A 56765-nucleotide genomic window follows, 5' to 3' on the forward strand; every position below is an offset into this window, starting at 1 on the left:
GAAAAACAGGAAAAAGAAAAGAAGAAGAAGAAAAAAAAAAAACCCCCCCCCCCCCCCCCCCCCCCCCCCCCCCCCCCCCCCCCCCCCCCCCCCCGCGGCTGTGTCTTTACGTGCAGGCTGTCCTAGACGGCCGAACCGGCCTTCCACTGCGCCCAGTCCATGACCCAGCCGTTGAAGCCGTTGTCGGGCTGGACCGTCTTGTCGCCGGTGTTCCGGACGTCCACGACGTCACCGACCATCGAGTTGTCGTAGAACCAGGCGCCCGGGGTGCTCTTGTCGCCCGCGCCCTTGGCGTCTTCCAGACCGACGCAGCCGTGGCTGGTGTTGGCGCCGCCGAAGATGGACTTCGCGCCCCAGTAGTTGCCGTGGATGAACGTGCCCGAGTTCGACAGACGCATGGCGTGCGGCACGTCCTTGATGTCGTACTCGCCCTTGCCGTCGTCGTCCGTGAAGCCGACCGTCGCGCCGTTCATCCGGGTCTCCTTGAACTTCTCGGAGATCACCATCTTGCCGTTGTACGTCTTGTTCTCCGGCGAGCCCGCGGAGATCGGGATGGTCTTGATGACCTTGCCGTCCCGCATGACCTTCATCTGCTTGGTCTTGGCGTCGACCACGGAGACCTGGTTACGGCCGATCTTGAACTGGACCGTCTTCTCCTGGACGCCGGTGACGCCGTCCGCGCCCTCGACACCGTCCAGGGCCAGCTTCATGGTGACCGTGGAGTTGCCCTGCCAGTAGTCCTCGGGGCGGAAGTCCAGGCGGTTGTTGCCGAACCAGTGGCCGACGACTTCCTGGCCGCTGCTCGACGACACCTTGATGTGGGACTGGACGTCCTTCTTGTTCGTGATCGCCTTGTCGAAGTTGATCGACACCGGCATGCCCACGCCGACCGTGGAGCCGTCCTCGGGCGTGAAGTTCCCGATGAAGCTGTTGTTCGGCGAGACCGTCGTGAACTTCGAGTTCTCGTGCGCCTTGCGGCCGTCGGAGTCCTTGGCGGTGGCGGAGATCTTGTACGTGGTCGCACGCTCCAGCTGGCCGCTGGGCTTCCAGCTCTTCTTGTCCGCCGCTATCTGACCCTCGACCGCGGTGCCCGTCTCGGTCGTCATCGTGACGTCCGTCAGGGAACCCTTGCTCACCGAGACCTTGGCCGCGCTGTTGATGCTCGCGTTGTCGGAGCCGTCCTTGGGCGCGATCTTGATGTCGGCCTCGGAGGTCTTCTTGGCGGCGGCCTCGTCGACCTGGTTCTGCGACTCCTTGCCGCCGCCGGCACTCTTGTCGCCGTCGTCGCCGCTGCAGGCCGAGAGCACAAGGACGCCGCCGACCAGAGCGGACACGGCCGCAAGACCCTTGCGCCGTCCGCGCCGCCGCCTACTGTCCGTCATCACACGCTTCTCCATCGTTGCCGAAATCCCCAACACGCCAAGAACGCCGGGAGTCCCCGTAATCCCGCATAACGTCCTGCCCGGTTCGTCCCGTTCCACTTCTGCGGAAGATGTGGGGAACACCACGTCATGCGGTGCGCCGGTGACAGCCGTGCACCTCTGAGACGACGGAACCCCGGGCGGCGGTTGCCGTCCGGGGTCACGGGTTCCGGTTTTTCGGTCCGGTAGACGTACTACTTTCCGTCCACCGCCTACAACCCTCGGCCACCGCCCCCGGCCACAACTTCCCCGGCCGTGTCGTCCTCGTCGTCATCATCCTCGTCCGGGTCCCAGTCCGGCGAATCGGGGTCGTAGTCGATCTGCTCGCTGCTCCAGGAGGCCTGCGAGAGCTCCACTCCCGGCACCTCGCTGACCAGGTCGAAGGGGTCCACCAGATAGGCGAGCGCCTCCGCGTCGTCCTCCTTGACTGCCGTCTCGGCGTGCAGCCGCTCCTCGGCGGGCATGTGCTCGTCCTCCGCGATGCGGCGCAGGGCGGAGGCCGACAACTCGCCGGAGTCGTCGACCTCGACCACCAATTCGACGCGGAGACGGACAAAACGTGATGACTCTGATGTGCTCATGGGTCGGAGCGTACGACCCATGACCCCCGCGACTTTCCCGCGACCCGCGCCTTTCATTACCATCGCCCCACACGGCCAATTCGCCAGCGCCACAAGGGGGATCCGATTCCGTGTCCGCACGTCGATCGCTGCTCACCGCCACTGCCGCCGGGACCCTTCTCGGCGCCCTGTGGTTCGTTCCCTCCGCGAATGCGACGGCGACGTTCAGATCCACGGAGGCCCCTGACTCCTCCCGGGTCGTCCACACCGAACAGCGCCGCGCGACGCCGAGCTCGGAGAACACCGCCGTCGCGGCCTCCGACGACCGCCTCGCCGACACGGGCGCGGGCGTCGACACGACGCCGTACCTGATCGGCGGGACGGCGTTCCTGGGCCTCGGGGCGGGCTTCGTGGCGTTCTCGGTCCGCCGGGAACGGCAGGGCCCGGCTTACTGAGGACCCGCGCACCGGACAGTGGGGCGCACGCCGGGCAGTTGGGTGACCCTGGCCGCGCGGCAACATGGCCGCGCGCGGGTCGCGGGCTAGGCATGCGGTATGAGATTCGAGCCCCGGCACAAGACATCCGCAACCCCCCGCGCCCGCCGTCTTCGTCTCGTCGGCGCCCTGTGCGCCGTCGCGGCCTCGGCGGCGCTGGTGACAGGCTGCGGATCGGACAGCGACAAGGCGTCCTCCGAAGCGACCTCCAAGGCGGCGAAGACCGTCCCGAAGGAGGCGCCGTCGGAGAGTCCCACGAGCAGCGCGGCCCTCACGCAGGACCAGCAGGACCGCAAGGCGCTGCTCGCCGACACCAAGGTCACCTACGACAAGGCCGCCTCCGCCGCGGTGGACAAGGTCCCGGGCGGCAAGCTGACCGACCTCGACCTCGAGGGCGTCGACGACGACAAGGACGACGACGGCGAGGACGACGACACGAGCGCGAGCCCCAGCGCGAGCGCGAGCCCCAGCCCGAGCGGCAGTTCCGCGGGCCCGCAGTGGGTCGCCGAGGTCGCCGAGAAGGACGGCACCGTGCACGACGTCCGCATCGACGCGGTCTCGGGCAAGGTGATCAGCTCCGCCCCCGACAAGGACCAGGACGCCGACGACAAGAAGGAGACGGCCGACTGGCTGGCCCGCGTCAAGCAGACGCCGGAGCAGGCGGCGAAGGCCGCGACGGACAAGAAGAAGGGCACGGTCACGTCGATCGGCCTGGACGACAACGACGACAAGACGCTCGTCTGGTCCGTCGACGTCGTCACCGACGACTGGAACAAGACCGACTTCGACATCGACGCGGTCAAGGGCGGCATCACCCGTGAGCACGTCGACCGCGACTGATCCGCGGTCACGTACGAGGAGGGGTGCCGCCAGGTTCTGGCGGCACCCCTCCTCCACGTACGGACGCCGCCGCTAGGCCAGCGGACCCGTCACCGGCTCGACCGCGGCGAGCAGCGCGCCGGAGCGCACGAACTCGTCCGCCGCCGCCAGGTCGGGGGCGAGGAAGCGGTCAGGACCCGGGCCCTGGACGCCCGCCTTGCGGACCGCCTCGATGACCGCGCGCGTCGCTGGGGCCGGCGTGAGGCCCTCGCGGAGCTCGACCGCGCGCGTCGCGGCGTACAGCTCGATGGCGACGATGCGGGTCAGGTTGTCGACCGCGGTACGGAGCTTGCGGGCCGCCGACCAGCCCATCGACACGTGGTCCTCCTGCATCGCGGAGGACGGGATCGAGTCGGCCGACGACGGCACCGCGAGGCGCTTCATCTCGCTCACCAGCGCCGCCTGCGTGTACTGGGCGATCATCAGGCCCGAGTCCACGCCCGCGTCGTCCGCGAGGAACGGCGGCAGGCCGTGCGAGCGGTTCTTGTCGAGCAGCCGGTCCGTGCGGCGCTCCGCGATGGAGCCGAGGTCGGCCGCGGCGATGGCGAGGAAGTCCAGGACGTACGCCACCGGCGCCCCATGGAAGTTGCCGTTGGACTCGACGCGGCCGTCGGGCAGGACGACGGGGTTGTCGACGGCGGCGGCCAGCTCGCGTTCGGCGACCGTACGGGCGTGGGCGATGGTGTCCCGGCCCGCGCCCGCGACCTGCGGGGCGCACCGCACCGAGTACGCGTCCTGGACGCGCGGCGCGTCGTCCTGGTGGTGGCCGGTCAGGCCCGAACCCGCAAGCACGGCGAGCATGTTGGCGGCGGAGACGCCCTGGCCCGGGTGCGGGCGGATGGCGTGCAGCTCGGGGGCGAGGACCTTGGCGGTGCCGAGGAGCGCCTCGAGGGTGAGGGCCGCAGTGATGTCGGCGGACTTGTAGAGGGCGTCGAGGTCGGCGAGGGCCATCACGAGCATGCCGAGCATGCCGTCGGTGCCGTTCAGGAGGGCCAGGCCCTCCTTCTCGCGCAGCTCGACCGGCGTGATGCCGTGCGCGGCGAGCAGCTCGCCCGCCGGCTTCAGCTCGCCGTCCGGGCCCTCGGCGTCGCCCTCGCCCATGAGCGTGAGCGCGCAGTGGCTGAGCGGGGCGAGGTCGCCGGAGCAGCCGAGCGAGCCGTACTCGTGCACGACGGGGGTGATGCCCGCGTTCAGCACGTCGGCCATGGTCTGCGCGACCTCGGGGCGTACGCCGGTCCTGCCGGAGCAGACCGTCTTGAGCCGCAGGAACATCAGCGCGCGCACGACCTCACGCTCGACGCGGGGGCCCATGCCCGCCGCGTGCGAGCGGACGATGTTGCGCTGGAGCTGGGCGCGGAGGTCCGGGCCGATGTGCCGGGTGGCGAGCGCGCCGAAGCCGGTCGAGACGCCGTAGACGGGCTCGGGCTTGGCCGCGAGGGCGTCGACGATCTCACGCGAGGCAGCAAGAGCGGCCACGGCTTCGCCCGACAGCTCGATACGAGCGTTCCCGCGCGCCACAGCAATAACGTCCACAGCGGACGTCCCGGACGTCTCCAGGACCACGGTATGCATATCCATATTCAGCAGCGTACGGACTGAATCGCCAAGTGTCACGGTCGAATGCGGGGTGAGCCTGTTACGAGCTCGGGAAGCGGGCCCCGTAAGGGGCGCGAGGAACGGCGCGAGCAACCCCCACGGCGGCGCGGATGAGGGGCGCGGGGAACTGCGCGAGCAACCCCTACGACGGGTGCGCCGAGCAACCCACACCAGCCCCGTAAGGGGCGCGGGGAACGGCGCGAGCAACCCCCACGGCGGCGCGGATGAGGGGCGCGGGGAACTGTGCGAGCAACCCCTACGACGGGTGCGCCGAGCAACCCACACCAGCCCCGTAAGGGGCGCGGGGAACGGCGCGAGCAACCCCCACGGCGGGCCCGGCGAACAACGCACACCAGCCCATCCAAGGGGCGCGGGGAACTGCGCGATCAGCCCCCACCGGGCCGCGGTCGACACACACGCCCAGCCCCGCAGAACCTCACCCCCCACCCCCCGGAGCCCCGCGACTTCGCCCCCGAAATCGCCGCCTCTCCCCAGCGGGGCGCGACCCGGCGGAGTCCGCGAGCCGCACCACCGGGTCATCCGCCCCCTCGCGCCCCGCAACCACCGGCTTCGCCGCACGCGCGGCCTTCGCGCGGTACTGGGCCGCGTCCGCGAGGCGGAACAGGCGGCGGGCCGAGCGGACCTCGCCGATCGGGTCCTCCGTGGAGGCGACCCCGCACGCGACCCCCTCCCCCTGCTCCAACTCGGCGGCCCGTACGCACAGTTCATCCGCGACCCGCACCACCTCATCGGCCGAAGGACCCACCGAGAGCAGACAGAACTCATCGCCACCGAGCCGCGCGGCCAACGTCCCCGGCAGCATCGCCCCGCACAGGGAAAGCACCGAGCCGAAACGTTCGAGCAGCCGGTCACCGACCGCGTGCCCCTGGGTGTCGTTGACCCACTTGAGCCCGTTCACGTCGCACACGACCAGACTCACCACGGTCCCGTCCGCCCGGTGCCGCTCCACCGCCTCCTCAAGACGCAGATCGACCGCGCGCCGGTTGGCCAGGCCCGTCAGCGCGTCGGTGAAGGCAAGCCGCCGCGCCTCCTCAAGACGCTCGGTCTGCGCGATGCCCGCCGCGACGACCGAGGCGAGCACCGTCGCGAAGTCCGCGTCCGCGCGGCCGAAGGGCAGCGCCCCCACCGGCCGCGCCACATACAGCTCGCCCCACGCCCGCCCGTGCAGCACGATCGGCGCGACCACGCAGCAGCCACGGCCGCGCCTGCGCAGCGCGGCGACCCGCTGGTGGCAGTAACCGGGGGCCGTGGCCTCCGAGGGCCCCCGCGCCGTCTCGACCCAGGCATGCGGCTCACCCCCGCCCGCCCAGCGCTCGTGCAGGAACTCGGTGATCTCCGGGAACTCGTTCACCGGATACGCCTCACGCTCCGGGAACTCTTCCTCCCCCTCGGCCCGTTCGCCCACGTTCACGAGCACCCTCAGCCGTCCGAGGTCACGCTCCCAGACAGACAGCGCCGCGAAACTCCCGGCCAGCGCACGGCACGCGCCGCGCGCTGCCGCCCGCCAGGACTCACGCGGAGTGTGCGCGGCGGCCATCCCCTGCGCCAGCACGACCACGGCCCGCAGCCGGACATCCTCTCCCATCTCCCTAGGCTAGGAGATATGCGGCATTTTGGGCGTTTGGAACATTACGCAGCGTGTGGGGCAGACGCACCGCCCACCCCGGACGCCCCCTTCAGGAAGCCCCGCTCACTCCCCGGGCCACTGCGGCGTCCGCTTCTCGTTGAACGCGGCGACACCCTCCGCCCGGTCACCGGAGAAGGCCACCGAGCGCCAGGCCGCGTCCTCGACCTCAAGGCCGGTCCGCAGGTCGAGCCCGTGCCCGAGCCGCAGGGCACGCTTGGCGGCACGCAGCCCGACGGGCGAGTTGGCGGCGATCCGCGCGGCGAGCGCGAGCGCCTCCGTACGGTCCTCACCCTCGCCCACCAGCTGGTCGACGAGCCCCAACTCCCGCGCCTCGGCCGCCTCCAGACGCCGCGCGGTGAAGATCAGCTCGGCGGCCCGCGCGGCACCCACACGGCGCGGCAGGAGCTGCGTTCCGCCGCCGCCCGGGATCACGCCGACCGACACCTCGGGGAGCCCGACCACGGCCGTCGGGTCGGCGACGATGATGTCGCAGGCGAGCGCCAGCTCGAAGCCACCGCCGAGCGCGAAGCCGTGCAGGGCCGCGACGGTCGGCACGGGCAGTTCGAGTACGCCGGTGTAGGCGGCTCGTGCCGTGGGCCGCTGGCGCATCAACTCGGCATCGGAGAGGGAATTGCGCTCCTTCAGGTCGGCGCCCACGCAGAACGCCCGCTCATGGGTGGACGTGACGACCACGACGCGGACGTCACGGTCCTCGGCGAGGGCGGCGCACGCCGAGCCGATGGAGCGGGCCATGTCCGTGGACACGGCGTTCATGGCCTTGGGCCTGTCGAGGACGAGCTCGGCGACGTGGCCGTGCCGCCTGACCCCGACAAAATCCCCGTACCGCTGCTCGCCGCCCTGCTCGCCACCCATGACTGCCTCCACGTCCGGTTAACGCCCGTTACCGGGGCGCCCTGCGGATCATGCCACCGCCGCGCGGCAATCGGGTGGGAGGGCGGAAAAAACCTCAGCTCCGCCTGGCCAGCAGCCAGGGCTCGACCACGCCGAGGCCTCGTACGGGCCGCTGCCACATCGGCTGCAGGGCGAAGCGGTAGGAAGGGGGCTCCGTGCCCTCCTTCTCCGCCTGCTCGGCCGCCTCCGCCGCCTCGGTCTCGGAGGCGGGCGCATCGCCCGTCCGCGTCAGTTCCTCGGCGAGCGCGCCGTCCACCAGGACCGCGTCCTTGGGCGCTATCGACGTGAGGCGGCTCGCGAGGTTCACCGTCGTACCGAAGACGTCACCCATCCGCGTGGTGACCGTGCCGAACGCGATGCCGACGCGCAGCTCCGGCATCGTCTCGTCGTTGGCCATGGTCTCGATCAGCCGCAGCGCGATCTCCGCGGCGACGCCCGCGTCGTCGGCGGCGTACAGCACTTCGTCGCCCAGCGTCTTGATGAGCCGTCCGCCGTGCGCGGCAACAAGATCCGCCGCCGTGGTCTCGAAGGCCTCGACGAGCTCGCCGAGTTCCTCCTCCTCCATGCGCCGGGTCAGCCGCGTGAAGCCGACGAGGTCGGCGAATCCGACGGCGAGGCGCCGGTCGACCATCTCCTCGTCGTCCGCGGCCTGCACGACCCGTCCGGTGGCGGCGGCGAGCTGGCGGCGCCACACGTAGACGAGGAACTCCTCCAGCTCGGGCAGGAGCAGCTCTATCAGCGGATACGTGACCTCGGTGCGCGTCATGCCCGGCTCGGGCGGCTCCGTCAGACCCTCAAGGAAGGAGTCGATCTGCCATTCGGCCAGGCGGGCGGTGGTCTGCCCGGTCGAACGGGCCACCTGCACCGCCATCGCCTCGCTGAGCAGTCCCGCCTCGACGAGGCCCGCGAGGCGGCGCAGCGCGAGTACGTCCGCCTCGGTCAGCGCCTTGGCCTGGCCGATGTCGGGAAAACCCATGGCCCGCCAGAAGCGGGAGGCCAGCTCCATGGACACGCCCGCGCTGCGGGCCGCCTGGAACGGGGTGTAACGGCGGTCCGCGCCGAGGATCAGCCCTTCGAGGCGCAGGGCCAGGGGGTCCTTCTCCGGATCCCCCGGCTTCTCGTCCCCGGAGTCCATCGAGTCGAACGCGTCTGTGGCGGCCCCTGCGGTACGTCCGGGCTCACCGTCGGGGCCGGGGGATGCACCCGTACCGGAGCCCGTGTCGTCGACGGTCACGCCTGCTGCCCTTCCGATCTGCCGCGGTCAGGTATCGACCGGCGCCAACTTTACGGCAGGTGTGCCGTGGCTCACGCCTTTCTCGGGCGGGGGCGCCTTGGACAGCGCTTTCCCCTCCGGGGTGGGCGCGAAATCCCTTTTCCCGCCCACCCGCCCGTTTGCCCCGCAGCCTCACCTGCACGAACGAGCCTTTCCCACCCACCCGCCCGATCACCCCGCAGCCACCCCAGCGCGAACGAGCTTGCCCCGCAGCTCCCCCTACACCCCCCTCAAATGCACCACATCCCCCGCCCCCACCGGCTCCTGTACCCCTTCGCCGGTGGCCAGGACCAGGCGTCCGTCGCCGTCCACCGCCACCGCCTCCCCCGTGATCGACCGATCACCCGGCAGCTCTGCCCTGACCTTGCGGCCCAGCGTCGCGCAGCCCGCGGCGTAGGTCTCCTGGAGGCGGGAGGCCGCCGGGTCGCCCTCGGCCGCGCGCCAGTCGCCGTACCACTGCTCAAGAGAACGCAGCACCGCCCGCAGCACCGTGTCCCGGTCGGTGCTCGCCGCCCCGGCGAGCGCGAGAGACCCGGCCGTGGGCACCGGGAGTTCGTCCGCGCGCAGCGTCACGTTGATGCCGATGCCGACCACGACGCCCCCGCCGTCCCCGGAACCCGCGCGCTCGGCGAGGATGCCGCCGGCCTTGCGCTCCTCTCCGGCAACCGTCACCAGCAGGTCGTTCGGCCACTTGAGGGCCGTGTCCACCCCGGCCGCCCGCGAGAGGCCCGTGGCGACGGCGACCCCGGTCAGCAGCGGCAGCCACCCCCAGCGCGCGACCGGGACCGCGGGTCCCGGCTTCAGGAGCACCGAGAAGAAGAGGCCCGAGCGGGCCGGCGCCGACCAGCGGCGGTCGAGGCGGCCACGCCCCGAGCTCTGCTCCTCGGCGACGAGCACCGCCCCTTCGGGCAGCTCGTCCGCGCGGGCGGCCAGATCCGTGTTGGTCGACCCCGTCGCGGGCACCACCTCCAGGGAGGTCCACAGACCGCCGTCCCGCAGCAGCGCACGCCGCAGCGACGCGGCGTTCAGGGGCGGCCGGTCGAGGTCGGACCACCGGCCGTCACCCGTACCGGAAGGAGTGTCCGAAGGGTCGTCTGAAGCATCTCGCGGCGTCATGCAAGCCACCTTAGGTGTGGTAAACGCCGCACTGCTGAACCGTATACGCGCCGCTACCCTACGAGTCAGTAGCAAGCCAAGACACCAGCCAAGACGCAAGCCGCCAGTCGCCCCTTTGAGCAGGCAGGGAGCCACATCCCTATGTCCGAGCCGGAAGAGCCCAACGTGCCCGTGCAGAGCGCCGCAAGCGATACCTCCGCCACCACCGCCACACCGGAGGCAGGTATCGACATCCATACGACTGCGGGCAAGCTCGCTGATCTGCAGCGCCGCATCGAGGAGGCCAAGCACGCCGGTTCGGCCCGCGCGGTCGAGAAGCAGCACGCGAAGGGCAAGCTGACGGCGCGCGAGCGCGTCGAACTGCTCCTGGACGAGAGCTCCTTCGTCGAGTTCGACGAGTTCGCGCAGCACCGCTCGACCGACTTCGGCCTGGAGGCCAACCGCCCGTACGGCGACGGGGTCGTGACCGGTTACGGCACCGTCGACGGCCGCCCGGTGGCCGTCTTCTCGCAGGACTTCACCGTCTTCGGCGGTGCGCTCGGCGAGGTCTTCGGCCAGAAGATCGTCAAGGTCATGGACTTCGCCCTGAAGACCGGCTGTCCGGTCGTCGGCATCAACGACTCCGGCGGCGCCCGCATCCAGGAGGGCGTCATGGCCCTCGGCATGTACGGGGAGATCTTCCGCAGGAACACCCACGCGTCCGGCGTGATCCCGCAGATCAGCCTGGTCGTCGGGCCCTGCGCGGGCGGCGCGGTCTACTCGCCCGCGATCACCGACTTCACCGTCATGGTCGACCAGACGTCGCACATGTTCATCACGGGCCCCGACGTCATCAAGACGGTCACCGGTGAGGACGTCGGCTTCGAGGAGCTCGGCGGCGCCCGTACGCACAACAGCACCTCCGGTGTCGCCCACCACATGGCGGGCGACGAGAAGGACGCGATCGAGTACGTCAAGTCCCTTCTCTCCTACCTGCCTTCGAACAACCTCAGCGAGCCGCCCGCCTTCCCCGAGGAGGCGGATCTGGAGCTGACGGACGAGGACCGCGAGCTCGACACCCTCATCCCGGACAGCGCCAACCAGCCGTACGACATGCACACGGTGATCGAACACGTCCTGGACGACGCCGAGTTCTTCGAGACGCAGCCGCTGTTCGCGCCGAACATCCTCACCGGCTTCGGCCGGATCGAGGGCCGCCCGGTCGGCATCGTCGCCAACCAGCCGACGCAGTTCGCCGGCTGCCTGAACATCGACGCCTCCGAAAAGGGCGCCCGCTTCGTCCGCACCTGCGACGCGTTCAACGTCCCGGTCATCACCTTCGTCGACGTGCCGGGCTTCCTGCCGGGCGTCGAGCAGGAGCACACGGGCATCATCCGCCGCGGCGCCAAGCTGATCTACGCGTACGCCGAGGCGACGGTCCCGCTGATCACCGTCATCACCCGCAAGGCGTTCGGCGGCGCGTACGACGTCATGGGCTCCAAGCACCTGGGCGCCGACCTCAACCTGGCCTGGCCGACCGCACAGATCGCGGTGATGGGCGCGCAGGGCGCGGTGAACATCCTGCATCGCAAGACCATCGCCGCGGCCGAGGCATCGGGCGACGTGGAGGCCACCCGCGCCCGCCTGATCCAGGAGTACGAGGACCGGCTGCTCAACCCGTACACGGCTGCCGAGCGCGGTTACATCGACGCCGTGGTCATGCCGTCGGAGACTCGCTCCCATCTGGTGCGCGGCCTGCGTCAGCTGCGTACGAAGCGGGAATCCCTTCCCCCGAAGAAGCACGGCAACATCCCTCTGTAGACCGTGCCGCAGCGAGGAGAGCGAGGAGTCCGTTAATGATCAAGGTCGTACGGGGCAATCCCACCCCGGAGGAGCTGGCCGCCGCGCTCGCGGTGGTCCAGGCGCGCGCCGCGGCGGTCGCGAACCAGCCGTCCGGCGCGCCCACGGTGCTCGACGCGTGGGCGGACCCCGCCCGGGTGGCCCGCCACCGGCTGCCCGCACCCGGGCCGACGACGTGGGGCCGCAGCTACTGGCCCGGCTGAGCCGGGCGGCACAACCGGGAATGAGTGAGACGGGCCGGGGCGCCTGAGTACGCGTACTCAGGCGCCGCGCCGTCACCGCGCGCACTATCGATTGCATGCTGTGGTCTGACCCGGAGGACAACCCGCCAAAGGACATGCGGGACATGCAGGCGAAGATGCGCCGTGCGGGGCTCGTCCTCGCCCTGGCCATGGTCATCGCGATGTTCGTCCTGGGCATGCACTAGAGACGTCCGCCGACGCATCCGGCGTGGCTCGCTAACCTGACCGCATGAGTGATCAGCCCCGACAGCCCCGCCGCCTCGTCCTCGCCTCCAAGTCCCCCGCCCGGCTCGGCCTCCTGCGCCAGGCCGGTCTCGCCCCCGAGGTGATCGTCAGCGGGGTCGACGAGGACGCGATCTCCGCACCCACGCCCGCCGAGCTCGCCCTGGCCCTGGCCGAGGCCAAGGCATCGGTCGTCTCGGCGCGCCCGGAGGTAAAGGGCGCCCTGGTCATCGGCTGCGACTCGGTCCTCGAACTGGACGGTCAGGCGCTCGGCAAGCCCGCTGACGCCGAGGAGGCCACGGCCCGCTGGAAGGCGATGCGCGGACGCGCGGGCGTCCTGCAGACCGGCCACTGCGTGTACGACACCGCGGCCGACCGCCATGTGTCGGCGGTCGCGTCGACCGTCGTCCGCTTCGGGGACCCTTCCGACGAGGAGATCGCCGCGTACGTGGCGAGCGGCGAACCCCTGCACGTGGCGGGCGCGTTCACGCTCGACGGACGCTCGGCCCCCTTCGTCGACTCGATCGAGGGCGACCACGGCAACGTCATCGGCCTCTCGCTGCCGCTGCTGCGCCGCCTGTTGTCCGAATTGGGCGTCGGGATCACCGAGTTGTGGGCGGCCGAGTAGGACCGCGCCGCCTCAGGGACGCTCAGGCGGGCTGTGGGGCGCCGTTCTCCGGAGCGGCGCCGCCCGCTGACCCGTTGCCGGTGCGCGGCTCGTCGGCGACCCCGCCGGGCTTCCTGTCGTACGCCACGAGCGTCAGGACGATCAGGCCGAGCACGACCATCATGAAGACGAAGGCGGGCCAGCCCACCAGGCCCACCGAGAACGCCCCGAGCAGCGCGTGCACCACGGCGGCGCTGATCAGCAGCAGTCGGCCGAAGCGGCCGGGCGCGCGGTCGCTGATCCCCGAGCGCGCCATGACGACACCGCACAGCGCGAGGTAGAGGCCGAAGACTCCGCCCGCGATCCACGTCGAGACGGACATCGCGTGCGGGTCGAGCCCGGCGAGGGACATGTCCTGCTTGTTCACGACAAGCCCGAGGAACCAGTTGAGGAGTGCGATGCCCACCGCCTCCACCAGGAGCACGATCGCGCCCACCAAGGCCACCGGTCTACGCGCCACGGCGCCCACCCTCTTCCACTGTTACCGCCAGTACGTGCCAGACATCGCGAACGCTACTAACGGGTAAACCGGGGGACAAGGGCCTGGCCGATGGCAAAGAATCATTGGGCCATTCGTAGGGACTCCACAAAGATTGGCCCCCTGCCGCAGCACGCTCTCACAGAGACCTTGGCCACACCGGGACGTTAGTCTGCCCGTAAGGGACCCTGCGTACCGTGGTGCGACAAGGGATTTCGCGGTACGGGCAGGCCCGGATCACGCTCCGTGTGGGCAAGCTCACCATTGGGGACGGGTCGAAAGGTCGTGTCGGCAGTCCCTAAACTCGGCTTGTTTCAAGGAGGGAGCCATCGTGCGCAAGGTGCTCATCGCCAACCGTGGCGAAATCGCTGTCCGCGTTGCTCGGGCATGCCGGGATGCAGGGATCGCGAGCGTAGCCGTCTACGCAGATCCTGACCGGGATGCTCTGCATGTACGTGCGGCAGATGAGGCGTTCGCGCTGGGCGGTGACACTCCGGCCACCAGCTACCTGGACATTTCCAAGGTGCTGGCTGCGGCCAAGGACGCGGGGGCGGACGCGGTCCACCCCGGCTACGGCTTCCTTTCGGAGAACGCCGACTTCGCGCAGGCCGTACTGGACGCGGGCCTGATCTGGATCGGCCCGCCGCCGCAAGCAATCCGTGACCTCGGTGACAAGGTCGCCGCCCGGCACATCGCGCAGCGCGCGGGCGCCCCGCTGGTGGCCGGTACGCCGGACCCCGTCAGCGGATCCGACGAGGTCGTGGCCTTCGCCGAGGAGCACGGCCTGCCGATCGCGATCAAGGCCGCCTTCGGTGGCGGCGGGCGCGGTCTGAAGGTGGCCCGGACCCTCGAAGAGGTGCCCGAGCTGTACGACTCCGCGGTGCGCGAGGCCGTCGCCGCCTTCGGCCGCGGCGAGTGCTTCGTGGAGCGTTACCTCGACAAGCCGCGGCACGTGGAGACGCAGTGCCTGGCCGACAAGCACGGCAACGTGGTCGTCGTCTCCACCCGTGACTGCTCGCTCCAGCGCCGCCACCAGAAGCTGGTGGAGGAGGCCCCCGCGCCGTTCCTGAGCGAGGCCCAGAACGCCGAGCTGTACGCGGCGTCGAAGGCGATCCTGAAGGAAGCGGGCTACGAGGGCGCCGGCACCGTCGAGTTCCTCGTCGGCACCGACGGCACGATCTCCTTTCTGGAGGTCAACACCCGTCTCCAGGTCGAGCACCCGGTCACCGAAGAGATCACCGGCATCGACCTGGTCCGCGAGATGTTCCGCATCGCCGACGGCGAGGAACTGGGCTACGGCGACCCCGAGATGCGCGGCCACTCCTTCGAGTTCCGCATCAACGGCGAGGACCCGGGCCGCGGCTTCCTGCCCGCCCCCGGCACCGTGACCGAGTTCGCCCCGCCGTCGGGTCCGGGCGTGCGCCTGGACGCGGGCGTGGAGTCCGGCAGCGTCATCGGCCCGGCGTGGGACTCGCTCCTCGCCAAGCTGATCGTGTCCGGTGCGACGCGCCAGCAGGCCCTGCAGCGGGCCGCGCGCGCCCTTGAGGAGTTCACCGTGGAGGGCATGGCCACGGCCATCCCGTTCCACCGCGCGGTCGTCAAGGACCCGGCGTTCGCCCCCGAACTGACCGGCTCCACCGACCCGTTCACGGTCCACACCCGCTGGATCGAGACCGAGTTCGTGAACGAGATCCCCGCGTTCTCCGCGACGGCGGACGCCGAGACGGACGAGGAGCCGGGCCGCGAGACGGTGGTCGTCGAGGTCGGCGGCAAGCGTCTCGAGGTATCGCTCCCCTCCTCGCTTGGCATGACCATCGCCCGCACGGCAGCGGCGGGCGGGGCCCGCCCCAAGCGCCGCGCGGCGAAGAAGTCGGGCCCGGCGGCCTCCGGCGACACCCTCGCCTCTCCGATGCAGGGCACGATCGTCAAGATCGCTGTCGAGGAGGGCCAGGAGGTGCAGGAGGGCGACCTGGTCGTCGTCCTGGAGGCCATGAAGATGGAACAGCCCCTCAACGCGCACCGCTCGGGCACGATCAAGGGCCTCACGGCGGAGGTCGGCGCGAGCCTGACGTCCGGCGCGGTGATCTGCGAGATCAAGGACTGACTCGCAGAGCAATACTGTCTGCTGGCCGGGCCGGAGCATCCGGCCCGGCCAGCGAAGTATCCAGCCCGTCCGGCGTTTGAGGACGAACTCGGCGAAGCCGGTGACAGACGGTGCGCGAGCTTCGGGCAGACTTGAGGCACGCGTACGTTCAGGTCAGGGAGGCCCGCCATGGCAGAGGCAGAGAGCCCGCAAGAGCGCCCCCGCTTGAAAAGAGCGGACGCGCGCCGCAACTACGACCGTCTCCTCGCAGAGTCCCGCAAAGCCTTCGCAGAGCACGGCACAAGCGCCTCGCTGGAAGAAATCGCCCGCCACGCGAACGTAGGCATCGGCACCCTCTACCGCCACTTCCCCAACCGGCACGCCCTGATGAGCGCCGTCTTCGAAGAGGCGGTGAGCGACCTCCTGGACCGCTCCAGCGCGCTGCTCGAAGATCCGCAGCCCTGCTCGGCCCTGGTGACCTGGCTCCGCGCCATCATCACTCATGCGGGTGAGTACCGCGGGCTCTCCCGCGCCCTCATGTCGGCGTCGCACGACGACAGTTCGGCACTCTCCCGATGCAACAGGCCCATGCGTGAGGCGGGCACGGCCCTGCTCCTGCGGGCCCAGGAGGCCGGCGCCGTACGCCAGGGCGTCTCGATCGGCGACCTGATGCAGCTGACCAACGCGATCGCGCTGGCCGCCGAAGAGACCCCCGACGAGCCCGAGTTGGCCGACCGCCTCCTGATGCTGACCCTGCGCGGCCTGAAGGCCGAAGGATCGGCACCCGAAGACCGCGGTCCGGCCCCGGCGGCCACGGCCGGTTCAGCGGCGGCGTAGATCCGCCACCCGCGCGGCCCGCTCCCCGGGCTGCTGCTCCCCGAGCACCGCACTGCGCAACTGCGCCCCGGGCCCTGCCCCGTGACCGCCGTGGTTACGGCGCTGTCCCGGCAGTGGCACGTCCCGGCGCGGTTGCCGCGCCGGGACGGAATCCACCCCCGGCCCGGAGTTGGAGCTCGCGGCCCCGCCGGCGACGGCGATCTGCACGCCCTGATCGGCCAGGGCCTGCAGCTCGGTGGCCGCGCGGTCGTCGTGCGTGGGCGGTTCGTCCGTGACCAGGCGCGTGATGACGTCCGTCGGCACCGTCTGGAACATCGTGTCGGTGCCGAGCTTGGTGTGGTCGGCGAGGACCACGACCTCGGCCGCGGCCTGGACGAGCGCACGGTCCACGCTCGCCGAGAGCATGTTGGACGTGGAGAGCCCGCGTTCGGCGGTCAGACCACTGCCCGACAAGAAGGCGCGCGAGACCCGCAAGCCCTGCAGGGACTGTTCGGCCCCGCTGCCCACGAGCGCGTAGTTGGAACCGCGCAGGGTGCCGCCGGTCATGACGACCTCGACGCGGTTGGCATGAGCCAGGGCCTGCGCCACCAAAAGGGAATTGGTGACGACGGTCAGACCGGGCACCCGCGCGAGCCGTCGGGCCAGCTCCTGCGTGGTCGTACCCGCCCCGACGACGATGGCTTCGCCTTCTTCGACGAGTCCCGCCGCGAGATCGGCGATGGCCGTCTTCTCGGCGGTCGCGAGATGTGATTTCTGCGGAAAGCCGGACTCCCGCGTGAATCCGCCCGGCAATACCGCACCGCCATGTCTGCGGTCGAGGAGTCCTTCTGCCTCCAGCGCGCGCACGTCCCGCCGTACGGTCACTTCGGAGGTCTGGACGACGCGGGCGAGCTCCCGGAGCGATACAGCTCCGTTGGCTCGCACCATTTCGAGGATCAATTGGCGACGTTCTGCAGCGAACACGAAACTGACAGTAACCCCAACGACCGTCTGCTTTCAGCAGTTTGCGCCGAATTACAGAAGTTGTTCGCACGACAGGGTGGGAAGTGGTATAGGTGCCTACTCCCCCCGCCTATGCCGGGCGAATGGGCGACAACAGCCCGTGACCTGCGCGGAGTTCTTACCCCGGACCGGCTCCGATCATTCGGCGTTCAACCGACGATCGGTCCGCGATCAGGCTTCGCCCGCCGACTTCCGCGTGTGGAGCTGACGCGCGACCTCGGCGATCGAGCCCGAAAGGGATGGATACACGGTGAACGCATTCGCGATCTGCTCGACCGTCAGATTGTTGTCGACCGCGATCGAGATGGGGTGGATCAGTTCCGAGGCGCGCGGCGCGACGACCACACCGCCCACCACGATGCCCGTACCCGGACGGCAGAAGATCTTGACGAATCCGTCGCGAATGCCCTGCATCTTCGCGCGCGGGTTGCGAAGGAGCGGCAGCTTGACGACGCGGGCGTCGATCTTGCCGCCGTCGACGTCTGACTGGCTGTAGCCGACGGTCGCGATCTCGGGGTCGGTGAAGACGTTCGACGAGACGGTCTTCAGGTTCAGCGGCGTCACCGCGTCGCCCAGGAAGTGGTACATCGCGATGCGCCCCTGCATGGCGGCGACGGAGGCCAGAGCGAAGATCCCGGTCACGTCACCGGCGGCGTACACGCCCGGCGCGGAGGTGCGCGAGACCTTGTCGGTCCAGATGTGCCCGGAGTCCTTGAGCCGGACCCCGGCCTCCTCCAGGCCCATTCCGCTGCTGTTGGGGATGGCACCCACGGCCATCAGACAGTGCGTGCCGGAGATGACGCGGCCGTCGTTGAGCGTCACCTCCACGCGGTCGCCGACCCGCTTGGCGGAGGCGGCACGCGAGCGGGACATGACGTTCATGCCGCGGCGCCGGAAGACGTCCTCCAGGACGGCGGCGGCGTCCGGGTCCTCGCCGGGCAGCACGCGGTCGCGGCTCGACACGAGCGTGACGTTCGACCCGAGCGCCTGGTAGGCGCCGGCGAACTCGGCACCGGTGACACCGGAGCCGACCACGATGAGCTCCTCGGGGAGCTCGTCCAGGTCGTACACCTGGGTCCAGTTCAGGATGCGCTCGCCGTCGGGCTGGGCGTCCGGGACCTCGCGCGGGTGCCCGCCGGTGGCGATCAGCACGGCGTCGGCCACGAGGGTCTCCTCGGTGCCGTCGGCCGCGCGCACGATGACCTTGCGCGAGCCGTCGGTGTCCTGCTGGCCCTCCAGGCGGCCACGGCCGCGCAGCACGCGCGCGCCCGCACGCGTGACGGACGCGGTGATGTCGTGGGACTGCGCGAGCGCGAGGCGCTTCACACGGCGGTTGACCTTGCCGAGGTCGACGCCGACGACGCGGGCGGGGGTGTCGATGTGCGGGGTGTCGTCCGCGACGATGATGCCCAGTTCCTCGTACGAGGAGTCGAAGGTGGTCATCACCTCGGCCGTGGCGATCAGAGTCTTGGACGGGACGCAGTCGGTGAGCACCGACGCCCCGCCCAAGCCGTCGCAGTCGACGACGGTCACCTCCGCGCCGAGCTGGGCGGCAACGAGTGCCGCCTCGTATCCGCCGGGTCCGCCGCCAATGATCACGATCCGAGTCACGTACTCCATTGTCCCGCACGCTTCAAGGTGCTTCGCCCCGGGGGCTCCATCCGGCCGTTCTGCCTACTGGAGGGGCCTGTGCGCACCGGAGGGACGCACGCGTCACCTGCCGTACCCTCGACCACATGTCGCTCTACGCCGCGTACGCCGGCAATCTGGATCCGCGGCTCATGTCCCGCCGCGCCCCGCACTCGCCGCTGCGCCAGACGGGCTGGCTGAACGGCTGGCGGCTGACGTTCGGCGGGGAGCACATGGGGTGGGAGGGCGCGCTTGCCACCATCGTGGAGGCGCCGCGCTCGCAGGTCTTCGTGACGCTGTACGACGTCGCCCCCATGGACGAGGACTCCATGGACCGCTGGGAGGGCGTGGGGCTCGACGTCTACCGCAGGATGCGGGTGCGGGTGCACACCCTGGACGGCGAGGAACCCGCCTGGGTGTACGTACTCAACGGGTACGAGGGCGGCCTGCCGTCAGCGCGTTATCTGGGGGAGCTGGCTGACGCGGCGGAGACCGCGGGGGCGCCGCACGACTATGTGATGGAGCTCCGCAAGCGCCCTTGCTAGGCGCCGCTCCCCTACTGCTCCCTCCCGTTCCCCTCCCGCTCCGGGGCTCTCGTCGGAAACGACAAGACAACGATCCGAATCCCGTGAGCATCGTCATCTACGCGCGTAGGGCGAGAGCGGCTACTCTCGTCCGCGTGAACGCTTCAGTTATTTCGGACGACCAGGGCGACCCCTACGCCGCCGCCGACGCCGCCGCCACGCGCCTGCGTGAGCTGACGGGCGCCGAGACCCACGACGTGGCCCTCGTGATGGGCTCCGGCTGGGCGCCGGCCGTGGACGCCCTCGGCGAGCCCGACGCCGAGTTCCCCGTCACCGACCTTCCCGGCTTCCCGATGCCGGCGGTGGAGGGACACGGTGGCCGCATCCGCTCCATCAAGATCGGTGAGAAGCGTGCCCTGGTCTTCCTGGGCCGCACCCACTACTACGAGGGCCGTGGCGTGGCCGCCGTCGCGCACGGCGTGCGTACGGCGGTGGCCGCGGGCTGCAAGACGATCGTGCTGACGAACGGCTGCGGCGGTCTGCGCGAGGGCATGCGTCCCGGTCAGCCGGTCCTGATCAGCGATCACCTGAACCTGACGGCCACGTCGCCGATCGTCGGCGCGAACTTCGTGGACCTCACGGATCTGTACTCCCCGCGGCTGCGCACCCTCTGCAAGGAGATCGACCCCTCCCTCGAAGAGGGCGTCTACGCGCAGTTCCCCGGCCCGCACTACGAGACTCCGGCGGAGATCCGCATGGCCCGCACCATCGGTGCGGACCTGGTGGGCATGTCGACGGTCCTCGAGGCGATCGCCGCGCGCGAGGCGGGCGCGGAGGTGCTCGGCATCTCCCTGGTCACGAACCTCGCCGCGGGTATGACGGGTGAGCCCCTGAACCACGAGGAGGTCCTCCAGGCGGGCCGCGACAGCGCCACGCGCATGGGCGAACTCCTGGGCGACGTCTTGGGCCGCATCTAGCTTTTCCTGGCGGGGCCGCCTTGGCCTGTGGGGCGCTTCGGTTGGCCTGGGGCTTTCCCCCCGGGGAGCGCCCCTGCACTGTGCCTTGGTGGCCCGGAGCGCTGGTTGCCGTACAGGCCTTCCCTCCCACCCACCCGTTTGCCCCGCAGCATCGAGCCCACCCATCGTTTACCCCGCAGCGTCGGGCAGGTGCGTAAGCCCGTGCCGCCGCGGGGTGAACGGGTGGGTGGGAGGGAAAGATCCACCGCGAAGCGGTGGGACAGAAAGGCCCCACCGGGCCGCACCAGTCAGCCGCACACCCGGCCCAAGCCAGGCAAGCCCCCCGGCCCGCAACGGGTAGACGCACCGGGGGCCGCCCCGGAACCCAACCGCCCGGGCACCCCACCCCGCACCCGCCCCGGGCTCGGGTAGCCATACCCGGCCCGCACAGAACCCCGCATACGAGAGGCTGAAGAACCGTGCTGGACGACTCCGAACTCATCGCGCGGGCCCAGGCCTGGCTGGCCGAGGACCCGGACATCGAGACCCGCGAGGAACTCGCGAAGCTCATCGACACCGCGGACACCGAAGAGCTGACCGCCCGCTTCAGCGGCACCCTCCAGTTCGGCACCGCAGGCCTCCGCGGCGAACTCGGCGCGGGCCCCATGCGCATGAACCGCTCCGTGGTCATCCGCGCGGCAGCAGGCCTCGCCGCGTACCTGAAGGCCCAGGGTCAGACCGACGGCCTCGTCGTCATCGGCTACGACGCCCGCCACAAGTCCGCGGACTTCGCGCGCGACACCGCCGCCGTCATGACCGGCGCCGGACTCAGGGCGGCGGTGCTCCCCCGCCCGCTCCCCACCCCCGTACTCGCCTTCGCCATACGGCACCTCGGCGCGGTCGCGGGCGTGGAGGTGACGGCGAGCCACAACCCGCCGCGCGACAACGGCTACAAGGTCTACCTGGGCGACGGCTCCCAGATCGTGCCGCCCGCGGACGCGGAGATCGCCGCGCAGATCGACGCGGTGCCGAGCCTGCACGACGTACCCCGCCCGGAGTCCGGCTGGGAGACCCTCGGCGACGACGTCCTGAACGCCTACCTGGCCCGTACGGACGCCGTCCTGGCCCCCGGCTCCCCCCGTACCGCCCGCACCGTCTACACGGCGATGCACGGCGTCGGCAAGGACACCCTCCTCGCGGCGTTCGAGCGGGCCGGGTTCCCCGCCCCGGAGCTCGTCACCGAGCAGGCGGAGCCCGACCCGGACTTCCCGACCGTCGCGTTCCCCAACCCGGAGGAGCCGGGCGCGATGGACCTCTCCTTCACGAAGGCCCGCGAGGTGGACCCGGACCTGATCATCGCCAACGACCCGGACGCGGACCGCTGCGCGGCGGCGGTCAAGGACGGCCCCGACGGCACGGACTGGCGCATGCTCCGGGGCGACGAGGTCGGCGCACTCCTGGCGGCGCACCTCGTGCGCAGGGGCGCCCGCGGCACGTTCGCCGAGTCGATCGTCTCCTCGTCCCTGCTCGGCCGGATCGCGGAGAAGGCGGGTCTCGCGTACGAGGAGACCCTCACCGGCTTCAAGTGGATCGCCCGCGTGGAGGGCCTGCGCTACGGCTACGAAGAGGCCCTCGGCTACTGCGTGGACCCCGAAGGCGTACGCGACAAGGACGGCATCACGGCGGCGCTGCTCCTCACCGAGCTGGCGTCCGAGCTGAAGGAGCAGGGACGCACGCTCCTCGACCTCCTGGACGACCTGGCCGTGGAGCACGGCCTGCACGCCACCGACCAGCTGTCGGTCCGCGTGGAGGACCTCTCGCTGATCGCGGACGCGATGCGCCGTCTGCGGGAGCAGCCCCCGACGGCGCTCGCGGGGCTGCCCGTGACCAAGGCCGAGGACCTCACCCAGGGCACGGACACGCTGCCGCCCACGGACGGCCTGCGCTACACGCTCGACGGGGCCCGCGTCATCGTGCGCCCGAGCGGCACGGAGCCGAAGCTGAAGTGCTACCTGGAGGTGGTGGTCCCGGTCTCGGCGCGGGACGGACTGCCCGCCGCCCGCACCGAGGCGACGGACCGCCTCACGGCGATCAAGCGCGACCTGTCCGCCGCCGCGGGCATCTAGCGAACGCCCGCAGGCGGGTGGCTGCAGCTCAGCCACCCGTCCGGGTGGTTCGGTCGGCGCAGCCGCCGCAGTGATCCGGTGCGCTGCCGGTCCCCCAGGAAGGGTGACCGGCAGCGCACGATCACGTTCCAGGAGCTGCCGCAGTGCCGTACGGACCGACCCCTGAGACCACCCCGACCGCACCGGTGTCCGCCGCGACACCCCGGGTCGTCGCCCCGCCCCGCCGCCCCCGCAGCACTCCGGGCCGCTCCCCCGGCCGCCGCGCACGCGCCCTCCGCGCCCTGCGCCGCGCGACGCCCGCGCTCCTCGCGTACGCCGCCGTACGCCTCTTCGGCGCCCTGGTCTTCGCCGTGTGGGCGCGCAGGGAGCACCGGGACGTCTGGCATCTGCTGGCGGAATCGTGGGACTGCGACTGGTATCTGAAGATCGCCGACAAGGGGTACGCGGACACCCTGGGCACGCAGGTCGACGCGAACAACCTCGCCTTCTTCCCGCTGCACTCGCTGCTCATCAGGGCGGGCACTCTCCTCGTCCCGGAGCCGCGCGGGGCCGTGGGGCTCGCGATCGCCGTCGCCTGTTCGTTCCTCGCGGCGTGGGGGATCTTCGCGGTGGGCGACCGCCTGTACGGACGCAGGGCGGGCGTCCTGCTCGCCGTCCTCTGGGGTTCGCTCCCCGTCGCGCTCGTGCAGTGGATGGGCTACACGGAGTCGCTCTTCACGGCGCTCACCGCGTGGGCGCTGTACGCCGTGCTCACCGGGCGCTGGGTCTGGGCGGCTTCGCTGACCGCGCTCGCGGGGCTGACCCGCCCCACGGGAGTGGCGCTCGCGGCGGCGGTGTCCCTGACGGCGCTGCTCGCGCTGTGGCGCGCGCGCCACGGAGGGGGCGGCACCGGCCGCCGCGTACGCATGCTCGTGGGCGCCCTGCTCGCCCCGCTCGGCTGGCTCTCGTACGTCGGCTGGGTGGGGCTGCGACTCGGCCGCTGGGACGGCTACTTCGCCGTACAGAAGCTGTGGCACAACGAGTGGGACGGCGGGGCGGCGACGCTGCGGACCGCGACGGACCTGCTGTCGGAACAGCGGCCGCAGCTGTTCCTGATGATGGTGACGGCGACGCTGCTCGCGTCGGTGGCGCTGTTCGTCCTGTCGGTGGGCGACCGGCAGCCGCTGCCGCTCCTTGTCTTCACGGGCCTGCTGCTCCTGATCGTGCTCGGCAGCAAGGGGGTCTACTTCCCCCGGGCCCGCTTCCTGCTCCCCGGCTTCCCCCTGCTGCTGCCGCTCGCGGCGGCGCTGTCCCGCGCGCGGACGCACGTCGCCGTGACGGTGACGGTGGTCGCGGCAGTGACATCGGCGGCGCTCGGCGGCCACATGCTCCTTGCGTGGATGGGCCCACCGTGAGCGCGGTCGTCAGCCGACGGCCAGCACCACCACGAGCAGCACCGCACCGGCCACGGCGGGCGCGAGGATCTCGTAGCCCCAGCGCACCACGGGCTCGCCCTGCGCGGACTTCGCGGTGGCACGCTGCTCGGACAGGTCGCGCAGGTCGTCCATGATCTGGTCCCCCGCGGCGCGCGGGGACGACGAGTGCCCGGACCTCAGCGAAGCCCGGAGACCCGGGCCGCCGACGCTCGGGTCACCGGCGGCCGCCCCCTGCGCACTCCTCCGCGCGGCCTTCTTGCGGCCGCGCAGGGAGACCGGGATGGCCCAGAGCTGGTATTTGGTGCCGGCCTGCGTGAAGACCTCGTTGGAGTACCCGGAGCGCAGCCCCGAGACGGACGCCCACGGCAGCGTGATCGTCCGGAAGGGGTTGCGGATGCGCAGCCGGTCGTCGTTGGCGTACACGGCGGGGCGCACGGTGAAGGCGACGACGACCGGCACCGCCAGGAGCAGCCCGGCGAGCGCGAGCCACGGGGTGCGGCCCTCCCCCCGGATCATCGCGTCGATGCCGAGCCAGCCGCCGAGGGCGAGCAGCAGGACGCCTCCGGCGATGCCGCCGGACGACCGGTAGGTCCGGTCTTTGTACTCGGGGTACTCGGGCTCCGCCACGGGGGGCTGGGGGTCGGTCATACCCCTGATTCTGCCTGAGGTCCGCCCCGGGGCTCCCGCGGGGACGTCCGCCCGACGGATCACCCCGGAGTGACCCACCTCTGTACAGCCGCTACGCGCGTAGATATGCTCCCCTCGTGACCATGCCCCATGCATCCGCCCCCATCGCACACGCGCTGACGGACGTCACAGCGTCGGACCGCACGCTGCGCCGCTTCCTCCACGGGCTGCCCGGCGTCGACACGGTCGGCCTGGAGGCACGCGCCTCAGCGCTCGGCACCCGTTCGATCAAGACGACGGCGAAGGCGTACGCCATCGATCTCGCCATCTCGATGATCGACCTGACGACGCTGGAGGGCGCCGACACCCCGGGCAAGGTCCGGGCGCTCGGCGCGAAAGCCGTGAACCCCGACCCGACCGACCGCGGCACGCCGAGGACCGCCGCGGTCTGCGTTTATCCGGACATGGTGGCCACCGCCAAGGAGGCCGTCGGCGACAGCGGGGTCAAGGTCGCCTCCGTCGCGACCGCCTTCCCCGCGGGCCGCGCCGCCATCGACGTGAAGCTCGGCGACGTCCGCGAGGCCGTCGCGGCGGGTGCCGACGAGATCGATATGGTCATCGACCGCGGCGCCTTCCTCGCGGGTGACTACATGACGGTGTTCGAGCAGATCCGCGCCGTGAAGGAAGCCTCCGGCGAGGCCCGGCTCAAGGTCATCTTCGAGACCGGCGAGCTGTCCACGTACGACAACATCCGCCGCGCCTCCTGGATCGGCATGCTGGCGGGCGCGGACTTCATCAAGACCTCGACCGGCAAGGTCGGCGTCAACGCCACCCCCGCGAACACCCTCCTGATGCTGGAGGCCGTACGCGACTTCCGCGAGCAGACCGGGGTACAGGTCGGCGTGAAGCCCGCGGGCGGCATCCGCACCACCAAGGACGCGATCAAGTTCCTCGTCCTGGTGAACGAGACCGCGGGCACGGACTGGCTGGACAACCACTGGTTCCGTTTCGGCGCCTCATCACTCCTCAACGACCTGCTGATGCAGCGCCAGAAGCTGGCCACGGGCCGCTACTCCGGCCCCGACTACGTCACGGTGGACTGACCCATGACTTCCACGCCCTTTGACTACGCACCCGCTCCGGAGTCCCGCTCCGTCGTCGACATCGCGCCGTCGTACGGCCTGTTCATCGACGGCGAGTTCGTGGAGGCGGCCGACGGCAAGGTCTTCAAGACCGTCTCGCCCTCCACCGAAGAGGTCCTCTCCGAAGTCGCGCAGGCCTCCTCCGAAGACGTCGACCGCGCGGTGAAGGCCGCCCGCAGGGCCTTCGAGAAGTGGTCGGCGCTGCCGGGCGCCGAGCGCGCCAAGTACCTCTTCCGGATCGCCAGGATCATCCAGGAGCGCAGCCGCGAACTGGCCGTCCTGGAGACCCTCGACAACGGCAAGCCCATCAAGGAGACGCGCGACGCCGACCTCCCCCTGGTCGCCGCGCACTTCTTCTACTACGCGGGCTGGGCCGACAAGCTCGACCACGCGGGGTACGGCGCGAACCCGAGGCCGCTCGGTGTCGCGGGCCAGGTCATCCCCTGGAACTTCCCGCTCCTGATGCTGGCCTGGAAGATCGCCCCTGCCCTCGCCACGGGCAACACGGTCGTCCTGAAGCCCGCCGAGACCACGCCCCTGAGCGCCCTGTTCTTCGCGGACATCTGCCGCCAGGCAGGCCTGCCCAAGGGCGTCGTCAACATCCTTCCCGGGTACGGCGACGCGGGCGCGGCCCTCACCGCCCACCCGGACGTGAACAAGGTCGCCTTCACCGGCTCGACCGCCGTCGGCAAGGCCATCGCGCGCCAGGTCGCGGGCACGGACAAGAAGGTCACGCTCGAACTGGGCGGCAAGGGCGCGAACATCGTCTTCGACGATGCCCCCATCGACCAGGCCGTCGAAGGCATCGTCACCGGCATCTTCTTCAACCAGGGCCAGGTCTGCTGCGCGGGATCGCGCCTCCTCGTACAGGAGTCGGTCCAGGACGAGGTGCTGCACGCGCTCAAGCGGCGGCTGACCACCCTGCGCCTGGGCGACCCGCTGGACAAGAACACGGACATCGGCGCGATCAACTCCGCCGAGCAGCTCGCCCGCATCACCGCGCTCACCGAGACGGGCGAGGCGGAGGGCGCCGAGCGCTGGTCCGCTCCGTGTGAACTGCCGTCCTCCGGCTACTGGTTCGCGCCGACCCTCTTCACGAACGTCACGCAGGCGCACACCGTCGCCCGCGACGAGATCTTCGGCCCGGTGCTCTCGGTGCTGACGTTCCGCACGCCGGAAGAGGCCGTCGCCAAGGCCAACAACACGCAGTACGGCCTCTCCGCCGGCATCTGGACGGAGAAGGGCTCCCGCATCCTCGCGGTCGCCGAGCGCCTCCGCGCAGGCGTCATCTGGGCCAACACGTTCAACAAGTTCGACCCGACCTCGCCCTTCGGCGGCTACAAGGAATCGGGTTACGGCCGCGAGGGCGGTCGCCACGGCCTGGAGGCTTACCTCGATGTCTGAGCAGCGTTTGAGCGTCTTCAAGACCTACAAGCTGTACGTCGGGGGCAAGTTCCCCCGCAGCGAGAGCGGCCGGGTGTACGAGGTGTCCGACTCGAAGAACAAGTGGCTGGCCAACGCCCCGCTGTCCTCCCGCAAGGACGCCCGTGACGCGGTCGTGGCCGCGCGCAAGGCGCAGGGCGGCTGGGCCGGCAAGACGGCCTATCTGCGCGGCCAGATCCTGTACCGCGTCGCGGAGATGCTGGAGGGCCGCAGGGACCAGTTCGTGCGCGAGGTCGCCGAGGCGGAGGGGCTCTCCAAGTCGAAGGCCGCCGCCGAGGTGGACGCCGCGATCGACCGCTGGGTCTGGTACGCGGGCTGGACCGACAAGATCGCCCAGCTCGTAGGCGGCGGAAACCCGGTAGCGGGGCCCTTCTTCAACCTCTCCTCGCCGGAGCCGACGGGCGTGGTGACGGTCGTCGCCCCGCAGAAGTCGTCGTTCCTCGGCCTGGTGTCCGTCATCGCCCCGGTGATCGCGACCGGCAACACGGCCGTGGTGATCGCCAGCGAGGACTCCCCGCTCCCCGCGCTCTCGCTCGGCGAGGTGCTCGCCACCTCCGACCTGCCGGGCGGCGTCGTGAACATCCTGTCCGGCAAGGCGGCGGAGATCACCCCCTCGCTCGCCGCGCACCAGGACGTGAACGCGATCGACCTCGCGGGCGTCGAGGACGACGACCTGGCCAAGGAGCTCGAGGTCGCCGCCGCGGACAACCTGAAGCGCGTCGTCCGTCCACAGCCTGTGGACTGGTCGGCCGATCCGGGCACACACCGTCTGACGGCCTTCCTGGAGACCAAGACGGTCTGGCACCCCACGGGTTCACTGGGCGCGTCCGGCTCCTCGTACTGAGGCCGCTCCAAGCCACCTGAAGCCACTGCGCACGGCGAAGCCCCGGTCCTCCTCCGTCCAGGAGGGCCGGGGCTTCGCCACACCACCGCGCGCCGAGCGGCTAGCCGGGCAGCAGCCCCGTGGCCGGACCCACCACCGGCAGGTCGCTCAGCGATCCACCGCCCTGGGCCAGCGGGGCGGTCAACGGCGCCGTCGAGACCGGCTTGAAGTCCGCGACCTGGGTGCCAAGGGCGTTGTCCAGCGGGTCGGATCCCGTACCCGCCAGCGGGTTGATCTTCAACTCCTTGACGGGCCCGAGCCCACCCCCGGCGACCTCCTCCACCGCCCGGAGCACCCCCGCGCCGGCCGCCGGCAGATTGTCGGAGGCCGGCGGCGTGGGGGCCGGCGCGGCGTTCGCCGTCGCCGCGCCGCCGATGCCGAGCGCCGTGCCCGCGACGGTGACCGTCAGACCCGCTCGCAGCAGGACGCGGGAGAGGTGCTTGGAGGCTGTTGCGTGCCGTGCCATGGGTTCCGCCCTTATCCGCTTGGGTAATCAGATGTGCACGTAGCGTAGTTGAGGAGCGATGCGGGTACCAAAGCCCTACCCTTCGGGTCGCCTGGGCGGGTCAATGCAGCACACTGTTCTCTCGTGAGTTCCCATCCCCCGATACCCACCCGAGTCGTGCTGCTCGCCGGCCCCTCGGGCTCAGGCAAGTCGTCGTTCGCCGCTCTCACCGGGCTGCCCGTCCTGTGCCTCGACGACTTCTACAAGGAGCACGACGACCCGACACTGCCGCAGGTCCCCGGCAGCACGGACATCGACTGGGACTCCCCCGACTCCTGGGACACGGACGTCGCCGTCGCCGCCATCGAGCAGCTGTGCCGCACGGGACGTACGCGCATCCCCGTCTACGACATCGCCACCAGCTCGCGTACGGGCGAGACGGCGATGGACATCGAGCGCACACCCCTCTTCATCGCCGAGGGCATCTTCGCCGCGGACATCGTGGAGCGGTGCCGGGAGATCGGGGTGCTCGCCGACGCGATCTGTCTGCGGGGGCGGCCGTCCACCACCTACCGCCGGCGGCTTCTGCGCGACCTGCGCGAAGGCCGGAAGTCCGTGGCGTTCCTGCTGCGGCGCGGGTGGCGGCTGATGCGGGCCGAGCGCGCGATCGTCGCCCGGCAGACCGCCCTCGGCTGCCATCCCTGCGGGAAGGACGAGGCCCTTGGCCGGCTCGCGGCGGCTGCCGCCGGGCGGTGCGCCAAGGCTCGCGCCGACGCCGCGTAGCTCCGCGGGGGGAGCGGCTCACCAGACCCAGAGCGCCGTTCGCGACGGATCTCTCCCACCCACCCGCCCGATCACCCCGTACCAAAAGCAGAAGGACCGGAAAGACCCCCCGGCCTTCCGGTCCCGCCACTTGTTTCCCCCGTGGATCCCCCGTGATCCCCGTTTTTCCCCCGTGTCCCCCCTGCTACCGCCGCCTCCCCCCGGGAGCGGCGGCCCCCCGTGATCCCTAGGCGACCAACTCGCCGAAGGACTCCTCCTGGTCACGGCCGAAGCTGAGGACGTCGTCCTCGCGCAGCCGGCGCAGGGAGCGCCAGATGCTGGACTTCACCGTGCCCACGCTGATGTCGAGGATGTCGGCGATCTCGGGGTCCGTGCGGCCCTCGTAGTAACGCAGGACCAGCATCGTCCGCTGCAGTTCGGGGAGGCGGGCCAGGGCCTGCCAGAGAACCGCACGGAGTTCGGTGCCACGCATCGCGTCCGTGTCGCCCGCCGTCTCCGGCAGCTCCTCGGTCGGGTATTCGTTGAGCTTGCGGCGCCGCCAGGCGCTGATGTGCAGGTTGGTCATGGTGCGGCGGAGGTACCCGCCGACCGCGGCCTTGTCGCTGATCCTGTCCCAGGCCCGGTACGTCGAGAAGAGGGCACTCTGAAGCAGGTCCTCGGCCTCGAAACGGTCACCGGTCAGGTGATAGGCAGTTGCGTACAGGGAGGCACGACGCTCCTGGACGTAGGCGGTGAACTCCACCTCCGACGCTGTGGTGCGCTCCCCCGTGTCCTCCCTGTACGCGGCTCCCCCGTGAGCCCCCCCATCGGTTCCCCCGTCGTTCCCGCGGGTTTCCCCCGGGAACGCGTCAACCACCGTCATGTACGCGGTGTGCTGACGCCCGGTGCCGCGAGCGCACCCCCGCCCGCTCACGGCACCGGACTTCTCGTGCCTCTCGGCAGGCCGGATCACGTCGTGGAGACGCGTGATTACTGCGCTTGAGCTGGTGCTGTGCAGTGTGTTCATCTCGCGCCCCCCGTCGGTGGAGTCCGGCTTTTTCCGTGTGACCAGAACTCTGCCGGACCCACTTCATGACGGTGTCCGCCGACTGTCACAGGCCTGCAACAGGCCTTCCATGTGTAGGGGAGAAGTGTGGGAGCCCGCCAACAGTCGAACTGTGCCCGTGCCATGGGACAGAATGACGTCCGTGCCTTCCCTGTTGCTGATCGAGGACGACGACGCCATCCGTACGGCCCTTGAGCTTTCGCTCACCCGCCAAGGGCATCGGGTGGCCACTGCTGCCACCGGCGAGGACGGCCTGAAGCTGCTCAGTGAGCAGCGGCCGGACCTGATCGTGCTGGATGTGATGCTGCCGGGCATCGACGGCTTCGAGGTGTGCCGTCGCATCCGGCGCACCGACCAGTTGCCGATCATCCTGCTGACCGCGCGCAGCGACGACATCGACGTGGTCGTCGGGCTGGAGTCCGGAGCCGACGACTATGTGGTGAAACCCGTGCAGGGCCGGGTGCTCGACGCCCGTATCCGCGCGGTGCTTCGCCGCGGTGAGCGCGAGGCGAATGACGCGGCGACGTTCGGTTCGCTCGTCATCGACCGCGCCGCGATGACCGTCACGAAGAACGGCGAGGATCTGCAGCTCACGCCGACCGAGCTGCGGCTGCTCCTGGAGCTGAGCCGCAGGCCCGGACAGGCGCTCTCACGGCAGCAGTTGCTGCGTCTGGTGTGGGAGCACGACTACCTCGGTGACTCCCGGCTCGTCGACGCGTGTGTGCAGCGGCTGCGCGCGAAGGTGGAGGACGTGCCGTCCTCGCCGACGCTGATCCGTACGGTGCGTGGAGTGGGCTACCGGCTGGACACTCCTCAGTGACCAAACCGCAGGACAAGCTCCGCGGTTGGGCCGCGGCGCGCAAGGCGATCATGGCGGGACTGCGCTTCACGAGCCTCAGGCTCCGGCTTGTCGTGGTGTTCGGTCTGGTGGCGCTCACCGCCGCCGTGACGGCCTCGGGGATCGCGTACTGGCTGAACCGCGAGGCGGTCCTGACGCGCGCGCAGGACGCGGCCCTGAAGGACTTCCAGCAGGAGATGCAGACCCGCGCCGGTGCGCTGCCGCCCAATCCGACCCAGGACGAGCTGCAGCAGGCCGCCGGGACGATGGCCAACAGCAGCCAGCGTTACAGCGTGCTCCTGATCGGGAAGGACGCCGACGGTGACACGATCGTCGGCTACTCCGACCTGGACGCCTTCACGCTCGCCGACGTGCCCAAGTCCCTGCGCAAGACGGTGAACAAGGAGCAGCCGCTCACCTCCAGCAACAAGAGCCCGTACCACCTGTACTGGCAGCGGACCGTCGAGGGCGGCACCCCGTACCTGGTGGGCGGTGCCAAGGTCATCGGCGGCGGGCCGACCGGTTACATGCTCAAGTCCCTCGAGCCGGAGGCGAAGGACCTGAGTTCGCTCGGCTGGTCGCTCGCCATCGCCACGGGGCTCGCGCTCATCGGTTCCGCGCTGCTCGCGCAGGCCGCGGCGACCACCGTGCTCAAGCCGGTGCACCGGCTCGGGGTTGCCGCGCGGCGGCTCGGCGAGGGCAAGCTGGACACGCGCCTTCGGGTGTCGGGCACGGATGAACTGGCCGATCTGTCACGGACGTTCAACCGGACGGCGGAGAGCCTGGAGAAGAAGGTCGACGACATGAGCGCCCGTGACGAGGCGTCGCGGCGCTTCGTCGCCGACATGTCGCACGAGCTGCGTACGCCGCTGACCGCGATCACCGCGGTGACGGAGGTCCTGGAGGAGGAGCTGGACGCCGAGACCGGGTCCGTCGATCCGATGATCGAGCCCGCCGTGCGGCTCGTGGTCAGTGAGACCCGCCGGCTGAACGACCTGGTGGAGAACCTGATGGAGGTCACCCGCTTCGACGCGGGTACGGCCAGGCTCGTCCTGGACCACGTCGACATCGCCGACCAGATCACGGCCTGCATCGACGCGCGTGCCTGGCTCGACGCGGTCGAGCTGGACGCGGAGCGCGGCATCATGGTGCGGCTCGACCCGCGTCGGCTCGACGTCATCCTGGCGAACCTGATCGGCAACGCGCTCAAGCACGGCGGCTCCCCGGTGGAGGTCTCGGTGCGGCTGGCGGGCGAGAAGCTCGTCATCGCGGTGCGTGACGGCGGACCCGGCATCCCCGAGGACGTACTGCCGCACGTCTTCGACCGCTTCTACAAGGCGAGCGCGTCCCGGCCGCGGTCGGAGGGCAGCGGTCTGGGGCTCTCCATCGCCCTGGAGAATGCCCACATCCACGGCGGTGAGATCACCGCCGCGAACTCGCCCAAGGGCGGCGCGGTGTTCACGCTGTGGCTGCCGCGCGATCCGTCGGATCTGCTGCCGGAGGACGAGGCCGCGGAGGGCACGGACGGCGACGACGCCGTCGAGGGAGAGGCACGATGAACCGCCGGAAGCTGCGCGCCGCACTCCTCGCCGCCGCGCTGACCGCGACGCTCGCGGGCTGCGGCATCCGCTCGACGGAGGTGCCGACGGACTTCGGCCCCGGCCCATCGCGGGTGCCCTGCGTGATGTCCGGGTCGAGCATCGCCTCGCAGTCCAGCGGGGTCCCGGTGCAGGTCTTCCTGGTGTGTGCGGCGCAGCTGGTGACCGTCGACCGGTCGGTGCGCATCCCCACTGAGAAGGCGACGACGGACCGGGTCCGGATCGCGCAGGCGCTCCTGGACGAGCTGTCGCAGCCGCCTTCGACCCCGGAGAAGCAGGCGGGCTTCGCGACGGACGTACGCGGCGGCACGGTCGTCGCCGGCCCCGGGCAGGGCGACCCTGAGGACACGCTGCGGTTCAGCACGTCCCCGGAGGATCTGTCGGCGTTCGCTCTGGCACAGATCGTTTGCACGTTCGCGGACAGCGCGGCGGCGGGCGACGACCGTGAGGTGATCATGGGCGGACCCGGCGACGCCCCGCTGCGCCGCTATGAATGCACCCAGGCGGTCCGTCAGCGTCCCGGGACGGTGGCTCCGCCCACCGAGACCGTGCAGTAGTCGATCAAGACAGTCACGGTGTGCGATCAGGACAGTGCGTGTTCCGGGAGTGAATGCGCGGAACCGATCCTGCCGTCGGGCGCGTCTTGGGGGGCGTGCGTCAAGGCTCGGGCGGCCACGGGGCCGCCATCCGCTTCCGTGCGGCAGGAGGATTCCTCCTCGTCGCGCATCTTCTGTTCGTCGGCTGGCTCACTCTGCGTCCACTGGACGTGCCGTGGGTCAGCGCGGCGAATCTGCAGCCGTTCGCCGGCATCAAGGCGGATCTGGCGCTCGGACCTGTGCAGGCCGCCCGGCAGATAGGCGGCAGTCTGCTGCTCCTCGCCCCGCTCGGTGTGCTGCTTCCGCTCGCCGGTGGGCGGGTTCACGTGTCACCGCTCGGTTCGCTGGTGCGGACGGTCGCGGCGGGCGCGCTGATCTCGCTCGGCATCGAGCTGCTGCAGACCGGGGTGCCCGGACAGGTCGTCGACATCGACTCGCTGTTCCTGAATTCCGTGGGCATGGCCCTCGTGCATCTCGCCGTGGTGCCCGCGGCCAGGGGCAGGCTCCGCCGCCGTACGGACGGTGAGCATCGGGCGGCCCTCCTGCGGGAGGACACGTCTCAGGGGTCGACCCCGACGATTCCCAGGGTCGGTATCGCACCTTAGAGCGACGCTTTCGCCCGCTTCGTGAACGTAACTTTGAGTCATCGGGGTACACGCCCCGGACCTCACACCGACGGTTCACGAAGGAGCCACCATGACCGCCCTTGCCCGCCCCACCAACGGCCGGATGATCGGCGGAGTGTGCGCCGCCCTCTCCAAGCGCTTCGGCACATCGGCGACGACGATGCGCGTGATCTTCGTGCTCTCGTGTCTGCTGCCCGGCCCGCAGGTCCTGCTCTACATCGCGCTCTGGGTCCTGTTGCCCACCGAGGGCAAGGCCAGGCAGGCAGCCTGGTGAACCGGCGGCCCCCGCCGCCACCGCACGCGTACGCCGATGGGGCGCACCCTCGAAAAAGGGTGCGCCCCATCGGCGTGTGCGGGGACCGCGAGGATCAGCCGAGCGGCAGACCGTTCACGCCCAGACCCTCGGTGGGCAGGCCCTGGAGGGGCAGGCCCTGGAGGGGCAGGCCCTGCGTGGGCAGGGCGCCGGCGATCGGCAGGCCACCGAGCAGACCGGAGACCGGGTCGGCCGCGGCGGGCTTGCCCCGGTCGCCGGCGTCCTTCATGCTCTCGCCGAGCTTGTCCACGGTCGGCGCGGAGGCCTGGAGGGTGCTGCCGAGCACGTTCTGGCCGGCGGAGATCGCCTCGGGGCCACCGGCGGGCAGCTTCTCGCCGACCGCGTCCATGGGGAGCACGGCGGTGGCGGAACCCAGGGCGCCCGTGGCGTCGGGCAGGGCCGGCGCGGCGGTGGCGGCACCCGCGCCCGCGGCGGCGAAGGCGGCGCCGAGAGCGGCGACACCGAGGGTCTTGGCGGCAGACTGCTTCATCTTCAGTGCGTCCTTGATGACGGGGACTTTTGAGCGGCCCATGACCGTAAACATGTGAAGGGGCGGTCCGCAAACAGCGAAACAGCAAAAGCGCGACCGGGAATTAATGTTCCCGGCCGCGCCCGAACTGCTTCAATTCCTGTTACATGTCGACAGAAGCCCTGGTGGAGGCGGTCTGACGGAACAGCCATTCGGACTTCAGCTCGGCATATCCGGGCTTGATCACGTCATTGATCATGGCCAGGCGTTCATCGAAAGGAATGAACGCTGATTTCATCGCATTGACTGTGAACCACTGCATGTCGTCGAGCGTGTAGCCGAAAGTCCCGACCAAATGCTCGAATTCGCGGCTCATGCTGGTGCCGGACATCAGGCGGTTGTCAGTGTTCACCGTGGCCCGGAAGTGCAGCTTGCGGAGCAGACCGATGGGGTGGTCGGCGTACGAGTCGGCGGCACCCGTCTGCAGGTTGGAGCTGGGGCACATCTCCAGGGGGATGCGCTTGTCACGGACGTAGCTGGCGAGGCGGCCGAGCTTCACGGTGCCGTCGTCGGCGACCTGGATGTCGTCGATGATCCGCACGCCGTGGCCGAGACGGTCGGCGCCGCACCACTGCAGGGCCTGCCAGATGGACGGCAGGCCGAAGGCCTCACCGGCGTGGATGGTGAAGTGGTTGTTCTCGCGCTTGAGGTACTCGAAGGCGTCGAGGTGCCGGGTGGGCGGGAAGCCCGCTTCCGCGCCCGCGATGTCGAAGCCGACGACGCCCAGATCGCGGTAGCGGTTGGCGAGTTCGGCGATCTCCAGGGCACGGGCCGCGTGCCGCATGGCGGTCAGCAGCGCGCCCACCCGGATGCGGTGGCCGTTGGCCTTCGCGCGCCGCTCGCCCTCCCGGAAGCCTTCGTTGACGGCCTCGACGACCTCTTCGAGGGTGAGGCCCTGCTCCAGGTGCTGCTCGGGGGCGTACCGGATCTCGGCATAGACGACGCCGTCCTCGGCGAGGTCCTCGGCGCACTCGGCCGCCACGCGCTTGAGGGCGTCCTTCGTCTGCATCACGGCGCAGGTGTGGGCGAAGGTCTCCAGATAGCGCGGCAGCGAACCGGAGTCGGCGGCTTCCCTGAACCAGATCCCCAGCTTGTCGGGGTCGGTCTCGGGCAGACCCTCGTAACCCGACTCGCGGGCGAGGTCGACGATCGTGCCGGGGCGCAGGCCGCCGTCGAGGTGGTCGTGCAGGAGCACCTTCGGGGCGCGGCGGATCTGGTCGGCGCTGGGCGTTTCGCGGTCCGTCTGACCGGCTTTGGTGGTCTGGCTCGTCATCTCGGCACTCTAGCGCCTACGCGCGTAGATCTCACGGGTCGATACGTAACAGTGACCCCGCGGACGGGTGGCGTACACCATCGCTTCTGACACTGTTCTGTCATGGCACAGCAAGCGACGCCCGATTCCGCGCGCGCGGCCAGGCTCGGACGCGTGATCGGCGCCCGTCCTTCGGCGGTCAGCGGCGCGGTGCTGCTGCTCCCCGGCGGCCACGAGACCTCCGACCGCAAGCCGTCCCCGTTCGCCGCCTCCGCGATGCGCGCGCTCGGCCGCAGGCTCGCCCAGGACGGTCGCGAGGAGGGACTGGCCGCGCACGTCGTGCACTACCGCAGCCGCGGGTGGAACGGTGCGCAGGCGCAGCTGGCGCGGGACGCGGAGTGGGCCGCCGACGAGATCGTCCGGCTCTACGGCGACGTCTCGATCTGCCTCGTGGGCCGGGACATGGGCGGCCGGGCCGCCCTGCGGGCCAGCGGCCACGAAGCGGTCAACTCCGTCCTGGCGCTGGCTCCTTGGCTGCCCGAGGACGACGTGGCCGCCTCCCCCGAGCCGGTGAAGCAGCTTGCCGGGCGGCGGGTCCTGATCGTGCACGGCACGAACGACGAACGGACCGACCCCGAGCTCTCGTTCCGTCTCGCGGCGCGGGCCAAGAAGGCGAACCGCGAGGTGTGCCGGTTCGAGGTCCACTCCGACGGCCACCGGTTGCAGCAGCACCAGTCCGAAGTCCAGGCGCTGGCATCGGACTTCGTCATGGGTTCGTTGTTCGGACATGCCTACGCGCGGCCGCTGGAGGACGCACTGGCGGCTCCTCCGCCGCTGGGACTGCGGATGCCGCTGGCGGCGGGGTTCGGGGAGTCGATGCGGCACTGAGGGGGGCGGACCCTGCGGGGCATTCCCCAATCCCGCCCCTTCCCGAAACCATGGGGCTCTGCCCCCTGGACCCCGACAAAATGTCCTCAAACGCCGGACGGGCTGGAAGTATCCAGCCCGTCCGGCGTTTGAGGACGAACTCGGCGAAGCCGGTGATCGCGGTCACCAAGGCCCCCGCGCCAGAGCGGGTTTTCGGGAAGGGGCGGGATTGGGGAAAGAAACTAATCCGGCAGCAGCCGCCCCCTCCGCCCCAGCAAGAACCTCTTGAACGCCGCCACCGGCGGCGTATCCGGATGCCCGTCCAGCCACGCCACGCCGATCTCCCGTACCGCCCGCTGCCCCGTCACCGTCAGCTCCACGACTCCCGGGCGCGGCACGGCCGGTGGTGGGAGCAGGGCCACCCCCAGCCCCGCCGCCACCAGGCCCCGCAACGTCTCCGCCTCCTCCCCCTCGAACGCGACCCGCGGCTTGAAGCCGGCCTCCTGGCACAGGTCGTCCGTGATGCGCCGCAGGCCGTAGCCGGGTTCGAGGGTCACGAAGGCCTCGTCCGCCGCCTCCGCGAGACGCACCCGCTTGCGGGAAGCGAGGCGGTGATCGTCCGGCACGACCAGGCGCAGGCGCTGCTCGTCCAGGCGGCGGGCGACGAGATCGGGCGCGTCCGGCACGGGCGACGTCAGGCAGAGGTCGAGCTCCCCTGCCCGGAGCCGCTCGATCATCGCCTCCCCGTAGTTCTGTACGAGGCTGAAGCGGACCCGCGGATGATCGGCGCGGAAGGCGCGGATCAGGCCGGGCACGGTCTCCGAGCCCATCGTGTGGAGGAACCCGAAGGCCACCTTGCCCGACGCCGGGTCCGCGTCCGCCCGTACGGACTCAGCGGCCCGTTCCACCTCGCCGAGCGCCCGCTCGACGGAGGCCAGGAACGTACGGCCCGCCGGAGTCAGCGACACCGTCCTGCCGTGCCGCGCGAACAGGTCGACCCCCAGGTCCTGTTCGAGGCGCACCAACGCACGCGACAGCGTCGACTGCGGCACCTGCATCTCCTGCGCGGCCCGCGTCACGTGCTCCGTGCGCGCGACTCCCGCGAAGTACGCGAGGCGCGGCGAGAGCAGCGCAGACCAGGACTCCGGGGTCAGCTCGGCCGGCGCGGACACCGCCGAGCCGATGTCTCCTACGTAACTGCTCTGCGACAGACGCCGCTCTGAACTGTGCTCATGCATCATGGGAACGATTATGACCAGTTCATGCATTGGACGGATGAGTTTCCTGTGCCTACGTTCGACGCATGCCTCCCGCCAGTAGCGGGGCGTCCGTCACCCACGCGGCCGCCCTCTCCCCGTCGTCCCCTGATGCCTCTCCTGAAGCCGACTCCCGGCTGACCCCCGGCGGCCCCGGCTATCGCCGGATGAGCTTCGCCCTCTTCCTCGCGGGCGTCGCGACCTTCGCCCTCCTCTACTCCACGCAGGCGCTGCTCCCCCTCGTCTCCGCCGACTTCGGCGTCAGCGCGAGCTCGGCGAGCTGGACGGTGTCCGCCGCCACGGGCGCACTCGCCCTCTTCGTGCTGCCCCTGAGCGCGCTCAGCGAGCGGTTCGGGCGGCGCACGCTCATGACGGTCTCGCTGACGGTCGCGGTGGTCGTGGGTCTTCTCGTCCCCTTCGCGCCCTCCATCGGCGCGCTCATCGCGCTGCGCGCCGTACAGGGCGCCGCGCTCGCCGGGCTCCCGGCGTCCGCGATGGCCTTCCTCGCGGAGGAGGTCAGGCCCAAGGCACTGGTCGCCGCGATCGGCATGTTCGTGGCGGGGAACTCCATCGGCGGCATGAGCGGGCGCATCATCACCGGCTGGGTCGCGCAGGCATGGGGCTGGCGCGCGGCCGTGGCTGTGGTGGGTGTCGTGGCCGTCCTGTGCGCCCTCGCCTTCCGCGCGCTGCTCCCCGCGCCGCGCCACTTCACGGCGGGCTCGCTCAACCCCAAGGCGCTCGGCAGGACGATCCGTTCGCACCTCTCCAACCCGCTGCTGTGCCGTCTGTACGCGATCGGCGCGCTGTTCATGACCGTGTTCGGCGCGGTCTACACGGTGATCGGCTACCGCCTCACCGAGGCGCCGTTCTCGCTGCCGCAGGGCATCATCGGCTCGATCTTCCTGGTCTACCTCGTCGGCACGGTCTCGTCGGCCGCCGCGGGGAAGCTGGTGACGCGGCTCGGCCGGCGCGGGGCGCTGTACCTGGCGGTGAGCACGACGACCGGCGGTCTGCTGCTCTCCCTCTCCGACTCCCTGGTCATGGTGCTGCTCGGGCTCGTCCTGATCACCGCCGGCTTCTTCGCCGGTCACGCGGTCGCCTCCTCGTCCGTGAGCCGTACGGCCACCACGGGGCGGGCGCAGGCTTCGGCGCTCTACCAGTCCGCGTACTACCTGGGCTCCAGCGCGGGCGGCACGCTCGGCGCGGTCGCCTTCCACGCGGGGGGCTGGGCCGGGACGGTGGGCCTCGGGCTGCTCGCGGTGAGCGGCGTCGTGTCCCTCACCGTCTGGGGGTCGCACGTGGCCCGGGTCCAGGAGCGGCGGGCGCGTCAGGAGCGGCGGGGGCTCGTGGCGGCGCACTGAACCACCCTTATCACCTGCGGGTTTCCTCACTCCGGGGGCCGTTGTCAGTGGGCTGCGGTAGCTTCCAAAGTGCTGGGACTTTCGTGGCAGCCGCAGGGGTGGGTGGGTTGGTATGACTGACATCGCAGGGCCGACGTCGGAACTCGACGTCACGCTGGAGAAACACCGGGTCGAGCTGACCGGGTACTGCTATCGCATGCTGGGCTCCGCCTTCGAGGCAGAGGACGCGGTGCAGGACACGATGGTCCGCGCCTGGCGGAGCTACGAGAAGTTCGAGGGCCGCTCCAGCCTGAGGTCCTGGCTGTACCGCATCGCGACGAACGTCTGCCTGGACATGCTGAACGCGGGCAACCGCCGGGCACGCCCCATGGACCTGACGGCGTCGGCGCCGCTGGCCCAGGCGGCGCTCACCCCGCGCCCGGACAACGTATGGCTGGAGCCGATGCCGGACGCGCGCGTGCTGCCCTCCGTCAGCGACCCCGCCGAGGCGGCCGTGGCGAAGGAGTCGGTGCGGCTCGCGTTCGTCGCCGCCCTGCAGCAACTGCCGCCCAAGCAGCGGGCCGTGCTGATCCTGCGCGAGGTCCTCGCGTGGAAGGCCAGCGAGGCCGCCGAGCTCCTCGACACCTCGGTGGCCTCCGTCAACAGCGCATTGCAGCGGGCGCGGGCGACGCTGGCCGAGGGCCCCGGGGACGACACCGCCGTGTCCAACCCACTCGACGACGAGCAGCAGAAGCTGCTTGAGCGGTACGTCGCCGCCTTCGAGGGGTACGACATGGCGGCGCTGACGGCGCTGCTGCACGAAGACGCCATCATGACGATGCCCCCGTTCGACCTGTGGCTGCGCGGCACGGCCGACATCACCGGCTTCATGTCGACGATGGGCGCCTCCTGCGCCGACAGCCGCCTGTTCCCGGTCGATGTCAACGGCACGCCGGGCTTCGCCCACTACAAGCCCGACCCCGAGAAGGGCGGGTTCACGCCGTGGGCGATTCAGGTCATCGAGATCTCAGAGGGGCGGATCGCGGGCTTCCACTGCTTCCTGGACACACCCCGGTGGTTCCCGCTGTTCGGCCTGCCGACCCATCTCGATCTCCATGGGAAGCCCGACGAGGTCCAGTAGCTCGCGCAGGTCCGGGGCCGGGTCGCGCAGGCGGATGCGGGCGCCTGCGCGGCGGGCGGTGAGCTGGAGTCTGGCGAGGGCGTCGATTGCGGCGAGTACGGGCGGGCCTACGTCTGCGACGTCGCATACGAGGGTGTCCGCGTCGCTCGCGTGCAGCAGGCTTCTGGCCTCCTCGCAGAGGCGGTGCGTGGCCTCTCGGTCGAGTGTGCCGGTCAGCGTCAGCTCCGGCCGGTGCGTGTCGTCCATGTTGGGGAGACCGTGCGGGCGCTCGGAACTCATCGGTAGGTCCGTTTCGCCTGCGGCGGGCACCTTCCCCAACCCCGCCCCTTCCCGAAAACCCGCTCTGGCGCGGGGGCCTTGGATGCCGTCATCACCGGCTTCGCCGAGTTCGTCCTCAAACGCCGGACGGGCTGGAAGTATCCAGCCGGGCTGGATACTTCCAGCCCGGCCGGCGTTTGAGGCCATCTTGCCGGGGGTCCAGGGGGCGGAGCCCCATGGTTTCGGGAAGGGGCGGGGTGGGGGAGAGAAAACCCCTACGCGATGCGGTCCAAGACGATCGGCGTCGGCGCGAAGCCCGTGCCCTCCGGTGCGATGTCGAAGGAACCGGCCACCGCCTGCAAGGCGTAGTCGAAGCGCTCCGGAGTATCCGTGTGCAGGGTCATCAACGGCTCCCCCGCGCGGACCTGAGCGCCCGGCTTCGCGTGCAGCTCGACGCCCGCCCCCGCCTGCACCACGTCCTCCTTGCGAGCGCGGCCCGCGCCCAGGCGCCACGCGGCGACGCCGACGTCGTACGCGTCCAGGCGGGTCAGGACACCCGACGACGGCGCCGTCACGACGTGCGTTTCCCGGGCCACCGGCAGGGCCGCGTCCGGGTCGCCGCCCTGGGCGGAGATCATCCGGCGCCAGACGTCCATGGCCGAACCGTCGGCCAGCGCCTTCGCCGGGTCCACGTCCTTCAGGCCTGCCGCGTCCAGCATCTCGCGCGCCAGCGCGAGGGTCAGCTCCACGACGTCCGCCGGGCCGCCGCCCGCGAGGACCTCCACCGACTCGCGGACCTCAAGCGCGTTGCCTGCCGTCAAGCCGAGCGGCGTGGACATGTCCGTGAGCAAGGCGACCGTACGTACGCCGTGGTCCGTGCCAAGCCCCACCATCGTGGACGCCAGTTCACGCGCGTCCTCCAGCGTCTTCATGAACGCGCCCGTGCCGACCTTCACGTCCAGGACCAGCGAGCCCGTGCCCTCGGCGATTTTCTTCGACATGATCGAGGAGGCGATCAGGGGGATGGCCTCGACCGTTCCCGTCACGTCCCGCAGCGCGTACAGCTTCTTGTCGGCCGGGGCCAAGCCGTCGCCCGCCGCGCAGATCACCGAGCCCACGCCGTCAAGGACCGACAGCATCTCCTCGTTCGAGAGGAGCGCGCGCCAGCCCGGGATCGACTCCAGCTTGTCCAGGGTGCCGCCCGTGTGGCCGAGGCCCCGGCCCGAGAGCTGCGGGACCGCCGCGCCGCACGCCGCGACCAGCGGGGCGAGCGGCAGCGTGATCTTGTCGCCGACGCCACCCGTGGAGTGCTTGTCGGCCGTCGGGCGGGACAGGGACGAGAAGTCCATGCGCTCGCCGCTCGCGATCATCGCGGCGGTCCAGCGGGCGATCTCGCCGCGGTTCATGCCGTTCAGCAGGATCGCCATGGCGAGGGCGGACATCTGCTCGTCGGCCACCGCGCCGCGCGTGTACGCGTCGATGACCCAGTCGATCTGCTCGCCGCTCAGCTCGCCGCGGTCCCGCTTCGTACGAATCACGGAGATGACGTCCATGGCATAACCCCTCTTGCGCCTACAACGGTGATCTACAACGGATCAAAAATGGTGATCGCGAAACTCTACGCGCATAGAGCCGCGAGATGAAGAAGGCCCCTGCCGACGGGACCACAACCGGCAGGGGCCGTACGTCAGTTCAAGTGCTGCGGGCCGAACGCGTCCGGCAGCATGTCCTCCAGCGTCCGGATGCCCGCGGCCGTCTCCAGGAGGAGCGTCGGGCCGCCGAACTCGTAGAGCAGCTGGCGGCAGCGGCCGCACGGCATCAGGATCTCGCCCTTGGCGTCGACGCAGGTGAAGTGCGTCAGACGGCCGCCCCCGGTGAGCTGGAGCTGCGAGACAAGCCCGCACTCGGCGCACAGGCCGAGGCCGTACGACGCGTTCTCGACGTTGCAGCCCGACACCGTGCGACCGTCGTCCACGAGGGCCGCGGCACCGACCGGGAAGCCTGAGTAGGGCGCGTACGCACGGGACATGGCCTCGCGCGCAGCATCCCGCAGCGCGTCCCAGTCGGTTTCGGTCACGTTCCTTGTCCCTTTCGGTAGGGCTGGCCGTCTGCCTTCGGCATGCGAAGCCGCTGGGCGGAGAGCGAGAGCACGAGCAGCGTGACGACGTACGGCGTCGCGGTGACGACCTGGTTGGGCACCTCGTCGGTCAAGCCGTACCACGCGAACATCAGCGCCGAGACGGCCGCGGTGATCGCCGCGGGGACGTAACGCTTGCGCCATACGAGGTACGCCGCGCCGATGACCAGCAGGATCGCGAGCAGCAGGAGCAGTGCGTGCACGTTCGTGCCGCCGCCCCGGAGCTTCAGGCTGTCGGTGTAACCGAACAGGCCGGCACCGAGCGCGAGGCCGCCGGGCATCCAGTTGCCGAAGATCATGGCCGCGAGGCCGATGTAGCCGCGGCCGCCGGTCTGGCCCTCCAGGTAGATGTTGGAGGCGACCAGGGACAGGAACGCGCCGCCCAGGCCCGCGAGGCCGCCCGAGATGATCACTGCCAGGTACTTGTACTTGTAGACGTTCACGCCGAGGGACTCGGCGGCGACCGGGTTCTCGCCGCAGGAGCGCAGGCGCAGACCGAACGCCGTACGCCACAGGACCCACCAGCTCAGCGGCACCATCGCGATGGCGATGACGGTGAGCGGCGACAGGTTCGTGAACAGGCCGCCGAGCAGGCCCGCGATGTCCGAGACGAGGAACCAGTGCTTCTCGTTCAGGTCCTGCAGCCAGTTGGAGAGGCCCGGCACGGAGAACTCCCCGAGCGAGTCCACCGGCGGCGACTGCTTCGACGTACCGCCCTCCTTGCCCTCGAAGGCGAAGGTGGAGAGGTAGCGCGTGACGCCCAGGGCGAGGATGTTGATGGCCACACCGGAGACGATGTGGTTGACGTTGAACGTGACCGTGACGATCGCGTGCAGCAGACCGCCGAGCGCGCCGCCGAGAATGCCGAACAGGATGCCGACCCACGGGCCCCACTGGTAACCGGCGAACGCGCCGAACCAGGTGCCGAGGATCAGCATGCCCTCAAGGCCGATGTTGACGACGCCCGCACGCTCGGCCCACAGACCGCCGAGGCCCGCGAGGCCGATCGGCACGGCGAGCCGCAGCGCGGTCGACATCTGGCCGGTGGAGGTGATGCCGTTCGCGTCGGTGATCAGCCGGACCACGGACGTCAGGACGAGGACGCCCGCGATCACCAGGAGGAGGACGGGGAGCGATATGCGGCGGCGGCCCGGCGCGGGCTGCTTGGCCGGGGGCTTGGCTACGGTTGCCGAGCTCATCGGGCAGCCACCTCCTTCACGGTGTCGTTGTTGCCGTTGTTGCCGTTGTTGCGGGCTGCGGCGGCCAGTTCCTCGCCGACGCGGCGCTGCTGGCGCTTGAGGCCCCAACGGCGTACGGCCTCATAGGAGACGACGACCGCGATCACGATGAGGCCCTGCATGATCACCGCGATCTCCTTGTCGTACGCGACCGGGGTCGCGTAGTCGAGGGCGGGCGACGCCTTGTCGAGGAAGGCCCAGAGCAGCGAGGCGAAGGCGATGCCGACCGGGCTGTTGCGGCCGAGCAGGGCGATGCCGATGCCGGTGAAGCCGAGCCCCGCGGGGAAGCTGAGGCTGTAGGTGTGGGTGTCGCCGAGCAGGATCGGCATGCCGGCGAGGCCCGCGACCGCGCCGGAGATCAGCATCGCGCTGAGCACCATGCGCTTGGCGTTCACACCGGAGGCCGCGGCGGCCGACGTGGAGGCGCCGGTGGCGCGCAGGTCGAAGCCGAAGCGGGTGCGGTTGAGGATCACCCAGTACAGGACGCCCGCGAGCGCGGCGATGATCACGAAGCCGTAGATCTCGCCGGACTCGCCCATGCTGATCCCGGGGAACCAGCCGGACTTGTGCATCTCGCCGGTCGTCTGGTTGTTGCCGACCGGGACACCGAAGTTGTCGGTGAGGGTCATGTAGCCGATGACGCTCGTCGCGATGGCGTTGAGCATGATCGTCGCGACGACCTCGCTGACCCCGCGGGTGGTCTTCAGGATGCCCGCGATGCCCGCCCAGAAGGCGCCGGTGAGCATGGCGACCAGCATCAGGAGCGGGATCTGGAGCGGGGCCGGGAGCGCGATGTGCGCGCCGACCACGGCGGTGGTCATCGCGGCGAGGCGGTACTGCCCGTCCACACCGATGTTGAACAGGTTCATGCGGAAGCCGACGGCCACCGCGAGCGCCGCCAGGTAGTACATCCCGGCCTGGTTGATGGTCAGGACCTGGACGTCGGAGTAGCTGATCTGCTCCAGCATCAGCGTGTACGGCTCGATCGGGTTCTTGCCCGAGGCGAGCAGCACGACCGAGGTCAGCGCCACGGCCACGACGAGCGCGATGACCGGTCCGGCCACCGCGAGGAGCACGCGCTCCTTGTCGAACTTCTTCATCGGGCCTCGTCCTCCGAAGCGTCGCCAGAGCCCTCTTCGGGGTCTTCTTCTACGTGTTCGAGGTGGCCGGAGGCCGCGCCGGTCATGGCCGAGCCGAGCTCCTCCGGCGTGATGGTGGCCGGGTCGGCGTCGGCGACGAGCCGTCCGCGGTAGATCACGCGGAGGGTGTCGGAGAGGCCGATCAGCTCGTCCAGGTCCGCCGAGATGAGCAGGACCGCGAGCCCTTCGCGCCGCGCCTCACGGATCTGGTCCCAGATCTGGGCCTGCGCGCCGACGTCCACACCGCGGGTGGGGTGGGCGGCGATCAGGAAGCGGGGCTTGTGGCTCATCTCGCGGCCGACGATCAGCTTCTGCTGGTTGCCGCCGGAGAGGGACGCGGCCGTGACGTCGATGCCGGGCGTACGGACGTCGTACTGCTCGACGATGCGCCGGGTGTCGGCCTGCGCGCCCTTGGGGTCGAGCCAGAAGCCGCCCTTGCCGCGGGAGTTGGGTTTCTCGGTGACGTGCCCGAGGATGCGGTTCTCCCAGAGCGGCGACTCCAGGAGGAGGCCGTGGCGGTGGCGGTCCTCGGGGATGTAGCCGACGCCCTGCTCGCGGCGGTGGCGCGTGGCCAGGTCGGTGATGTCCTTGCCCGCCATGCGGATGACGCCGGAGTCGGCGTGCTTGAGGCCGATCAGCGCGTCGATCAGCTCGGTCTGGCCGTTGCCCTCCACGCCCGCGAGGCCGAGCACCTCGCCCTCGTGGATGGTGAAGGAGATGTCGTCGAGGAGAGCGCGGCCCGACTCGCCGTCGGCGAGCAGCTTGAGCTCCTTGACCTCGATCATCGCGCGGTCGGTGACCGTCGACTCGGCCGTCTCCGGGGTGGGCAGCTCGCTGCCGACCATCAGCTCGGCGAGCTGGCGCGGAGTCGTCTCGGAGGGGATCGCCGTGCCGACCGTCGTGCCGCGCCGGATGACGGTGATGTCGTCGGCGACGGACAGGACTTCGCCCAGCTTGTGGGAGATGAAGATGACGGACAGGCCCTCGGACTTCAGCTCGCGCAGGTTGTCGAAGAGCGCGTCGACCTCCTGCGGCACGAGCACGGCCGTGGGCTCGTCCAGGATCAGCGTGGTGGCGCCGCGGTAGAGGACCTTGAGGATCTCCACGCGCTGCCGGTCGGCGACGCCGAGGTCCTCGACCATGGCGTCGGGGCGCACCCCGAGGCCGTACCGGTCGGATATCTCGGCGATCTTGCGGCGGGCCGCGCCACCGATGCCGTGCAGTTTCTCGCTGCCGAGAACGATGTTCTCCAGGACGGTCAGCTGGTCGGCGAGCATGAAGTGCTGGTGGACCATGCCGATGCCGCGCGCGATGGCGTCGGCGGGGCTGGAGAAGGTCACCTGGGCGCCGTCGACGGAGATGGTGCCCTCGTCCGGCTTCTGCATGCCGTAGAGGATCTTCATCAGGGTCGACTTGCCCGCGCCGTTCTCGCCGACGAGGGCGTGCACGGTGCCCTTGCGGACGATCAGGCGGATGTCGTGGTTGGCCACCACGCCCGGGAAGCGCTTGGTGATGCCGGTGAGTTCAACGGCAACGGCCTGGGCAGTGGTCTGACCCTTGTCGGGACTGGTGGACGCGTCGATGGCGCACTCTCCTCGGGAATCCTCAGGAAAGGGGCCACCTACGCGCGTAGCGCCCCTGGTTCGACGGGAGTTGGGCAGTGGGCCGCGCGAACGGGGCGCGGGGGAAACCATCGTCCCCCACACCCCGTTCCGCGACCATCACGCTGTTGTTACGGCTGTGGCGACCGATGTCGAGGCGGTCGCCGCGCTGTCGTCACGCTGCGGTGACGTCAGCCGTTACGGCGTGGCCTTGACCTTGATCTTGCCGCTGATGATGTCCTCTTCGGCCTTCTTCAGGGCAGCCTGGAGGCCGGCGTTCTTCTTGAACTCGGGGTTCGAGTCGGCGAGCGCGACGCCACCGGACTTGAGGTCGGCGCGGACGACGCCACCCTCGGCGTTGTCGTCGGCGACGGACTTCGCCAGGTTGTAGACCGACCCGGCGACGTCCTTCGTCGCGGAGGTCAGGATGTACTTCTTGTACTTGGCGAGCGCGTCCTGCTTGTACTGGTCGGAGTCGACGCCGATCGCCCAGACCTTCTTGGCGGCGGCGGCCTCGATGACGCCCTGACCGGAGAGACCGGCGGCGTGGTAGACCACGTCGGCGCCGTCCTCGATCTGACCCTGCGCGGCGGTCTTGCCCTTGTCGGGGCTGGTGAAGCCGCCGTCCTCGGCCTTCTCCGTCAGGTACTGCTTGACGACCTTGACCTTGGGGTTCGTGTCCTTGACGCCCTGCGTGAAGCCGGCCTCGAACTTGTGGATCAGCGGTACGTCCACGCCGCCGACGAAGCCGACGGTCTTGCTCTTGGTCGTCTTGGCGGCGGTGACGCCCGCGAGGTACGAGGCCTCCTGCTCGCTGAAGACCAGGTCGGCGACGTTCTTGGCCTTGACCGTCTCGTCGTCGACGATGCCGAAGGTGACCTTCGGGTACTTGGCGGAGACTTCCTTGACCGCGGGGGCGTAGGCGTAACCGACGCCGATCACCGGGTTGTAGCCCTGCTTGGCCAGCTGGGTGAGGCGCTGGGCCTTGTCGGCGTCGGACTCGCCGTCGTTCGGCTCGACCGCCTTCTTGCCGATCTTCAGGTCCTTGGCGGCCTTGTCCATGCCGGCGGTCGCGGCGTCGTTGAAGGACTGGTCGCCCTTGCCGCCGACGTCGTACGCGATGGCGACGCCCTTGCTCTTGCCGTCGCTCTTGGAGCCTGCGGCGTCGCTGGACGTGCCGCCGCAAGCGGTGGCGGTGACGGCGAGTGCGGCGGTGGCCACACCCGCTGCGGCGATTCGTGAAACCCGGCGCATAGAGAGGAACTCCTTATGTACAAGCAAGCACAAGCACGTACGAGCGCCTCACCTGGCGCTGATTTCGCCGCAGCGTAACGCGCGTAGACCTGACATAAGAACCCTTCTGTCCCGTCCGTTATCGAGCTGTGGCCGCGAGGTTGCGGGAGCATGTACGCGCTGTGGGGCGCCCCTCACTCAAGGGGCGCCCCACCTGTCTCCGCCTGATGACGACGGACCGGCTACGGAGTGGTCTTGACCGTGACCTTTCCGTCGACGATGTCCTTCTCGGCCTTCTCCACGGCGGCGACCACGTCCTTCATCGCCGTGTACTTCGGGTTGCTGTCGGCGAAGCCGACGCGACCCGACTTCAGGTCGTAGCGCTGCTCGCCCGTGATGGGCTTGCCCTCGACGACCGACTTCGTCAGGTCGTACACCGCCCCGCCGACGTCCTTGAGGGCCGAGCCGAGGATGTAGTCCTTCTGCTTGGCCAGGGCCTTCTGCTTGTACTGGTCGGAGTCGACACCGATCGCCCACACCTTCTGCGAGCCGGCCTCCTGGATCACGCCCTGCCCGGAGAGCCCCGCCGCGTGGTAGAGCACGTCCGCGCCCGACTCGATCTGGCCGCTGGCCGCGTTCTGCCCCTTGTCGGGACTGCTGAAGCCGCCGTCCTCGGGCTTCTCGGTCAGGTACTGCTTCTCGATCTTGACCTTGGGGTTCGTGTCCTTGACGCCCTGCACGAAGCCGGCCTCGAACTTGTGGATGAGCGGGATGTCCACGCCGCCGATGAACCCGACGTGATCGGCCTTGGTGGCCTTGGCCGCCGCGACGCCCGCCAGATATGACCCCTGCTCCTCGTGGAAGACGAGGTCGGAGACGTTGTCCGCCTTGACGGTGTTGTCGTCGATGATCCCGAAGGTGGTCTTCGGGAACTTCGCCGCGGCTTCCTTGATGGCGGGGGCGTAGATGTAGCCGACGCCGATGACCGGGTTGTAGCCCTGCTTGGCCAGCTGCTCGATCCGCTGCACCTTGTCGGCACTGGACTCGCCGTCGCCCGGCTCCATGTCGACGCCGCCGATCTTGAAGTCCTTGCGGGCTTTCGCGTATCCGGCGTAGGCGGCGTCGTTGAAGGACTGGTCGCCCTGGCCGCCGATGTCGTACGCGAGGCCGATGCCCTTGTCGTCGTACTTCGACGAACCACCGGACTTGTCGTCCTTGCCCTCGTCCTCCGACGCCTCGTTGCTGGTCTTGCCGCACGCTGAGGCCGCGAGGGCGAGGGACGCCACCACGACGGCCACTTGGGAGAGCCTCGATCCCCGGGTTCCACGGGAGTCCCGGGTCTCACGGGAGTTCCGGGTTCCACAAGATCCTTGACGAAGACGCATAGGACGCACCCCTTACGTTCCCCAAAGCACCCTTGAAGGGCCTGATTTCGGCGCACAGTAACGCGCGTAGAAAGGGAGGGGAACGGGGTTTCGCACTGCCGTTACCTATTCGTGCCGAGGGCCGGTTACGTCCGGATGAACGGGACCGTCGTAACCGGCCGATAGCGGTGGTTACCTACCGGGCTTGTCTACCGGGCTTGTCTACCGGACTTGTCTACCGGGCCCCGTCGAGCAGCGCGGCGGCGGTGAACATCTCGACGCCGACCGTGATCGCCGACTCGTCCGCGTCGAAGTCGCCCTGGTGGAGGTCGCGGACGGTGCGCTCGCCGGGTGTGCGGACGCCGAGGCGAGCCATGGCTCCGGGGACGTGTTCGAGGTACCAGGAGAAGTCCTCTCCCCCGAGGCTCTGTTCGGTGTCCTCGACGGAGTGCGGCCCGAGGCGCAGCTCCATGGCCTCCCTCAACAGGTCGGTCGTGTCAGGGTCGTTGACGACGGGTGGCACGCCACGGATGTAATTGATCTCGGACTTGGCGCGATAGAGATCGGCGATCTCCTGGATGGCGCCATGCACCAGGTCGGGCGCCTTCCGCCAGGCGGCGAGGTCCAGGCAGCGGACGGTGCCGGACAGTTCGGCGTGCTGCGGGATGACGTTGCAGGCGTGCCCGGACTCGATGCGGCCCCAGGTCACCGCGAGCCCCGAACGGGCGTCGATGCGGCGGGCGACCAGGGCGGGGACCTCGGTGACGACCTTGGCGGCGGCGGTGACGAGGTCGGTGGTGAGGTGGGGCCGAGCGGTGTGGCCCCCCGCCCCGTCGAGCGAGACTTCCAGCCGGTCGCAGGCGGAGGTGATCGCACCGTGCCGCAGCCCGATCTTCCCGGCGTCGACACGGGGGTCACAGTGCACGCCGATGATGCGCCCCACCCCTTCGAGCACACCCGACTCGATGGCGTCGGGCGCACCGCCGGGCAGGACCTCCTCCGCGGGCTGGAAGATCAGGCGTACGGGCTGCGGCAGCTGCCCTTGCTTCGCGAGCTCGGCGAGGACGAGGCCCGCGCCGAGCACCACGGTGGTGTGCACGTCGTGCCCGCAGGCGTGGGCGCGGTCGGGCACGGTGGAGCGGTACGGGGAGCCGAGCTTGGTGTCAGGGATGGGCAGCGCGTCGATGTCGGCGCGCAGGGCGAGCATGGGGCGGCGCGGACGGCCACCGCTGCCCTCGCCGTACTTGCCGTACTCGCCGTACTCGCCGTACTCGCCGTCCTCGCCGTACTCGCCGTCCTCGCCGTCCTCGCCGTACTCGCCGTACTCGTCGTCTTCACCTGCCTCACCGGTCCCGATGTCACAGACGAGTCCCGTGCCGATGGCGAGTACGCGGGGTTCGAGGCCCGCGCGTTCGAGCCGGGCCTTGAGGGCCGCGGTGGTGCGGAACTCCTGGTTTCCGAGCTCGGGGTGCATGTGCAAGTCGCGGCGGAAGGCGATGAGTTCGGCGCGCAGGTCGTCCGGGAGCGTGCCGGGGAGTACTGCTTCCCCGGGGGCGTCCCCCGGTGTTTCCCCGGGCAGATCGGCCCCGGACCCTCGCTCGGACTCTCGTGACATCAGTTGGTTCACCCTCTGAAGGGTAGGGCGGCGCGTGGGCCAACTGACCCACGATCAACAAAAGTTCAGCCCGATAGGGTAAGAAAAAGTGGCCGCGTGGCGCATGGCCGGTAGTTGGGCTGGGTAGGCTATGTGGCTTTTCAGGGCTCCTTAAGCGGTGAGCCCGGGCTCCGGGGCCGCCCCCGGGGCTAGTCCCACAGGGGCAACTACGGCGCCGGATCCCCCACGGGTACCACGAGGGCTCAGGATCATGCGGGTTACGCGTAGGCGTGGGTGTAGGTGTACGCGTACTTCGCGTCGCGAAGGGGGAGGGACGCGCCGGGAGCGGCAGCTTCGGTAGGCCGGCAGCTTCGACTGGCACCGGGGCCATCCGGTGTCGCGAGGTTGGTGGTTCCGGGCCGGGAGTCAAGGGCGCTCCTGCGTCGCGTCGGCTGCGCCGATTCCGCTGCGCTCCACCCTTGACACCCGCCCCTCCACCACGCGAGGGAAGACAACCGGACGGCCTCAGGGGGCGGGACTCTCGACCAGGGCCGACATCGGCGTGGGGTGTGCGTGCCGACTGCGGACCAGTTCGTCGCGGGCACCCGGGGGCGACAGGGGGCGCGGCGGGTTTGGGGTTGGGTGCCGGTCTCGTCAAGCGGGCGCGGACCGGTTCGTCGCAGGGCGGCCTTACGTCGGCCCGTCAATCAGTCGCCGGATGCGCGGCGGATGGCGCGGGGTGTAGCAAAGTCCCGCTAGGGGGCTCTAGGGGCGTGGTTTCTGGGAATTTGTTGCGATCCCGCGCCCATGGCACATCTGGAAGGGCCCGTGGCGCATCGGAGGGCCCGTGGGGCATCGGGGTGGGCCCGTGGGGGGGGCGGGAGGGCTTGAGGTTCGGGCGGGGTCGGGACCGACGGAGCCGGAGGGGGTCTGGGGCGGGGCCTTGGCGGGCGTCACGCCGTAGCCGCTATGCCTCGCGTCGGAGAGGGGGGCGAAGCCGTCGATGCCACCGATGCGAGGCGGTGTACGTCCCGTGCCGTTCCCGTTACGCCGGACAAGAAGCCCTGCGCCCTTGGTGAGGCGTTTTCCGTGAGCCAGGCCGGGTCGATGTCGCAGACCGCGACTCGGACCTCCGTGCCCGCCAGGGCCAGGGGGAGGGTGTGGACCACCGTTGAGGGGAAGCTCAGAATCGTCCGGCCGATCGGGCCCCTGCGGGCGATCAGTTCGAGGGGGAGGTCCGGGCGGACCACCTGGAGGCCCGTTTCCACCGCCAGGCGGTGGAGTTTCTCGGAGCTTTCGCGGCGGTGGGCGAAGTAGCGCGTCGCGCCGTGGGCGCGGGACAGGGAGCGGACCGCTTCCACGTAGCGGTCGGGGTCCACCACGCCCGTCTCGACCAGCGACGTACCCACCAGGTCCGCACCCTTCGACACCCGCGGCGGGCCGAAGCGGTCCCGCGTCCAGGCGAAGGTGTTGGCCGTCACGACGACACCGTCCGGCGCCGACTCGATCGGCATGGAGGAGAAGACCTCCACCGTGCGCTTGCCGCCGGGCGTCAGGCGGCGGCGGGCGGAGGACGAGACCGGGGCGAAGGCCAGGTCGCGTATGCCGGGGCGGCCCCCGCGGCGGTGCCAGCGCACCAGGCGTTCGCCCGCCGCCAGTTGGGAGATGAACTCCATCGTCGCCGTGCCGTCGTCCACGACCACCAGCGAGCGGGCCCGCGTGATCGTCAGGAGCAGTTGTACGTAGCGCGAGAACGGGTCGCCGATCACGATCCGTTCCGCCGCCCGCAGCGCGCCCGTCAGGCCGCCGATGGTCTGGAAGGGAGCGGCCGGGCCGCCGCGCGCCTCCTCCCAGCGGACGTTCAGGCCCTCGTCGCGGGCCAGCTGGGCCATGCGGCGCAGCTGGCCGCGGGTCATGGGGTCGTTCGGGGAGAGGACGACGACGGTGAGCCCCCCGGCCGGGCGGGCCGGGGAGGCCGAGCCGGCCGGGCCGATCGCCCCTGCCGAATGCGCCCACTCAAGGACGTTGAGGAGCTGCACAGGGCTCTCTACGAACGCCAGGGTGGTGGGCGCCGCAGCGGTGGGGGCCGTCGGCCCGGTTCGGGGGCTCATCGTCGTATGACCGTGTCCTGTCCTGGTGGGGGGTCTCGGGCTCAGACCGCGACCGGCTCGCGCTCGGCCGCGTCCGCCTCGGCGACGACGCCCGTGACGCGGCGGAGCTTCTTCATCGGGCCGAGCTCCGACTCGTAGACCTTCTTGACGCCGTCACCGAGGGAGGCCTCGATGGTGCGGATGTCGCGGACGAGGCGGGTGAGGCCCTGGGGCTCCACCGACGCGGCCTGGTCCGAGCCCCACATGGCGCGGTCGAGGGTGATGTGGCGCTCCACGAAGGCGGCGCCGAGTGCGACCGCGGCGAGCGTGGTCTGCAGGCCCGTCTCGTGGCCGGAGTAGCCGATCGGGACGTTCGGGTACTCCTGCTGGAGGGTGTTGATGACGCGGAGGTTCAGTTCCTCGGCCTGCGCCGGGTACGTCGACGTGGCGTGGCACATCAGGATGTTGTCCGAGCCGAGGACCTCGACCGCGTGGCGGATCTGCTTCGGGGTCGACATGCCCGTGGAGAGGATGACCGTGCGGCCCGTGGCGCGCAGGGCGCGGAGCAGCTCGTCGTCCGTGAGGGAGGCCGAGGCGACCTTGTGGGCCGGGAGGTCGAACTTCTCCAGGAAGGCGACGGCCTCGGTGTCCCACGGCGATGCGAACCAGTCGATGCCGCGCTTGGCGCAGTGGTCGCTGATCGCGCGGTACTCGGACTCGCCGAACTCCACGCGGTGGCGGTAGTCGATGTACGTCATCCGGCCCCAGGGGGTGTCGCGCTCGATGTCCCACTGGTCGCGCGGGGTGCAGATCTCCGGGGTGCGCTTCTGGAACTTGACCGCGTCGCAGCCGGCGTCGGCGGCCACGTCGATCAGGGCGAGGGCGTTGTCCAGCTCGCCGTTGTGGTTGATGCCGATCTCGCCGGTGATGTAGACGGGCTGACCGGGTCCGGCCGTCTTCGAACCGAAGTTGCGCAGACGGGAGTTGGAGATCGTAGAGCTCATGGCAGGAACGTTCCTTACTTGTTGAGGGAGGGGCCGAGGATCCATGCGGCGATCTCTCGGATCGCGCCGTCACCACCGGGGAGAGCGGTGACCGCGCGTGCGGCGCCGCGTACGACGTCGTGGGCGCTCGCGACCGCCACGGGCCAGCCGACGAGGCCGAAGCACGGGAGGTCGTTGACGTCGTTTCCGACGTAGAGCACGCGCTCGGGAGCGATGCCCTGCTCCTCGCACCACTGCTTGAGTGCGAGGTCCTTGCGGTCGATGCCGTGCAGGACGGGAAGCCGCAGCTTCCGGGCCCGCGCGGCGACGACCGGGTTCTGTTCCGTGGACAGGATCAGCAGCGGGATGCCCGCGTCACGCAGGGCCGCGATGCCGAGGCCGTCCCCGCGGTGCACGGAGACGAACTCCCGTCCTTCGGAGTCGATCAGCACCCTGTCGTCCGTCTGGGTGCCGTCGAAGTCGAGTACGACCGCGTCGATGTCGTCGCGGGTCGGAAGGGCGTCGGCCCGGCCGGAGTCGAAGAGCGGCGCGAGCGCCCTGGCGCGGGCGAGGTCGTGCGGGTCGTCGATCTCCAGGACGCGCGCCGGGTCCGTGCGGACCAGTTCGGTACGCCCGAAGAAGCGGTGCTTGTGCTCGCGGAATCCGGCCACGTCCATGGCGTAGACCGCGCCGGTCTCCAGGAGGTCCTGGGGGCGGTCCTGGCGGCGCGGGCGGAAGGACTTGTCGTGGTTGACGCCGTAACCGCCGTCGGTGGCCGTGGAGCTCGCCAGCTTCGTGGTGCCGCCGACCTCGCCGGTGCGGCGCGCGTCCAGGGCCTTGGGCTCGTCGTCGGCGTCCCGCCAGACGAAGCCGTGGAAGGGCGCCACGGTCAGCGCGGTGTCCGCGCCGCCGTCGATGATCGAGCCGACCACCCCGTCGACGTCCTCGCGGACGATGAAGGGGCTGGTGCACTGCACGAGCAGGACGACGTCCACGGAGGTGCCGTGCAGCGACTCGTGGGCGTCCATGGCGTGCAGGACCGCGGCCTCGCTGGTCGCGGTGTCCCCCGCGATCGCCGCGGGCCGCAGGACCACCTCGGCGCCGGCCGAGCGCGCGGCCTCGGCGATCACGTGGTCGTCCGTGGAGACGACGACGTCCGTGACGAGCCGCGCGGCCAGGCACTCGCGGATGGCGCGCGCCACCAGGGGCACACCGCCGACCGGGGCGAGGTTCTTGGCGGGTACGCCCTTGGAGCCGCCGCGGGCCGGGATGACGGCCAGGACGCGGCGTACGGGGGTTCCCGCTGGGTGGGGGTGGGACATAGGGGCTCCTTGAGGGATGCCGTGAGTGCCTTGTCTGGGGATGCCTTGCGGGGGGTTCACAGCTCGCCCATCCGCCGGATGACGGGGGCCACGCGCTGCACCCCGTGCCGGTAGGCGCCGCGTGCCGCGCTGCGGACGGCCTGGCGCACGGGGCCGGGCTCGCGGTCCGCGGCGGGCGCGCCGGGCAGCGGGGCGCCGTCCGGGCCGAGGTGGTGGCGGGCCAGGATGCCGGGGAGGTATCCGGGGGCGGTGATGAGGCTGTAGTACGGGGTGATGGGCGGCAGCTGGTCCTGCGCGAGGAGACTCGTGACGCGCTCACGTGCCGCGTCGAAGGCCTTCGCGTACGTCCCGTCCGGCGCGACGCCCTGCCGTGCGACCCACTCCGGAGCGGCCTCGGGGCTGTGCCCCGCGTCGATCTCGTCCCAGGACGCCAGGCATCCGGAGCCGATGAAGTGGTGGTTGCCGAGTGCCTCGCGCACCCCGAGGTCGGTGAGGACCGCGGTCGGGATGCGGCGGTGCAGGGATTCGAGCGCGGCGGTGGAGCTGACCGTGACGAGCAGGTCGGTGCGGTCGAGGACCTCGCCCATGTTCCCGTACACGAGACGGCAGTTGGGCGGCAGGTCCTCGCCCTTGGCGAGCTTCTGGTAGGGCAGTTCCTCGATGTGCGTGGTGTGCTCGCCGGGCTTGCTGCGCAGCTTGATCAGGACCTCACGGTCCGGGTGGAGCCGTGCGTGCTGCACCATGCGGCGCAGCAGGTACGTCCGGTGTGCGCGGCTGTCCGGCACGGAGGGCTGCGCGGCGAAGACGACCGTGTACGGGTCGCTCTTCTGGCCCCCGTCGAGATACACAGCCCCGCCGAGGAACGGCAGCGCGCTCTCCACGACGGCCGACGCGTCGGCGCCGACCCCCTCGTACACGGCGCGGAAACGTTCCGCGTCCTGACGGGAGTTGGCGAGGACGACGTCCGCGCCGTGGCGAAGGAGCAGGCCGTCGGCGAGCTTCTCGTAGACGACGCCGACATACCCGGTGACGACGACGGGGCGCCGCTTCAAGGAGACCGCCACCCGGGCGAGCCCGTGCAGCACCGCCTGGACCGCGCCGCCCACGAGGGCGAGCACGATCACGTCGGGCGCGTCGCGCTCCACCTCGCGCAGGAATTCGAC

53 protein-coding genes (1 of these 53 cut by a window edge) are annotated in these 56765 nt (G+C 70.5%); 24 read left to right on the top strand and 29 right to left on the bottom strand.

Translation table 11 applies throughout. From position 1 onward, the window contains the following. Window positions 1-122: 122 nt before the first annotated feature. Together ACZ5U5_RS18750 and ACZ5U5_RS18755 are read right to left on the bottom strand one after the other, a co-directional pair. Window positions 123-1382 carry a L,D-transpeptidase gene (locus ACZ5U5_RS18750; protein ID WP_469022807.1) on the bottom strand — a complete coding sequence of 420 codons (1260 nt, stop codon included), beginning with the start codon at window positions 1380-1382 and terminating at the stop codon, window positions 123-125. A 251-nt stretch (window positions 1383-1633) separates the two neighbouring features. Next, window positions 1634-2002 (bottom strand): hypothetical protein, encoded by a 369-nt coding sequence (locus ACZ5U5_RS18755; RefSeq protein WP_469022809.1) that lies wholly within the window; start codon window positions 2000-2002, stop codon window positions 1634-1636. A 110-nt stretch (window positions 2003-2112) separates the two neighbouring features. On the opposite strand from ACZ5U5_RS18755, the gene ACZ5U5_RS18760 reads away from it, so the two are divergent. Beyond that, window positions 2113-2436 carry a hypothetical protein gene (locus tag ACZ5U5_RS18760; protein ID WP_469022812.1) on the top strand — a complete coding sequence of 108 codons (324 nt, stop codon included), beginning with the start codon at window positions 2113-2115 and terminating at the stop codon, window positions 2434-2436. A gap of 99 nt (window positions 2437-2535) precedes the next feature. Continuing rightward, entirely contained in the window at window positions 2536-3315 is a 780-nt protein-coding gene (locus ACZ5U5_RS18765; protein ID WP_469022814.1) for a PepSY domain-containing protein, read from the top strand. A gap of 72 nt (window positions 3316-3387) precedes the next feature. On the opposite strand, the gene hutH is transcribed toward ACZ5U5_RS18765, so the two are convergent. From hutH to ACZ5U5_RS18790, 5 genes are all read right to left on the bottom strand, one after another. Continuing rightward, window positions 3388-4926 (bottom strand): histidine ammonia-lyase, encoded by a 1539-nt coding sequence (hutH, locus tag ACZ5U5_RS18770; protein ID WP_469023716.1) that lies wholly within the window; start codon window positions 4924-4926, stop codon window positions 3388-3390. 460 nt (window positions 4927-5386) lie between these two features. Then, the gene (locus ACZ5U5_RS18775) at window positions 5387-6556 is read right to left on the bottom strand and encodes a GGDEF domain-containing protein (protein WP_469022817.1); all 1170 of its coding nucleotides are present in this window, start codon (window positions 6554-6556) and stop codon (window positions 5387-5389) included. A 105-nt stretch (window positions 6557-6661) separates the two neighbouring features. After that, window positions 6662-7471, bottom strand: coding sequence for an enoyl-CoA hydratase/isomerase family protein (locus ACZ5U5_RS18780; protein ID WP_469022819.1), 810 nt, complete (start codon window positions 7469-7471; stop codon window positions 6662-6664). Window positions 7472-7565: 94 nt separating this feature from the next. Continuing rightward, on the bottom strand, window positions 7566-8744 hold the full coding sequence (locus ACZ5U5_RS18785; RefSeq protein WP_469022822.1) for an adenylate/guanylate cyclase domain-containing protein: 1179 nt from the start codon (window positions 8742-8744) through the stop codon (window positions 7566-7568). Between the two features lie 258 nt (window positions 8745-9002). Further along, entirely contained in the window at window positions 9003-9899 is an 897-nt protein-coding gene (locus ACZ5U5_RS18790; protein ID WP_469022825.1) for a biotin--[acetyl-CoA-carboxylase] ligase, read from the bottom strand. A gap of 141 nt (window positions 9900-10040) precedes the next feature. Between ACZ5U5_RS18790 and ACZ5U5_RS18795 the strand changes: the two genes are divergently transcribed. From ACZ5U5_RS18795 to ACZ5U5_RS18810, 4 genes are all read left to right on the top strand, one after another. Beyond that, on the top strand, window positions 10041-11699 hold the full coding sequence (locus tag ACZ5U5_RS18795; protein ID WP_469022827.1) for an acyl-CoA carboxylase subunit beta: 1659 nt from the start codon (window positions 10041-10043) through the stop codon (window positions 11697-11699). 35 nt (window positions 11700-11734) lie between these two features. After that, window positions 11735-11941, top strand: a complete 207-nt coding sequence (locus ACZ5U5_RS18800; RefSeq protein ID WP_469022830.1) for an acyl-CoA carboxylase subunit epsilon — start codon at window positions 11735-11737, stop codon at window positions 11939-11941. Between the two features lie 95 nt (window positions 11942-12036). Then, window positions 12037-12165, top strand: coding sequence for a morphogenic membrane protein MmpB (gene mmpB / locus ACZ5U5_RS18805; protein WP_469022832.1), 129 nt, complete (start codon window positions 12037-12039; stop codon window positions 12163-12165). Window positions 12166-12209: 44 nt separating this feature from the next. Further along, entirely contained in the window at window positions 12210-12830 is a 621-nt protein-coding gene (locus ACZ5U5_RS18810; protein WP_469022833.1) for a nucleoside triphosphate pyrophosphatase, read from the top strand. Between the two features lie 22 nt (window positions 12831-12852). On the opposite strand, the gene ACZ5U5_RS18815 is transcribed toward ACZ5U5_RS18810, so the two are convergent. Next, window positions 12853-13329 (bottom strand): hypothetical protein, encoded by a 477-nt coding sequence (locus tag ACZ5U5_RS18815; RefSeq protein WP_469022836.1) that lies wholly within the window; start codon window positions 13327-13329, stop codon window positions 12853-12855. A gap of 349 nt (window positions 13330-13678) precedes the next feature. On the opposite strand from ACZ5U5_RS18815, the gene ACZ5U5_RS18820 reads away from it, so the two are divergent. Both ACZ5U5_RS18820 and ACZ5U5_RS18825 read left to right on the top strand, forming a co-directional pair. Continuing rightward, the gene (locus ACZ5U5_RS18820; protein ID WP_469022839.1) at window positions 13679-15451 is read left to right on the top strand and encodes an acetyl/propionyl/methylcrotonyl-CoA carboxylase subunit alpha; all 1773 of its coding nucleotides are present in this window, start codon (window positions 13679-13681) and stop codon (window positions 15449-15451) included. 168 nt (window positions 15452-15619) lie between these two features. Next, a complete protein-coding gene (locus ACZ5U5_RS18825; protein WP_469022842.1) occupies window positions 15620-16267 on the top strand; it encodes a TetR/AcrR family transcriptional regulator in 648 nt (215 codons plus the stop codon). Here ACZ5U5_RS18825 and ACZ5U5_RS18830 read toward each other — a convergent pair. Then, the gene (locus ACZ5U5_RS18830) at window positions 16253-17230 is read right to left on the bottom strand and encodes a DeoR/GlpR family DNA-binding transcription regulator (RefSeq protein WP_469022844.1); all 978 of its coding nucleotides are present in this window, start codon (window positions 17228-17230) and stop codon (window positions 16253-16255) included. The genes ACZ5U5_RS18825 and ACZ5U5_RS18830 overlap by 15 nt on opposite strands. Window positions 17231-17440: 210 nt before the next feature. Continuing rightward, a complete protein-coding gene (locus tag ACZ5U5_RS18835) occupies window positions 17441-18889 on the bottom strand; it encodes an NAD(P)H-quinone dehydrogenase (RefSeq protein ID WP_469022847.1) in 1449 nt (482 codons plus the stop codon). A gap of 116 nt (window positions 18890-19005) precedes the next feature. Between ACZ5U5_RS18835 and ACZ5U5_RS18840 the strand changes: the two genes are divergently transcribed. The 4 genes from ACZ5U5_RS18840 (at window position 19006) to ACZ5U5_RS18855 (ending at window position 23898) form a co-directional block, all read left to right on the top strand. Beyond that, window positions 19006-19443, top strand: coding sequence for a gamma-glutamylcyclotransferase family protein (locus tag ACZ5U5_RS18840; RefSeq protein WP_344523525.1), 438 nt, complete (start codon window positions 19006-19008; stop codon window positions 19441-19443). A 134-nt stretch (window positions 19444-19577) separates the two neighbouring features. Then, on the top strand, window positions 19578-20399 hold the full coding sequence (locus ACZ5U5_RS18845) for a purine-nucleoside phosphorylase (RefSeq protein WP_363208889.1): 822 nt from the start codon (window positions 19578-19580) through the stop codon (window positions 20397-20399). Between the two features lie 461 nt (window positions 20400-20860). Further along, entirely contained in the window at window positions 20861-22504 is a 1644-nt protein-coding gene (locus tag ACZ5U5_RS18850; protein WP_469023718.1) for a phospho-sugar mutase, read from the top strand. Between the two features lie 143 nt (window positions 22505-22647). Then, window positions 22648-23898 carry a hypothetical protein gene (locus ACZ5U5_RS18855; RefSeq protein ID WP_469022852.1) on the top strand — a complete coding sequence of 417 codons (1251 nt, stop codon included), beginning with the start codon at window positions 22648-22650 and terminating at the stop codon, window positions 23896-23898. 9 nt (window positions 23899-23907) lie between these two features. On the opposite strand, the gene ACZ5U5_RS18860 is transcribed toward ACZ5U5_RS18855, so the two are convergent. Then, a complete protein-coding gene (locus ACZ5U5_RS18860) occupies window positions 23908-24567 on the bottom strand; it encodes a PH domain-containing protein (RefSeq protein WP_469022854.1) in 660 nt (219 codons plus the stop codon). A 122-nt stretch (window positions 24568-24689) separates the two neighbouring features. Here ACZ5U5_RS18860 and deoC point away from each other — a divergent pair, with 122 nt between their 5' ends. From deoC to ACZ5U5_RS18875, 3 genes are read left to right on the top strand one after another with little or no spacing between them, the layout of a single operon-like run. Then, window positions 24690-25649, top strand: coding sequence for a deoxyribose-phosphate aldolase (gene deoC / locus ACZ5U5_RS18865; protein ID WP_469023720.1), 960 nt, complete (start codon window positions 24690-24692; stop codon window positions 25647-25649). A 3-nt stretch (window positions 25650-25652) separates the two neighbouring features. After that, window positions 25653-27092, top strand: a complete 1440-nt coding sequence (locus tag ACZ5U5_RS18870) for an aldehyde dehydrogenase family protein (RefSeq protein ID WP_469022856.1) — start codon at window positions 25653-25655, stop codon at window positions 27090-27092. After that, entirely contained in the window at window positions 27085-27975 is an 891-nt protein-coding gene (locus ACZ5U5_RS18875; protein WP_469022860.1) for an aldehyde dehydrogenase family protein, read from the top strand. The genes ACZ5U5_RS18870 and ACZ5U5_RS18875 overlap by 8 nt, the downstream gene beginning before the upstream one ends. 100 nt (window positions 27976-28075) lie before the next feature. Here the strand turns inward: ACZ5U5_RS18875 and ACZ5U5_RS18880 are convergent, their stop codons facing one another. Beyond that, window positions 28076-28480 (bottom strand): hypothetical protein, encoded by a 405-nt coding sequence (locus tag ACZ5U5_RS18880; protein WP_469022863.1) that lies wholly within the window; start codon window positions 28478-28480, stop codon window positions 28076-28078. Window positions 28481-28603: 123 nt separating this feature from the next. Between ACZ5U5_RS18880 and ACZ5U5_RS18885 the strand changes: the two genes are divergently transcribed. Further along, window positions 28604-29242, top strand: coding sequence for a uridine kinase family protein (locus ACZ5U5_RS18885; RefSeq protein WP_469022866.1), 639 nt, complete (start codon window positions 28604-28606; stop codon window positions 29240-29242). A 226-nt stretch (window positions 29243-29468) separates the two neighbouring features. Here ACZ5U5_RS18885 and ACZ5U5_RS18890 read toward each other — a convergent pair whose 3' ends face one another. Then, complete coding sequence (locus tag ACZ5U5_RS18890; RefSeq protein WP_469022868.1) at window positions 29469-30248, bottom strand: SigE family RNA polymerase sigma factor; 780 nt, start codon at window positions 30246-30248, stop codon at window positions 29469-29471. 181 nt (window positions 30249-30429) lie between these two features. Between ACZ5U5_RS18890 and afsQ1 the strand changes: the two genes are divergently transcribed. From afsQ1 to ACZ5U5_RS18915, 5 genes are all read left to right on the top strand, one after another. Further along, complete coding sequence (gene afsQ1, locus ACZ5U5_RS18895) at window positions 30430-31107, top strand: two-component system response regulator AfsQ1 (RefSeq protein ID WP_030562528.1); 678 nt, start codon at window positions 30430-30432, stop codon at window positions 31105-31107. Further along, window positions 31104-32684, top strand: a complete 1581-nt coding sequence (locus ACZ5U5_RS18900) for an ATP-binding protein (RefSeq protein ID WP_469022871.1) — start codon at window positions 31104-31106, stop codon at window positions 32682-32684. Before afsQ1 ends, ACZ5U5_RS18900 begins: the two co-directional genes overlap by 4 nt. Continuing rightward, on the top strand, window positions 32681-33280 hold the full coding sequence (locus tag ACZ5U5_RS18905) for a hypothetical protein (RefSeq protein ID WP_469022873.1): 600 nt from the start codon (window positions 32681-32683) through the stop codon (window positions 33278-33280). Before ACZ5U5_RS18900 ends, ACZ5U5_RS18905 begins: the two co-directional genes overlap by 4 nt. A gap of 53 nt (window positions 33281-33333) precedes the next feature. Beyond that, window positions 33334-33924 carry a VanZ family protein gene (locus ACZ5U5_RS18910; RefSeq protein ID WP_469022876.1) on the top strand — a complete coding sequence of 197 codons (591 nt, stop codon included), beginning with the start codon at window positions 33334-33336 and terminating at the stop codon, window positions 33922-33924. A gap of 91 nt (window positions 33925-34015) precedes the next feature. Beyond that, on the top strand, window positions 34016-34219 hold the full coding sequence (locus ACZ5U5_RS18915; protein ID WP_469022878.1) for a PspC domain-containing protein: 204 nt from the start codon (window positions 34016-34018) through the stop codon (window positions 34217-34219). A 94-nt stretch (window positions 34220-34313) separates the two neighbouring features. Here ACZ5U5_RS18915 and ACZ5U5_RS18920 read toward each other — a convergent pair whose 3' ends face one another. Then, complete coding sequence (locus ACZ5U5_RS18920; RefSeq protein ID WP_469023723.1) at window positions 34314-34748, bottom strand: ATP-binding protein; 435 nt, start codon at window positions 34746-34748, stop codon at window positions 34314-34316. Between the two features lie 142 nt (window positions 34749-34890). Then, window positions 34891-36060: an adenosine deaminase gene (locus ACZ5U5_RS18925; RefSeq protein WP_469022881.1), complete on the bottom strand. Its 1170-nt coding sequence runs from the start codon at window positions 36058-36060 to the stop codon at window positions 34891-34893. Window positions 36061-36162: 102 nt separating this feature from the next. Between ACZ5U5_RS18925 and ACZ5U5_RS18930 the strand changes: the two genes are divergently transcribed. Continuing rightward, on the top strand, window positions 36163-36927 hold the full coding sequence (locus tag ACZ5U5_RS18930; RefSeq protein WP_469022883.1) for a prolyl oligopeptidase family serine peptidase: 765 nt from the start codon (window positions 36163-36165) through the stop codon (window positions 36925-36927). Between the two features lie 221 nt (window positions 36928-37148). On the opposite strand, the gene ACZ5U5_RS18935 is transcribed toward ACZ5U5_RS18930, so the two are convergent. Continuing rightward, window positions 37149-38147: a LysR family transcriptional regulator gene (locus ACZ5U5_RS18935; RefSeq protein ID WP_469022886.1), complete on the bottom strand. Its 999-nt coding sequence runs from the start codon at window positions 38145-38147 to the stop codon at window positions 37149-37151. A gap of 62 nt (window positions 38148-38209) precedes the next feature. Here ACZ5U5_RS18935 and ACZ5U5_RS18940 point away from each other — a divergent pair, with 62 nt between their 5' ends. After that, window positions 38210-39523, top strand: a complete 1314-nt coding sequence (locus tag ACZ5U5_RS18940) for an MFS transporter (RefSeq protein WP_469022888.1) — start codon at window positions 38210-38212, stop codon at window positions 39521-39523. Between the two features lie 112 nt (window positions 39524-39635). Continuing rightward, a complete protein-coding gene (locus ACZ5U5_RS18945; protein WP_469022890.1) occupies window positions 39636-40643 on the top strand; it encodes a sigma-70 family RNA polymerase sigma factor in 1008 nt (335 codons plus the stop codon). Here the strand turns inward: ACZ5U5_RS18945 and ACZ5U5_RS18950 are convergent. From ACZ5U5_RS18950 to ACZ5U5_RS19010, 13 genes are all read right to left on the bottom strand, one after another. Beyond that, on the bottom strand, window positions 40530-40922 hold the full coding sequence (locus tag ACZ5U5_RS18950; protein ID WP_469022892.1) for an STAS domain-containing protein: 393 nt from the start codon (window positions 40920-40922) through the stop codon (window positions 40530-40532). The genes ACZ5U5_RS18945 and ACZ5U5_RS18950 overlap by 114 nt on opposite strands. 254 nt (window positions 40923-41176) lie before the next feature. Next, complete coding sequence (locus ACZ5U5_RS18955) at window positions 41177-42454, bottom strand: thymidine phosphorylase (protein ID WP_469022894.1); 1278 nt, start codon at window positions 42452-42454, stop codon at window positions 41177-41179. Between the two features lie 134 nt (window positions 42455-42588). Further along, on the bottom strand, window positions 42589-42978 hold the full coding sequence (locus ACZ5U5_RS18960) for a cytidine deaminase (protein ID WP_363208869.1): 390 nt from the start codon (window positions 42976-42978) through the stop codon (window positions 42589-42591). Further along, window positions 42975-44237, bottom strand: a complete 1263-nt coding sequence (locus ACZ5U5_RS18965; protein ID WP_469022897.1) for an ABC transporter permease — start codon at window positions 44235-44237, stop codon at window positions 42975-42977. The genes ACZ5U5_RS18960 and ACZ5U5_RS18965 overlap by 4 nt, the downstream gene beginning before the upstream one ends. Next, complete coding sequence (locus ACZ5U5_RS18970) at window positions 44234-45376, bottom strand: ABC transporter permease (RefSeq protein WP_469022900.1); 1143 nt, start codon at window positions 45374-45376, stop codon at window positions 44234-44236. Before ACZ5U5_RS18970 ends, ACZ5U5_RS18965 begins: the two co-directional genes overlap by 4 nt. Further along, entirely contained in the window at window positions 45373-46998 is a 1626-nt protein-coding gene (locus ACZ5U5_RS18975; protein ID WP_469023726.1) for an ABC transporter ATP-binding protein, read from the bottom strand. Before ACZ5U5_RS18975 ends, ACZ5U5_RS18970 begins: the two co-directional genes overlap by 4 nt. A 216-nt stretch (window positions 46999-47214) precedes the next feature. Beyond that, a complete protein-coding gene (locus ACZ5U5_RS18980; protein WP_469022902.1) occupies window positions 47215-48270 on the bottom strand; it encodes a BMP family lipoprotein in 1056 nt (351 codons plus the stop codon). 221 nt (window positions 48271-48491) lie between these two features. Further along, the gene (locus tag ACZ5U5_RS18985) at window positions 48492-49547 is read right to left on the bottom strand and encodes a BMP family lipoprotein (protein WP_469022906.1); all 1056 of its coding nucleotides are present in this window, start codon (window positions 49545-49547) and stop codon (window positions 48492-48494) included. 301 nt (window positions 49548-49848) lie between these two features. Further along, window positions 49849-51228, bottom strand: a complete 1380-nt coding sequence (locus ACZ5U5_RS18990) for an amidohydrolase (RefSeq protein ID WP_469023729.1) — start codon at window positions 51226-51228, stop codon at window positions 49849-49851. Between the two features lie 932 nt (window positions 51229-52160). Further along, window positions 52161-53318 carry a hypothetical protein gene (locus ACZ5U5_RS18995; protein ID WP_469022908.1) on the bottom strand — a complete coding sequence of 386 codons (1158 nt, stop codon included), beginning with the start codon at window positions 53316-53318 and terminating at the stop codon, window positions 52161-52163. A gap of 41 nt (window positions 53319-53359) precedes the next feature. Beyond that, window positions 53360-54289, bottom strand: a complete 930-nt coding sequence (locus ACZ5U5_RS19000; RefSeq protein ID WP_469023732.1) for an N-acetylneuraminate synthase family protein — start codon at window positions 54287-54289, stop codon at window positions 53360-53362. Between the two features lie 26 nt (window positions 54290-54315). Then, on the bottom strand, window positions 54316-55602 hold the full coding sequence (locus ACZ5U5_RS19005; protein ID WP_469022911.1) for a cytidylyltransferase domain-containing protein: 1287 nt from the start codon (window positions 55600-55602) through the stop codon (window positions 54316-54318). 56 nt (window positions 55603-55658) lie between these two features. Then, on the bottom strand, window positions 55659-56765 hold the 3' portion of the coding sequence (locus ACZ5U5_RS19010) for a DUF6716 putative glycosyltransferase (RefSeq protein WP_469022913.1). It continues 231 nt past the right edge of the window; the window shows 1107 of its 1338 coding nt (coding positions 232-1338); the start codon falls outside the window, past its right edge; it ends in the stop codon at window positions 55659-55661.

Source organism: Streptomyces sp. NPDC033177 (assembly GCF_055577715.1).

Excerpts from the sequence above, each read along its gene's own strand:
- ACZ5U5_RS18750 (WP_469022807.1), bottom strand. The coding sequence starts at position 1,382 with ATGACGGACAGTAGGCGGCGGCGCGGACGGCGCAAGGGTCTTGCGGCC.
- ACZ5U5_RS18755 (WP_469022809.1), bottom strand. The coding sequence starts at position 2,002 with ATGAGCACATCAGAGTCATCACGTTTTGTCCGTCTCCGCGTCGAATTG.
- ACZ5U5_RS18765 (WP_469022814.1), top strand. The coding sequence starts at position 2,536 with ATGAGATTCGAGCCCCGGCACAAGACATCCGCAACCCCCCGCGCCCGC.
- hutH (WP_469023716.1), bottom strand. The coding sequence starts at position 4,926 with ATGCATACCGTGGTCCTGGAGACGTCCGGGACGTCCGCTGTGGACGTT.
- ACZ5U5_RS18775 (WP_469022817.1), bottom strand. The coding sequence starts at position 6,556 with ATGGGAGAGGATGTCCGGCTGCGGGCCGTGGTCGTGCTGGCGCAGGGG.
- ACZ5U5_RS18780 (WP_469022819.1), bottom strand. The coding sequence starts at position 7,471 with ATGGGTGGCGAGCAGGGCGGCGAGCAGCGGTACGGGGATTTTGTCGGG.
- ACZ5U5_RS18790 (WP_469022825.1), bottom strand. The coding sequence starts at position 9,899 with ATGACGCCGCGAGATGCTTCAGACGACCCTTCGGACACTCCTTCCGGT.
- ACZ5U5_RS18795 (WP_469022827.1), top strand. The coding sequence starts at position 10,041 with ATGTCCGAGCCGGAAGAGCCCAACGTGCCCGTGCAGAGCGCCGCAAGC.
- ACZ5U5_RS18800 (WP_469022830.1), top strand. The coding sequence starts at position 11,735 with ATGATCAAGGTCGTACGGGGCAATCCCACCCCGGAGGAGCTGGCCGCC.
- mmpB (WP_469022832.1), top strand. The coding sequence starts at position 12,037 with ATGCTGTGGTCTGACCCGGAGGACAACCCGCCAAAGGACATGCGGGAC.
- ACZ5U5_RS18810 (WP_469022833.1), top strand. The coding sequence starts at position 12,210 with ATGAGTGATCAGCCCCGACAGCCCCGCCGCCTCGTCCTCGCCTCCAAG.
- ACZ5U5_RS18825 (WP_469022842.1), top strand. The coding sequence starts at position 15,620 with ATGGCAGAGGCAGAGAGCCCGCAAGAGCGCCCCCGCTTGAAAAGAGCG.
- ACZ5U5_RS18835 (WP_469022847.1), bottom strand. The coding sequence starts at position 18,889 with ATGGAGTACGTGACTCGGATCGTGATCATTGGCGGCGGACCCGGCGGA.
- ACZ5U5_RS18840 (WP_344523525.1), top strand. The coding sequence starts at position 19,006 with ATGTCGCTCTACGCCGCGTACGCCGGCAATCTGGATCCGCGGCTCATG.
- ACZ5U5_RS18860 (WP_469022854.1), bottom strand. The coding sequence starts at position 24,567 with ATGACCGACCCCCAGCCCCCCGTGGCGGAGCCCGAGTACCCCGAGTAC.
- deoC (WP_469023720.1), top strand. The coding sequence starts at position 24,690 with ATGCCCCATGCATCCGCCCCCATCGCACACGCGCTGACGGACGTCACA.
- ACZ5U5_RS18870 (WP_469022856.1), top strand. The coding sequence starts at position 25,653 with ATGACTTCCACGCCCTTTGACTACGCACCCGCTCCGGAGTCCCGCTCC.
- ACZ5U5_RS18875 (WP_469022860.1), top strand. The coding sequence starts at position 27,085 with ATGTCTGAGCAGCGTTTGAGCGTCTTCAAGACCTACAAGCTGTACGTC.
- ACZ5U5_RS18880 (WP_469022863.1), bottom strand. The coding sequence starts at position 28,480 with ATGGCACGGCACGCAACAGCCTCCAAGCACCTCTCCCGCGTCCTGCTG.
- ACZ5U5_RS18890 (WP_469022868.1), bottom strand. The coding sequence starts at position 30,248 with ATGAACACACTGCACAGCACCAGCTCAAGCGCAGTAATCACGCGTCTC.
- ACZ5U5_RS18905 (WP_469022873.1), top strand. The coding sequence starts at position 32,681 with ATGAACCGCCGGAAGCTGCGCGCCGCACTCCTCGCCGCCGCGCTGACC.
- ACZ5U5_RS18910 (WP_469022876.1), top strand. The coding sequence starts at position 33,334 with ATGCGCGGAACCGATCCTGCCGTCGGGCGCGTCTTGGGGGGCGTGCGT.
- ACZ5U5_RS18915 (WP_469022878.1), top strand. The coding sequence starts at position 34,016 with ATGACCGCCCTTGCCCGCCCCACCAACGGCCGGATGATCGGCGGAGTG.
- ACZ5U5_RS18920 (WP_469023723.1), bottom strand. The coding sequence starts at position 34,748 with ATGAAGCAGTCTGCCGCCAAGACCCTCGGTGTCGCCGCTCTCGGCGCC.
- ACZ5U5_RS18925 (WP_469022881.1), bottom strand. The coding sequence starts at position 36,060 with ATGACGAGCCAGACCACCAAAGCCGGTCAGACGGACCGCGAAACGCCC.
- ACZ5U5_RS18930 (WP_469022883.1), top strand. The coding sequence starts at position 36,163 with ATGGCACAGCAAGCGACGCCCGATTCCGCGCGCGCGGCCAGGCTCGGA.
- ACZ5U5_RS18935 (WP_469022886.1), bottom strand. The coding sequence starts at position 38,147 with ATGATGCATGAGCACAGTTCAGAGCGGCGTCTGTCGCAGAGCAGTTAC.
- ACZ5U5_RS18940 (WP_469022888.1), top strand. The coding sequence starts at position 38,210 with ATGCCTCCCGCCAGTAGCGGGGCGTCCGTCACCCACGCGGCCGCCCTC.
- ACZ5U5_RS18945 (WP_469022890.1), top strand. The coding sequence starts at position 39,636 with ATGACTGACATCGCAGGGCCGACGTCGGAACTCGACGTCACGCTGGAG.
- ACZ5U5_RS18950 (WP_469022892.1), bottom strand. The coding sequence starts at position 40,922 with ATGAGTTCCGAGCGCCCGCACGGTCTCCCCAACATGGACGACACGCAC.
- ACZ5U5_RS18955 (WP_469022894.1), bottom strand. The coding sequence starts at position 42,454 with ATGGACGTCATCTCCGTGATTCGTACGAAGCGGGACCGCGGCGAGCTG.
- ACZ5U5_RS18965 (WP_469022897.1), bottom strand. The coding sequence starts at position 44,237 with ATGAGCTCGGCAACCGTAGCCAAGCCCCCGGCCAAGCAGCCCGCGCCG.
- ACZ5U5_RS18970 (WP_469022900.1), bottom strand. The coding sequence starts at position 45,376 with ATGAAGAAGTTCGACAAGGAGCGCGTGCTCCTCGCGGTGGCCGGACCG.
- ACZ5U5_RS18980 (WP_469022902.1), bottom strand. The coding sequence starts at position 48,270 with ATGCGCCGGGTTTCACGAATCGCCGCAGCGGGTGTGGCCACCGCCGCA.
- ACZ5U5_RS18990 (WP_469023729.1), bottom strand. The coding sequence starts at position 51,228 with ATGTCACGAGAGTCCGAGCGAGGGTCCGGGGCCGATCTGCCCGGGGAA.
- ACZ5U5_RS18995 (WP_469022908.1), bottom strand. The coding sequence starts at position 53,318 with ATGAGCCCCCGAACCGGGCCGACGGCCCCCACCGCTGCGGCGCCCACC.
- ACZ5U5_RS19005 (WP_469022911.1), bottom strand. The coding sequence starts at position 55,602 with ATGTCCCACCCCCACCCAGCGGGAACCCCCGTACGCCGCGTCCTGGCC.